Genomic DNA, 57,671 nt, shown 5'->3' on the forward strand with positions numbered 1-57,671 from the left:
CAATCCCACGCGGATTGGCTGGCAACGTTGCAGTCGATCAAAACCCTGAAACCGAAAACCGTGGTGCCGGGACATTACCTGGGTGATGGCAGCCGTTCGCTGGCGAGCGTTAAATTCACCGCCGACTACATTAAAGCGTTCGACGCAGAAACCGCCAAAGCCAAGGACTCCGTTGCACTGATCGCCGCCATGAAAAAGCGCTACCCGACGCTGGGCGAGGAAAGCTCGCTGGAACTGAGCGCGAAAGTCGCCAAGGGCGAGATGCAGTGGTAACCCGATTCTGAACAAGCAGCACTCTCAAGCCAACTGGAGAATGTCATGAGCAAAATCGCAATCATTGGTGCCACCGGTCGTGCCGGTAGCCAACTGCTGGAAGAAGCCCTGCGTCGCGGTCATAGCGTCACTGCCATTGCCCGCGATACATCGAAGATCGGTTCGCGTGCCGGTGTGGTCAGCAAGAGTGTCGATGTGCTGGATTCAGCAGCGCTGCAAGACGCCGTGGCGGGACACGATGTGGTGATCACAGCCGCGCATTTCGCCACGGTGCCGGCCAGCGCCATTGTCGGGCCGGTGAAGCAGGCGGGTGTGAAACGCTTGTTGGTGGTCGGCGGTGCCGGCTCGTTGTTGCTGCCGGACAACACTCGGGTGATCGACAGTGCAGGTTTCCCGGCGGAGTACAAAACCGAAGCCAGTGCCGGTGCTGCGTTTCTTGAGGCGTTGCGCCAAGAGCAGGAACTGGACTGGGCCTTCCTGTCACCGTCGGCGGAGTTTGTCGAAGGTGAGCGCAGCGGCAAGTTCCGCGTCGGCCAGGATCACCTGTTGGTGAGTGAAGAGGGGCGGAGCTGGATCACTTTTGCCGATTACGCGATTGCGCTGATCGACGAGGTGGAAACACCGAAGCATTCGCGTCAGCGGTTTACTGTTGGGTACTAAACCGACGCACAGCCCCGCGCTGTCGGCTTCTGAACCGAAGCACATTCCCCGTGTTGTCGGCTTCTGAACCCACACACACATCCCGTGTAGGAGCTGCCGAAGGCTGCGATCTTTTGATCTTGTCTTTTAAAAACAAAAGTCAAAAGATCGCAGCCTGCGGCAGCTCCTACAGGGGATTAGGGTTCTTGGTTTGACGAGGTGTTCAGCGAGTGTGCGCCTGCTCAACCAGCCACAGCATCAGCTCTTCAAGTGGCGGCGAAGTTTCCCCGCCCTGCGGCACCACCAGGTAGTAAGCCAGCCCGGTCTTAACCTTTAGCTCAAACGGCATCACCAGTCTTCCCGCGTGCAGGTCATCACCGATGAGTGACCAATCACCGATTGCCACCCCCGTGCCGTGCGACGCCATCGACATCGCCTGATCCAGCGTTTCGAAATGCTGACCGCTGCTGACATTGTTCAATTGAAGTGCGGCGGCGCTCAGCCACACCGACCAGTCCTGCACATCGTGAGTCGGATGCAGCAGCAGATGTTGTTGCAGGTCGGCGGGTGTCTTCAGCGCCGGCGAGCCTTTGAGCAGCAGTGGCGAACAGACCGGCGTCAGTTGTTCATCGAACAGATGCAACGCCCCCGGCGAGTTGTCTGGCGGTGTTCCATAAATCACCGCCGCGTCGAACTGCTCACGTTGAAAGTCGACGCCATGTTGCAAAGACGCGGTCAGTTTCACCGGCACGTCCGGGCGCTCCTTCTGCCATTGCAGCAACCGTGGCAAAAGCCAGCGCATCACACAACTCGGCGCCTTGAGTTGCAGGGTCTGACGGCGCACGCCGATCTGCTCCACGGCCTCGCCAAGCAGGCCGAACATCTGTTGCACGCGCGACATCCATTCCCGACCTTCGGCTGTCAGCTTCAACCCTCGAGCCAGGCGAATGAACAGCGGATAACCCAAGTGCTCTTCCAGCCCGGCGATCTGTCGGCTGACTGCACCCTGCGTGATGTGCAACTGCTCGGCAGCCCGGGTGAAGTTGCAGCACTGGGCGGTGATCCAGAACGTGTGCAGGGCGGGCAGGGGCGGCAGTCGTTTCATGTGGATCCAAGCTATGACCTGAGGACATGGCTAGTATGACTTTTAATCGATTGTTGCCGCTACCTGCCGACCGTTCAATGAGCCCATTCCCCCGAATCAATGTGGGAGCGAGCCTGCTCGCGAATACGGTTTCACATTCAGCAACCCAGTGACTGAAACCCCGCTTTCGCGAGCAGGCTCGCTCCCACATTCAGTTCGGCGTATCGATCAAACAAGAAGGGCAATGACATGGCGACGTGTGGCGAAGTACTGGTCAAGTTACTCGAAGGTTATGGGGTCGAGCAGGTGTTCGGCATTCCCGGGGTGCACACCGTGGAACTGTATCGCGGGCTGGCCCGTTCGAGCATCAACCACGTCACCCCTCGGCATGAACAGGGCGCCGGATTCATGGCTGACGGCTATGCGCGCACCAGCGGCAAACCGGGTGTGTGCTTCATCATTACCGGCCCGGGCATGACCAACATCACCACCGCCATGGGCCAGGCCTATGCGGACTCGATCCCGATGCTGGTGATCTCCAGCGTGCAGTCGCGCAGTCAGTTGGGCGGCGGTCGCGGCAAACTCCACGAACTGCCGAACCAGAGCGCACTGGTCGGCGGTGTTGCCGCGCTCTCCCATACGCTGATGTCGGCGTCGGAACTGCCCGGCATTCTGGCTCGCGCCTTTGCCCTGTTCCAGGCCGGGCGTCCGCGTCCGGTGCACATCGAAATTCCATTGGATGTGCTGGTAGAAGAGGCCGATGAACTGCTTGCCAGCGTCCCGGTCAGCATCGAGCGCGCGGGTGCTGCCCCAACGGCCGTGAGCCGCATGACCGAGCTGCTGGCCGGCGCCAAACGTCCGCTGATTCTTGCCGGCGGTGGCGCCATTGATGCCGCCGCCGAACTCACCGAATTGGCAGAGTTGCTCGACGCTCCGGTGGCGCTGACCATCAACGCCAAAGGCATGCTGGCGTCCCGTCACCCGCTGCTGATCGGCTCGACGCAAAGCCTGGTCGCCACCCGCGCATTGGTCGCCGATGCCGATGTGGTTCTGGCGATCGGCACCGAACTGGCGGAGACCGATTACGACGTCACTTTCGCCGGTGGTTTCGAGATTCCCGGCAAGCTGCTGCGCATCGATATCGACGCCGATCAGACCGTGCGCAACTATCCGCCGCATGTCGCCCTGGTCGCCGACTCGCGCAACGCCGCGCAAGCGTTGCTGAGTGCGCTGTCGCACAAACCACTGGCCGAGCGCAGCAGCGATTGGGGTCAGGTTCGTGCTGCGCGTCTGCGCGATGATCTGGCCGCCACCTGGGACGCACCGACGCGGGCCCAGACGTGTTTCCTCGAAACCGTGCTGCACGAATTACCGGACGCAGTATTTGTCGGCGACTCCACGCAACCGGTGTACACCGGCAACCTCACGTTCAACCCGGAGCGCCCGCGTCGCTGGTTCAACTCGTCGACCGGTTACGGCACCCTCGGTTACGCACTGCCTGCGGCCATCGGTGCGTGGCTCGGCGGCAGCACCGAGAGCGGGGCGCGCCCGCCAGTGGTGTGCCTGATTGGCGACGGAGGTTTGCAATTCACTTTGCCGGAACTGGCCAGCGCCGTTGAAGCGCGCACACCGGTGATCGTGCTCCTGTGGAATAACCAAGGCTACGAGGAGATCAAGAAGTACATGGTCAATCGCGCCATCGAACCGGTTGGCGTAGATATCTACACCCCGGACTTCATCGGTGTGGCCAAGGCCCTGGGATGTGCGGCCGAAGCGATCAGCTCGGTTGAACAGTTGCGTGGCGCACTCAGGGCTGCAACCGATCGCCAAGGCCCGACGGTGATTGAAATCGACCAGAACCAATGGATGCAGGCGGTGGCCCAATGATGAATTTCCCCACCACACTCGACGGCCTCTACATCAACGGCCACTGGTCCGCCGGTCGCGAACATCTGCGGGTGATCAACCCGGCCACTGAGGCGCTGCTGACCACAGTCAATGGCGGTGATGAACTGGCTGTCGATCACGCGGTGAGCGTGGCCGTCGAAGCCTTCAAGGACTGGTCAAAAACCACGGGCGCCGAGCGTGGCGCGATCCTGCGCAACATTGCCAACGGCGTGCGCAACGGTCGCGATCAGTTGATGAAGTTGCAGTCGAGCAACAACGGCAAACCGCTATTCGAAGCGGCCATCGACGTCGATGACGTGATCGCCACGTTCGAGTACTACGCCGAACTCGCCGAAGGCCTCGATGCGCAACAGGACAGCAACGTGCCGCTGCCCAGCGATGATTTCAGCGCACGTCTGCGCCGCGAGCCATGCGGTGTGGTCGGGCTGATCGTGCCGTGGAATTTCCCGATGGTCACCACCGCGTGGAAGCTCGCGCCAGCCCTGGCTGCCGGTTGCTGCGTGGTGCTCAAGCCGTCGGAGGTCACGCCGCTGCCGGAGCTGGAACTGGCGGCGATCATTGCTGAGTCCGGGTTGCCGAACGGTGTGTTCAATTTGGTCTGCGGCACCGGTCTGGCGGTGGGGGCGCCGCTGTCGGCAGACCCGCGAATCGCCAAAATCTCTTTTACCGGCAGCAATGCGGTTGGCGTGCAGGTGATGCAGAGGGCCGCTGAAACCGTGAAGGGCGTGAGCCTCGAATTGGGCGGTAAATCCTCGCTGCTGGTGTTGTCGGATGCGGACATCGATCTGGCAGTTGAACTGGCCTGCGGCGGCGCGTTCTTCAACGCCGGGCAAATGTGCTCGGCCACCAGTCGCGTGCTGGTCGCCGAAGAGTTGGAGGAACAATTCCTCAATCGCCTGCAAAAACGTGCACAAGCGATTCGCGTGGCCGATCCGTTCGACCCGGAAGTAGAAATGGGCGCACTGGTCAATCAGGCGCAATACCAGCGAGTGCTTGGGCATATTGATCGTGGGCTGAGTGCTGGCGCGAAGTTGCTCTGCGGCGGCAATCGTCCTGAACATTTGCCGCGTGGATATTTCTTGCAGCCGACCGTGTTCACTGACGTGCCGCTGGACAGTGCGCTGTGGTGCGAAGAGATTTTCGGGCCGGTGGTGTGTGTGCGCAGTTTCAGCAGCGAAACCGAGGCGATTGCATTGGCCAACGACAGTCAGTTCGGTCTGGTCGCCAGTGTGGTGACGCGTGATGTCGAGACCGCCGATCGTGTCGCCAACGCCCTGCAGGCGGGTCTCGTGTGGCTCAACGCACCGCAGGTGATTTTCCCGCAAGCTGCGTGGGGCGGTTACAAACAGAGCAGCATCGGTCGTGAATTGGGGCCTTGGGGGTTGGCTGCGTTTCAGGAGATCAAGCATGTGATTCGGGCGGTTTAACAGCTGGCCCTCATCGGAACGCCGCCCGCCCTAGGCCTCTCCCTCCAGGAAGGGGCCAGGGTGAGGGGCTTCCAACGGTCACACCGAAAGCCGCAACCTCGCCAGATCCCGCAACGGTGGCGCCCCAAACAATCGGCTGTATTCACGGCTGAATTGCGACGGGCTTTCATACCCCACCCGATACCCCGCCGCGGAAGCCTCCAGCCCCTCGGCCAGCATCAAGCGCCGCGCCTCTTGCAGGCGCAACTGCTTCTGATATTGCAGCGGACTCATCGCTGTCATCGCTTTAAAACGGTGATGCAAGGTCGAGACGCTGAGGTTCACTTCTTTGGCCAGATCATCAATACGCAGCGGCTGTTCGAAGTTGCCGTTGAGCCACTTGATCGCCTGGCTGATGCGATGGCTCTGGCTGTTGGCAATCGCGATCTCATACAAACGATGACCCTGCGGGCTGCGCAACAGGCGATAGAGAATCTCTCGGCGAATCAGCGGCGCGAGCATGGCGATGTCTTTCGGTGCATCGAGTAAACGCGCCAGACGCAGCACCGCGTCGAGCATCGCGCTGTCTATTTTCTCGACATACAAGCCGCGTCCGGTTGGCCGGGTCGGCACGGCCATGGGGCCGGCGTCGGCGATCAGTGCGGTGATTTCTGCCGGGTCGATATCCAGGCGTACGGCCAGGATCGGCTCTTCAGGCGACACGTTAACCACTCGCCCGCTCAACGGCATCGAAACCGAGACCACCAGGTAATTCAGCGGGTCGTAATTGAAGAACTCATCGGCCAGCCGCACCTCTTTACGCCCTTGCGCCATGATGCACAGCGCCGGTTGCGCGAGCACCGGGGCGAAGTCGTGGGATCGGGTGTGGCGCGACATGAACAGCGAACCGACAGCGGTCTGATAGCTGCCATCGTCGGTGGTGTTGCGGCGGATGATCGCCGCCAGTTCCGCACGCTGCTTTTCCATGTCAGCACTGGGTTCGGCTTGAAAACGATCGAATGACGTCATGCACGGCATCCTCGGCAAGGGAGGGGGAATGGAGCAGAGCATATGTTTGTGCAAGCGCCAGCGGTAGACACATCCTGCCAAATGCTTGCCTGATTCTGCACGGGGGCGCGGCGTTGATTTGTCGTCGAACCCTGTAGGAGCTGCCGAAGGCTGCGATCTGTTGATTTTTAAAGGTCAAAGGATCGCTGCCTTCGGCAGCTCCAATACAAAGCCTGTGTGACGGTGTTGCAACTACTTTCGCAGGATTGTGCAACAGGGCGGCAGAAATCGACTAACGGCGTCTGGCACGCGGCCCTTAACCTTGGATCCTGTCGCAGCCTCCCCCCGGCTGCCACGCAACTCCCTGGGAGGGTTGAACATGTCCAAGCAGATTCCCGTCAGTCATATGGCCTTCGTACGAGCGCGCACCGGACGCTCGGCCGAACTCGGTGTACGCCTGAGCGCGTTGATCGATCCTTCTCGTGCCGCCCCCGGTTGCCTGAGCTTTGCCTTGCAGCATTCGCAGTGTGATCCCGAGTTGTGGCTGGTCTCCGGCTTCTGGAGCAATCAGCAGATGATGACCGCTTACTTCAACAGTCCGGCGATGGAAATCTTCGCCGAGCTGGTGCAGGAACTGGTGGTCAACAGTCTGGATTTCCACACCTTCAAGGATGTCTCGGCGGCGCAGGCGCTCGGCCAGTGTTCAGCACCGATACACAAACTCGTCGGTTGAGGGTTTAATGTCCGGCTTAATTGACTGAGCCAGGACTTGCGACATGGCACGTAAAGAGTTCGAACACTTCGAAGCAGTATCCGCAGTTGTCCCCGTCGAACTGGGTGGCAACAAGGGCTATTACGCGGCAATCGCGGTCAAGGCCCTGGTCGACGGCGGTGCGCCACGCTTTCACAAACTGCTGGAAGATCAGGTGTTCCCCGGCGCCATCGCGGCCGATGAGGCCGCCATCAATGAGCTGGACCGCCTCAAGGGCGTCACCGAAGACGCCGAGTTGATCTGGTAATTCGTTACTTCGCCGCGCCCGGACGCCACATCTTGAACAGGGCTTCAGGCCCCAACTGGAAATAATCCGCCGGCCCGCCGCCGCGCAGAATCGGTTCTGCCGCGGCGGTGTCGTAGACCCCGTCTTTCAACAGCCACTTGGCGATATGCACGGCGACCACTTCGCCGAGGATCAGCCAGCTCGGTACTGTCTCGCCATCAGCGCGCTGCAATTGAATGATCTGCGTGACCTTGCACTCGAAGGACACCGGGCTTTCGGCGACGCGTGGCACTGAAATCACTTTCGACGCCACGGTCGTCAGGCCTGCCAGTTCAAATTCGTTGACCTCTGGCGCGACCATCGCGCAGCTCTGGTTCATCTGTTCGGCCAGCGGACGAGTGGCGAGGTTCCAGACGAATTCGCCGGTCTGCTCGATGTTGTTGAGGCTGTCTTTGCGCCCGACGCTTGAGAAGCCAATGATCGGCGGAATGTAGTTGAACGCGTTGAAGAAGCTGTACGGCGCCAGGTTCAACTGGCCGTTGGCATCCTGCGAGGAAATCCAGCCGATGGGACGTGGGCCGACGATGGCGTTGAACGGATCGTGCGGCAGGCCGTGGCCGTTGGCGGGTTCGTAGAAGTGGATGTCATCGGGCATGGCGTGTGTTCCTGAGGGGCTGGGGCTGGGGCTGGCGGCTAATAGTGCAAGCACATTGAGGCAATTTCCAGTCAGCCACAGATATTCCATTTAATGAGCAACCTGTGGGAGCTGGCTTGCCAGCGATGGCATTTTTTCATGCGGCATTAATGTCGACTGGCAGTCCGCCATCGCTGGCAAGCCAGCTCCCACAGGTTCTCCAGTGATTTCATAAAATTGCCATCCCCCAGAAATGACTAAGCCCGGCCGAAGCCGGGCTGTGCGCTGTACAGCGGCGCTTAACTGATGGAAGCGGATTGAGTCCGGTCATAGCCATCTTCAGCAACAGTGGCGGAACCGGTACGGTCGTAACCGTCGGCAGCAACAGTGTTGGAACCAGTACGATCGTAACCGTCGGCAGCAACAGTGTTGGAACCAGTGCGGTCGTAACCGTCAGCAGCAACAGTGTTGGAACCAGTGCGGTCGTAACCGTCAGCAGCAACAGTGGCGGAACCTGTGCGGTCGTAACCATCGGCGGCAACGGCCGAGCCAGTGCGATCAAAACCGTCGGCAGCAAAGGTGTTGGCGGCCAGTACGGACAGGGTCAGGGCGAGGATCAGTTTGGTTTTCATGTTCGTTACTCCAGATTCGTTGGCGGGTGTGTCTTGCATGGGTTTCATGCTACGCCAACTAAATTGATTAAAAAGCGCAAAATAATGCTAAAAACTATCGATTAACTTGATGTTAAGGGCGACGCATTTAATGGCTTCCATCATCAGGAGCGAACGTCGCGCAGGTAATCGATCAGGTAGGCACAGGATGCCGAGGCAGAATTAACCGGTGATTAATCGCCGGAAACAAAAAATCGCAGCCTCCGACAATCCCTGTAGGAGCTGCCGAAGGCTGCGATCTTTTGATCTTGCGTGACGTTCAGTCAGTCAATCAGTCAGTGACGATCCGCGAATGCTTCTGGGTGTCCTTCATGGTGATGTACACCAGCAACGACACAGCGATGCACGCCGTCACATACCAGTAGTAACCGGTTTCCATGCCGATGCTCTTGAACCACAGCGCGATGTATTCGGCGGTGCCGCCGAAGATCGACACGGTCAGTGCGTATGGCAGGCCGACGCCCAGGGCGCGGATTTCAGTCGGGAACAGTTCGGCTTTGACCACCGCGTTGATCGAGGTGTAACCGCTGACGATGATCAGCGCCGCCATGATCAGGAAGAACGCGCCCCACCAGCTCTGGATGGTGTGCAGAGTCATCAGGATCGGCACGGTGAAAATCGTGCCGAGCACACCGAAGGCGATCAGGATCGGACGACGACCGATCTTGTCCGACAGGCCACCGATGATCGGTTGCAGGCACATGAACAGAAACAGCGTGGCGGCAGAAATGGTTGTCGAGTCGGAGATGCTCATGCCGACGGTGTTCACCAGGTACTTCTGCATGTAGGTGGTGTAGGTGTAGAACGCCAGCGTACCGCCCATGGTCAGGCCAACCACGGTGGCCAGCTCCTTGGGGTGACGCATCAAGGTGCGCATTGCGCTTTCCTTGGACTTCTCTTTCTTGGTGAACGACTCGGTTTCTTCCATGCCGCGACGCAGGTACAGCGCGACCACTGCACACAGCGCGCCGATGGCAAACGGAATGCGCCAGCCCCACGCGTACAACTGCTCGGTGGTGAGTGTCTGTTGCAGCACGATCAATACGCCGAGGGCGATGAGCTGGCCGGAAATCAGGGTCACGTACTGGAAGCTGGAGAAGAAGCCGCGACGGTCCTTGGTCGCCATTTCCGACAGGTACGTTGCGGAGGTGCCGTACTCGCCGCCGACCGACAGGCCTTGCAACAGACGGGCGAAGATCAGCAGGATCGGTGCGCCGATGCCGATGGTGGCGTAGTTGGGGCTCAACGCGATGATCAGCGAGCCGAAGCACATCAGGTACACCGAGGCCATCAACGCTTTCTTGCGTCCGACTTTGTCAGCGTACAGGCCCATCAGCCAGCCACCGATCGGGCGCATCAGGAAGCCCACGGCGAAGATCGCAGCGGTGTTCATCAATTGTGCGGTGGAGGAACCAGCAGGGAAAAAGCTCTTGGCGAAGTACAGCGAGAAGGCGGCGTAGACGTACCAGTCGTACCACTCGACCATGTTGCCAACGGAACCGCTGAAGATCGATTTGATCCGGCTGGCGGTGGTTCTTTCTTTGGCCGGCGCGGCAGCCGACCCAAGTGGCAGGGCGTTGGAGTTATCCATTGAAGGATCCTTCGTTTAATTGTTTTTGTGGAGCGCGTTAAAACGCAGCCTGCGGGGGCTATAGCAGGAGCTGTGCCAACGGGGAGAGGGGCGGTTTAGAAGGGGTTGCGGGTTTTGATGAGCGAAAATCCGCTTATGTTGGGTGGGTGTTGAGCGGATTTTCGCTTAAAAGATCGCAGCCTGCGGCAGCTCCTACAAGTTCAGTGTCATGCGCAAATGATGCGGACACCGGAGCTCTGTAGGAGCTGCCGCAGGCTGCGATCTTTTGCTCTTCAAGGGCCAACAAACATCTCCCGGCTCAACCCATGCCGCTGCATCTTTTCATTGAACGTACGCCGCGGCAGTTGCAGCTCTTCAAGCACCGCTTTCACATCACCCTTGTGCCGCGTCAGTGCCGCGCGCAAACACTGCGCCTCGAACGCTTCCTGTTGCGCCGCCAGCGACTGCCCCGGATCAATTCCCGGTGCCGGTTCATCCAGGCCCAGCACCTGTCGTTCGGCGACGTTCGCCAGTTCGCGCACATTGCCCGGCCAGTCATGGCAGAGCAGATGACTCAACTGCGCAGCCGTCAACGGTGGGAAGCTGCGTCCCAGGCGCTGCGCCGCACTTTGGGCGAATGATTCGAACAGCAACGGAATGTCTTCGCGGCGTTCGCGCAGCGGCGGCAAACGCAGCTCGGCAACGTTGAGGCGATACGCGAGGTCTTCGCGGAAACGCCCGGCACGCGCCTCGTCGAGCAAGTCCGGTTTGGTCGCCGCGACAATCCGCAAGTCCACGCGAATGCTCTGGTTCGACCCCAGTCGCTCAAGCTTCTGCTCTTGCAATACCCGCAACAATTTCACTTGCTGGGCCAGCGGCATGCTTTCGATTTCATCGAGAAACAGCGTGCCGCCATCGGCGTATTCCAGCTTGCCGATGCGCTTGCCGGAGGCACCGGTAAACGCGCCGCTCTCATGGCCGAACAGCTCGGCTTCGAACAGTTGTTCAGGGATCGCCGCGCAGTTGAGCGCCACGAACGGTTTGTCCGCCCGGGGGCCGAAGTCATGCAGGCAACGCGCAACCAGTTCCTTGCCGCTGCCAGTCTCGCCACGGATCAACACATTGACCGGCAACGCTGCCAGATCCAATACCTGCCGGCGCAGCGTCTGCAAGCCACGGGACACGCCGAGCAACGTCGAATCGAGTTTGGCGCGGTTGTCGGCCTGCTCGTGCAGGGCGCGGTTTTCCAGGACCAGTCGGCGTTTCTCCAGCGCCCGGCGCAGGCTGCCGAGCAAGGTCTCCGGGCTGAACGGTTTTTCCAGAAAGTCATAGGCACCGTCGCGCATCGCTTCGACCGCCATCGGCACATCGCCATGACCGGTGAGCAGAATCACCGGCAGGTCGGCGTCGCGGCGCTGCACCTCGGCCAGCAGTTCCAGGCCACTAAGGCCGGGCATGCGCACGTCGCTGAGGATCACCCCGGGAAAGTGCGCGGGCAGGGCGGCGAGGCATTCTTCGGCGCGGCTGAACAGTTGCACCTCGAATCCCGACAGGCTCAGCCACTGCTCGACGGCACTGCGAATACTGCTTTCGTCATCGACCACCATCACCGAGTTGAGCATCAGTTGTGTGCCTCCAGATCAATCGGCAAAGTCAGGATGAACGTCGCACCGCTGTCGCCATTCTCGACGCTCAGACGACCGCCGGATTCGTGCACGATGGCAAAGGATACCGCCAGCCCCAGGCCGAGGCCGTCACCTACAGGTTTAGTGGTGAAGAACGGGTCGAATACCTGGCCCAGATGCTCTTCGGCAATGCCGCCGCCATTATCGATGACGCTCAGACGCCACAATTGCTCGTCGGCTTGCAGACGAATTTCCAGGCGCTTGCACGGTTTGCCCTGCATGGCATCGAGGGCGTTGCGCAGCAGATTGATCAACACCTGTTCGAGACGGATCGCATCACCGCGCACCCACGCCGGGCGGGTCAGGTGCAGCACCAGGCTGACCTGTTCGTCACGCAGGCGCGCGTCGAGCAATTGCAGGGATTGATCGACCACCGTCGCCAGATCCAGACGCTCGCGCAAACCACCGGGGCTCTTGCGTGCGAAGGTTTTCAGGTGACCGGTGAGGGCGGCCATGCGCGTGAGCATCTCGTCCACCGGCTTGAGGGCCTTGTAGGCGTCATCGACGCGGCCATGGTCGAGCAGCAGGCGCAAAGTCGCCAGTTGCATGCGCTGAGCGGTCAGCGGCTGGTTGATTTCATGGGCCAGGGCAGCGGACATCTGGCCGAGGGCGGCAAGTTTTGCTGACTGCACCAGGCCTTCTTGCGCAGTGCGCAGTTCGCGGGTGCGTTCTTCGACCAGTTGCTCGAGTTCTTCGCGGTTGCGTTGACGGACCTTCGACAGGCGCCAGCGCTGATTGAGGAACAGCAACAAAAACACCAGTGCCAGCCATACGCCAGCGGCAGCGAGCCCGGCGTTGCGCAGGTCTTCGAAAGCCACTTGCGGGCGGCGCAGCAGATGCAGGGTCCAGCCTTCGGTGGTCAGTGGCAGCGACTCCCATAGATAGTCCGCCGTCCCTTGCGGGCCTTCGACGCGGCGCAGGTCGCTGTTGTCATCGAAGCGGCGTATCGACAGATGAGTCAGTGGCGTCAGCGACTGTTTGTCGTACTGGCGCGTCGTCTTGATTTCGGCCTGATCGCTGGCACTCAAGGGGCGCAACGAGCGATAGCGCCAGCCGGGCTGGTTGGCGATAAAAATGATTCCGCGCGCATCGCTGACCAGCAAGGTGTCGTTGCCCTGGCTCCATTCCCGCTCAAGTTCGGGAAACTCCAGTTTGACCACCATCGCCCCGAGGAACTGGTCGTTGTCGCCCAGCACCGCACTGGAGAGAAAGTAGCCGGGAATTCCGCTGGTCACGCCCACCGCATAAAAACGCCCGGTGCCCTGGGTGCGGGTCTGGCTGAAGTACGGTCGAAAGCCATAATTGTGGCCGACATAGCTGCTGGGCAGACGCCAGTTGCTGGCGGCGACGGCGAGGCCGGTGTGATCGAGCAGTTCAAGGGTCGAGGACTGCGCCGCGCCGTTGATCTTTTCCAGTTTCAGATTCAGTGCCGTTTGTAACTCGGCATCGACGGGGCCGGCCAGTGCCGAGCGCAATTGCGGGTCCAGGGCCAGGACGGCGGGGAGGGCGCGATAGCGGTCGATCAGGGTGTGCAGCGAATTGGCATAGAGCGCCAGTTGCTGGTTGGCCCGGGCCGCGTCTTCTTCCAGCGCCTGACTTTCGGCGTGGCGGATGGCAAGCGTTGCGGCAAGCGCCGCACCGGCGATGATCAGCAGGGTATACAACGACAGACGCAGGGTACGGGAAGTCGGCGGCATACGGGGGCGAGCAAGGTAGGAGTCGGGCGGGCACCATAGCATGGCGCCCGTCGCAAGAAACAAGAACACTTAAACTTCTGTAGCCCTCAGCGCTTGGCTAATTTGCGCGCTTTCATCGGGACGCGCAAACGTACTTGTCGATCAACAGCTACAGTTTGCGTGGACACCTCGACAGCGCTCTCCAGAGGTCGTAATCGGCCTATTTTTTCCAGCTGATTCATGGAGTCCCAGGTAATCCCCGTCAGCTCTTCAACTTCCAGAACCTGATCACGCAGTGCGTTTTGCGCCTTCCTGGATACCTGGTCCATCACGCGGTGTTCGGCAATCAGGCCGTCGATCCTGTCGATCATTTTTTCTGCCTTGGCGTTCTTTGCTCTTTTATTTTGGGTGTCTCTCAAATCGTCGACATAACCTCCCACTATCGGTCCCAGCACCGCTCCTGCCAACGTGGCGGCAAGGGTGGCAGCGACGTTGATTTGATTGAACATTCGGTTGGCATCCTGAGTGACTTCTGCAGGCGGCAAGCCGCCACCGGTTGCCGGATCCCAGCTTCCGGGAGGGGACCAACCTGGATTAAAGAGTGTGGAATGCACGACGACCTGCCCAACACTGGCAACCATTGCTGCAACCATGGCTCCAGTGGCCGGCGATGATCCACCGGTTGGAAGCAGTGCCAGACCGACTCTCGAATTGGCGGCGTTGCGGGCGGTGTCCCTGGCCCTCAGTTTCCAGGGTTTACTGGGTTCAGGTGGCGGCAGTGGAGGCGGATTGTCGCGTGGATTACTCACTGATTCCGGGGGCGTCGAGGGATCAGGACTTATTGTAAGGGTCACTGTTTGCGCCGCTGTCCTCGTCGTCCCTTGCCTATCGATAAAGTTGATCGGGTCGTTCCCCGTCATGCAGTAAAGGTTCAGGCCGTCTATCGAGCCTGACGGATCGGGATTTATCCAGCGCTGTAACCAGGGCGCGTAATACCGTTCACCGTAGTAATACAAACCGCTGATATCCATTTCCTTACCGCTATAACGCGCGAACTTGTAGCTGACCTCAATCGCCGATTTCGCGGCCAGCCACGCGGTGGCGCCAAACGGGTAGTAGCCTTCGTGGCTGATGGTTTTTGCGTGCTCGTCGAGTTCCATCACAGAGGAGCCCAAATGGTCGAAAAGGCTATAGCGCAGTTGAATGCGCTGCACATCTGAAGGTGGATTTTTTATCCAGTGCAGGCAGCGCGCACTGCCTGCACTGATGACGTGCAACTCTTCGCCATTGTCTTTCGTACGGATTTCCAGCCCCGGCAGGTAACGCACCTGATGAAAGTGCCCGGTGGTACCGGCAAAGGTTTCATGGCGCTTGAATACTCGGGCACCCGCGCTGTAGTGATAGTGCTCGGCATCCGCGCGACCGTCTTCGCGGTGAATCCGGGTGACGCTTTGCAGTTCGTCACGAGCGTTCCATTTCAGTGGTTGGCCGGGTTGTACGGCCAGAAGGTTACCGTGGCGGTCGAACAGTTGATCGAAGTCCGGTTCAGGATCGGTCGGTTGCCAGCGCACGCCACGGTTGCTGTTCGCATCCATGCGCATCTGTCGCGTGTAGCTGGCGTCAGCGCGCACATGGCGCAGTTCGAGCAGATTACCGCCGTTGTCGTATTGATACGTCTGGGTGTAATTGAGGCGTTTTTTCGGATCGGTTGGCTGTGGCAGGCCAGGGATATCTGATGGCGGGCTGTCGTCGTAGCCGGTGGCGCGAGTCAGTCGGTAGAGGGAGTCATAGGTGAAGTCGCGGTGGCCGTCGATAACCTGGTTGGCGTAATGGACCGTCTGGAAGGTGTGGTCCTCGATACGGGTGATGTTGCCGACGCGATCATGGCTGTACTCGAAACTTTGCAGCACCGGATCGCTGCCTTTGCGGCTGGACTGGCTCCGCAAGCGGCCATTGGCCGGATCGTAAATCCACTGGCTGATCACCTCGTTGCCAGCGTGTTGCTCGGTGATCTGCCCGGCAGCGTTCAAGCGGATATCGAATATCACCGGTTGCCAATCAGTGTTACCGCTCAGTCGCAATCGCACCTGCTTCATGTGCCCGGTCAGGCCATAGCGCGATTGCTGTTGATGCCCGCCGGCGTCGGTCTGTTCCAGCACCGCGCCCAGTGGACTGAAAATACGCTGGCTGGTGAACGCCTCGCCATCAACAAAGGTGCGGGTTTCTCTCAGCGGTTGGCCGAGCAGACCATAGCTGTCCATGTGCAACGTACCAGACGCGTCCTTTTGTGCCAGTAACTGCCCGCGCCGGTTTTGCCCGGAATCCGCCGTGGCATCGGCGTAGGTAAAAATATCGACATCGGCCTGGCCGTTTTCCTCCACTGTCACCACACGCAACCGAGTGTCGAAGGTCGTGCGCCAATGGCTGCAGCGCTCGTCCCAGCGCTCCAGTGGCTCACCGGCCAACCCCGGCAAATTGAGGCGCCAGCCCGCATCGACGCTGTCGACTTTGAGCACCTGGCCGCCCAACCCGTGAACCATCACAAGGTTCGGCACGGTCAAGCGCGGGTCCTGTTGCGTCACGTTGCGCCCGGTCACGTCGTAACCCTGGCGGGTGATCAGCGCGATTGCAGGCTCCCCGGCGACGCTGCGCAGGTAGCCGATCTGCCGAATCGGCAGGCCACGACCATCATTCACCGTGAGTGATGGAGTGCGCCAGTGCACGCTGGCGTGCATCAGTGTAAACACCGAATGTCCGGTGCTGCTTCAGCGGTGTCGTTGAAGTCCAGGCTGGTTTGGTACCACGGATGATAGATCTTGCAAGAGAAGTCGCCCTTGGCGTTGATCAGTTTGATCATGCGTCCCAATGGGTCGTAGCACAGCTGATCGAAATAGCCCAGTTCGTGCAGTGACTCGTCGTTGACGTAGCCATGGGTATCGACAAAAAGCGGTCGATACTCGCGGACCGCCAAGCCCTTGTTGTTGTATTCGACCCGAGCGCTGATGCGCCACCTCGGGTCGGCGTATACCTCGACATACTTGCCATCCTCAATGACGAGCGCGCCATCCACCACTTTGTACGCCATGCCCGGGTCAACCAGTTGCTGGGTTTGCAGGGCTCGGCCGAAGCCGTCGACACAGGCCTTGATGATCTGGATTTGCGCCTTCACCTCGTCGTAGGGGTAGCGGTCGGCGCTGAGCACGACGCTGTGCACAGGCTCGCGCCAGGCCGATGTGATCGCTTCGAGCAACGTCTGTTCTGCCGCGGTCAGCGTGCTGCGACGTGCGAGCCGCTGGCGTGCGCTGGCCCGAATATGGCCGCTGGGCAGTAGATAGCCGCTGGCGATCCATTCGCTGCTGGAGCTGTCGCTGAGGGGAATCTGCCCCATCCAGCTGAACAAGTCTTTGCGCAGGGTGCTGGCGGCTTTTTGCACCGCGCCCTCCGGATCGGCTATGGCCAGGTCCGGCCGCAGATCCTCGGGACGTTTGTATTCACTCAGCGGGCAGAACCCTGCCCATTCACCGTTTTCAGTGCCGCAGAAACTGGTCGCCAGCGGCTGGCCAGAAGGTTCGTAAATGGCCTCTTGAGTGTTCTCGTTGGCGTCGATGATTTTCTGCGGTTGCAGGGCGTGGTAGTCGTAGACGATGCGAGTGGTACAGCCATCGGGCAACACGACGCTGGTGATAGCGAGGTTGTAGTCATCGTATTGGGCCTTGGTGTGGCCGTGGCTGGGGGTTTCCCGGGAGCTGCGCACTTTATAGAACTTATCCAGGCCTGCGTATTCGGCAAACCCGAAGTGCGCCGAGTACAGGGCGGGTTCTGCATCGAACGGGGATGGTGCTTCAAACAGAAACGGCATCGGCGTGTAGCCGATTTTCATCAACTCCGTATGAATGTTGAAGGGGGGCGGCAGGACGCTGTAGGCATCCAGCGCGGTCTTGTCCAGTTGCGCCAATTCCAGCGGACCTGTCAGCGCTTCGAACTCGGCGACGCCGTCCGCCAGCGCAGCGCCATCGGTGCTCATGTAGCGTTGCACGGACTGATTGGTCAATAGCCGCGCTGTATTCCAGTGGGACGAATCCTGATGCAACGCCAACTGTTCAAACGATACTTGCGCCGGCGTGAGCCCGGTCGGCAGTGTGCCTTTGGGCAGCACCAGCGCATTGCCGCGCTGCAAGTAGGGCAAGCCTAGCCGCCACTTCTGAAAATCCGTTGTCAGGTTAATGGTTTGCGCACGGGTTTCACTCAGATAAAACGACTGCTGCGCCTCATCATGCGCGTCGCGCCACCACTGCTGTTCATCGGGATCGATAAAGGGCGGTGTGTCCGTTGCGGCCAGTCGCCGCGCATAGCTCACTTGCAGGGCCTGCGTTGGCGAACCAAATTCGTTGCAACGCAGATTGACCTCATGGCTGCACAACGGATCGTTCATGAATCGGTCGTACTGGTAGTTGATCGTTTCCAGGGTCATTGGCAGCAAAACAGCGGATGCGTACTGGTCCTTTCGACGGATTTCTCGCACCAGATAGCGCAGCTCCTGCACCGCGTACGGGATAGCGCCCGGCTTATCCACATCGGCTAAGGCGTACGTTTCAACGCGCGCAACAGAGCCGGCCAGCGCCCGGGCAATCTGGTATCGGGTATCGTCATTGTGGGGTTCAATCGGTTGATCGAATTCCCCGTCGGCCGGACTGAGACTGAACAAGGTTTTACCGAGCGCGACAGCCTCCTTGTCCCCGTCGAAATAAAAATCACGCGACCGATCCATGGATAACGCGCTAAGAAAATAAGTGCGGACCTGCACCGGCTGGCTGAAGCCGACGGCGTCATCGCCGGTGGCGCTCTCGCTGTCGGTTTGCTTCAGACAGCCGAAACCGCCGAACTTGCGTGCGTTGCTGTCGTACACGCCTTCACACCAGGTGAACGACTGCGTCAGACAATTGCCCGTGATCTCATCCCGTTGCTGCTGTTTTTTCACCACGGTAACCGGAAACGGCAAATGCGAAACCGCTGGGCGTTTGAGAGCAATCAACTGTTGTTTCTCGTCCAGCCATTCCTGTGCCGAACTGCGATAGAGCACGCTTGTGCTGCAGCCCATGTTGTTGTTACTGGCCGTCAGCAGATACGGTTTGGCCGCGACGAAATCGTAGCGCCAGTGCTGCGGCTTCATGTGCGTTACGGTGAGTATCAGGCTGGCGCAACCGAGGCCTTGCAGATCGGCAAAGTTCACCTGGCACAAACGGTCGTAACGCACGCCTTCTGGCCATGGCACGCTGATCGGCGTTTGCTCCAGGCCGTTGCCGCCACGGTTCAGATAGATCTCGAAAACATCGCTTTTGAGGTAGATCAGCGCCGATGCGCCGGAGCCGTCGAGGTCGGCGAGGCGCACTCGCGACGAATCGAATTGCTCGTAGGCGAAGGGCAGGTCACTGATCTTGCGGCCCTCGCCAAAGCGGCCGTGACCGAGGTTGGGCCAGCAGCGGATTTCGTTGTGTCGAATGCGGCACAGTTCGGGCATGTCGCTGCCCAGCAGATTGCCGAGCAGCACCAGTTCAGTGGCGGTATTGCTGAACAACGGCAAGCGGTCATTGGCCGGTTCGTGCGCCACCTCTTCGGCCGTGGCGAAACCCTGTTCGCGTCGGTTGGCGTAAAGCCGCACCGATTTCGGCCCGATCATGGCAATCGAATTCAGACCATCACCACTCAGGTCGCCCAAGGTCGACAGCGTGTGGAAAAACTCCAGCGGGAAGGCATTGAAGGTGAGGTAGTTGGCGAATTTACCCGTCGCTTCAAGCGTGCGGAAACCGGCGCGTCCGGGCTCTGCTGTGACCCAGTCGAGGCGCCCGTCACCCGTCAGGTCGGTGAGCAGTTGTTGTACCGGACGATTGCGATCGGCAACCGGGATGAGGTCCAGCGCCGTCCACGGGCCATAGCCGATGGCATCGCCTCCGGCCTCTGCACGCAGCGGCTCGCGGTAGTACCAGCATTTGTCGTAGCGGAATAAGAAGCCTGGCACGCCTTCGCCGTACAGGTCGACGCACTGATAAAACCGGCCATCCTCGATGCCCGGTTGATGGTCCGTCTCGAACAGGCGAGTGGGGATCTGATTGATCTCGAAGGCGGAATACTCGAACTCGACCGGTGGTGTGTTTTCCACCATGCCGCTGGCATCGAAGGCCTGATAGTGCGCGGCGCTGATCTGGCTGAGCGGCCAGTGCGGCGTGGCATCGCTGTGTTCCAGCAACAGACGCCGCACCAGCACCGGTTGATCCCCTTGGCTGGGCGGGAAGTGATGAAACATCAGCATTTGCCGACAGAGGCGGCGGGTCCTGACTTCAAAGCCTTGGCCGTAGGTCGAGAAGGGATCTGCCCGCACGGGCCAGGGCTGCAGCGTTGCGCCGTCGTAGGCCGGAACCTCGGTCAGCGAGGTGGTTCGCTCACCGTAGTCGAACAGCAATTGGAAATGCCAATCCAGATCGGCCAGGTTGTCCACCGTCCAGGCGTATAAGTCTTTGCTGGCGGTGAAATTGCCGTAGCACACCCGTTCGAGATAGCGCTGGATGCCGTAATCGATGACCGAGTCGGGGCTCTGGTCGTCAGCCTTGTAGACATAGGCGATGTGCTCGCCGTGTGGGTTCATACTCTCGCAGAGCAACCAGGCGCTAATGCGCAGCGGGTTATCCGGATCGGCACTGGCACGGCGTGATGCCGGGGTTTTGCCGTAGATGAGCAGCGAACCGTCGCTGCCATGCACGAGCCAGAAGGGCGCTTGGCCGGTCGTCGGCTGCCACAGCTCATGCAGAGCAAAGTCGCTTTCTACTTTCGGCCAGTAGCGCACCACGTTGTGCGGGCCAATGACGACGCCGTCATACGTGGACTCAAGGCGTGACTTGATGCTGCGGTCGGCCTCAAGCTCCGGCATCCACACCTCGCCATCGGCCCCGACGATTTCGTCGTGCTCGGTATAACGCGGCACACCCTTGTCGGTGCGCCGGCTTATCTGACTCACGCCCAGGCTCCATCCGAACCCGAAGGGTCCATTCCCGTCCTGGCTGCTGTAACCGAGGGACATCTGAGGGGCATAGCCACGCCCGGCGGAAAGCGGAATTGGCAGCTCGAACGATGCGGCTCCGGTCTGGCCGACGCTGCCCCAACTCTTGCCAATGGTGGCGATTGTCGAGCTTTTGGCGATGGAGGGCGTAACGATGCTGAGCTCTTGGTCGGCCATGATTGCGTCCGGTGCAGTTGCTGTGGCGTAGTTGAATCGACGCTACCAACAATGGCACGTGGCGTAACCTGTCAGATGTGACAGGTGCACAAGATCGTTTTGTGTGCTTTTCATCGGTTTTTATCGCTAAACAGCACGAGCGGTGAACGGCGGACACAAAAAAGGCCGGCCCGTCGTATGACGGGCCGGCCTCTCTTTACAGCGGTAAAGCGCTTACTGCACTTCTACTGCCAGGCTCTCGCTGATCTTCTTTTGCCAGATCGCAGGACCGGTGATGTGTACCGATTCACCCTGGCTGTCCACCGCAACGGTGACAGGCATGTCCTTGACCTCGAACTCGTAGATCGCTTCCATGCCCAGCTCGGCGAACGCCAGTACCTTGGATTTCTTGATCGCCTGAGCGACCAGGTAAGCGGCGCCGCCGACAGCCATCAGGTACACGGCTTTGTTGTCCTTGATCGCTTCGATCGCGGTCGGACCACGCTCGGATTTGCCGATCATGCCCAACAGGCCGGTCTGCTCAAGGATCTGACGGGTGAACTTGTCCATCCGCGTTGCAGTGGTCGGGCCAGCCGGGCCAACCACTTCGTCACCGACCGGATCGACCGGGCCGACGTAGTAGATGAAACGACCTTTGAGGTCTACCGGCAGGGTTTCGCCCTTGTTCAGCATCTCGACCATGCGCTTGTGCGCAGCATCGCGACCGGTGAGCATCTTGCCGTTGAGCAGGACGGTTTCGCCCGGCTTCCAGCTCTGCACGTCTTCCGGGGTCAGCGTGTCGAGGTTGACGCGGCGAGCCGAAGGACCGGCTTCCCAGACGATTTCCGGGTAGGCGTCCAGCGGTGGCGCTTCCAGCGAGGCCGGGCCGGAACCGTCGAGCACGAAATGCGCGTGACGGGTGGCGGCGCAGTTCGGGATCATGCACACCGGCAGCGAGGCGGCGTGGGTCGGGTAGTCCATGATCTTCACGTCGAGCACGGTGGTCAGGCCACCAAGGCCCTGGGCGCCGATGCCCAACTGGTTGACCTTCTCGAACAGCTCCAGACGCATTTCTTCAATGCGGTTGGACGGGCCACGCTTGATCAGCTCGTGAATGTCGATGGACTCCATCAACACTTCCTTGGCCATCACCGCCGCTTTCTCGGCGGTGCCGCCGATACCGATGCCCAGCATGCCCGGTGGGCACCAGCCGGCGCCCATGGTCGGAACGGTCTTGAGTACCCAGTCAACGATCGAATCGGACGGGTTGAGCATGGCCATTTTCGACTTGTTCTCGGAACCGCCGCCCTTGGCCGCCACGTCCACTTCCACGGTGTTACCCGGGACGATGGAGTAGTGAATGACGGCCGGGGTGTTGTCCTTGGTGTTTCTGCGAGCGCCCGCCGGGTCGGCGAGGATCGAGGCACGCAGGACGTTTTCCGGCAGATTGTAAGCCTGGCGCACGCCTTGGTTGATCATGTCGTCCAGGCTCATGGTGGCGCCATCCCAGCGCACGTCCATGCCTACACGCACAAACACGGTGACGATACCGGTGTCCTGGCAGATCGGGCGGTGGCCAGTGGCGCACATGCGCGAGTTGATCAGGATCTGCGCCATCGAATCACGGGCCGCTGGCGATTCTTCGCGCAGGTAGGCTTCGTGCATCGCCTGGATGAAATCCACCGGGTGGTAATAGGAAATGAACTGCAGGGCGTCGGCAACGCTCTGAATCAGGTCGTCTTGCTTGATCACGGTCATGAGTCGCGCTCCTCTAAAAGACGGGAACATTCTATGGGACAGCTACAAGCCTCAAGTTTCAAGCTGCAAGTTCAAAGCAGTACGCGGACTGCTTCAGCTTGCGGCTTGGAGCTTGCAACTTGAAGCTGGCCCTTCGGGCCGGGCACGCCGGGGCTGCTGGCGCGACGCTAAAAAGGCGCGGCAGTATACCGCGCCTCGGTGGGGCATACACGCGCTGGCAGTCATTCGTTGGTCGCATGTGTTGGCGAGTTGATGGGGATTGCATTTGCAACTTGAAATCCCTTCCCCCTCACCCCAACCCTCTCTCCCAAGAGGGCAATGGGGAAGGGCGCTGATCCTGGTGTTGTTTGAAGCTGGGTTCGGCTCGGTATCTCAGGTCGGTGCAGCTTGTGAAAACAACGCGGTCAGTTCCCTCTCCCTCTGGGAGAGGGCTAGGGTGAGGGGCTTGTGGCGATACATGCGGGCCACACTTTTGACGTCAAATTTCGGGCCCGAAAATCGGTGGTCATTTATCGACTACGCCTCTAAAGTGGCAGCCGGTCTGTAGGGTAGGACACTCGGTCAGCCTCCAATCGCACGGTGAGTCAACGATTGACCCATAACGCCATTCAACGTCTTTTGCTCAAACGCTTCGCCCTCGCTGCAGCCACCTATGGATTGGCTTTACTGCTGCTGTGGCTGGCGTTTTTCACCGGGCATTACGACCAGTCCTTGGGCACCATTGCCGTCGGCAGCGCGCTCGTAGTCATCAGTCAAGCCATCCTGTTTGGCCTGTTCTGGTCGGGTTGCAACCAGCGTTTTGACGATCCAAGCATGACCGAAACGCAAGTGTTGCTCGGACTCGGCTGGCAGACCTGGCTGATCGCTCATCTGGATGAAGCGCGTGGCGCCTTTCTGGTGTTCTACGTGCTGATCCTGCTGTTTGGACTGTTTCACCTGAGCCGGCGGGCGTTCATCCGCTGTGCGTTGCTGGTGTTCTTCAGTTTCTGTGCAATTACTTTGTGGGACGCTTACCACTTGCGCTTGCCGGAGCCTGCGCTCGCGGCATTGCAGGTGTGCATCCTGGCGATGGTGCTGGCGTGGCTGGTGCTTTACGCGCGATTTGTTCAGGTATCGCGTCAACGCATGCGCCAGCGCCGGTTTGCCTTGCAAGCGCATCAGGACACCCTGCGCGGAATGATGCGTCAGCTCGAAGACCTTGTGGCCACCGACGAACTGACTGGCCTGTTCAACCGTCGGCACTTCCTGCGTCTGGCCTCGCGTGAACTGAATGCGATGGACAATGATGCCGTGCACGGTCTGGCGCTGATCGACCTCGACCACTTCAAACGCATCAACGACTTCTACGGTCACGCCGCTGGCGATCAGGTATTGCAGGCGTTTGCCGGTGTCGCCCAGGCGTGCCTGCGCGACGGCGACGTGCTGGCGCGCTATGGGGGCGAGGAATTCGTCGTCTTGCTGCCCGATTGCGATGCCGAGCGTCTGACTGCCTGCTGCGAACGTCTGCGCATTGCTTTCACCGATGTTGAACTGGTCGGCCTGAACGTGCGTAATCTCAGTCTGTCGGCTGGCATGACGCTGCTGGCCTTGGGTGATGATCTCGATGACGCCCTGCAACGCGCCGATCAGGCGCTTTATCGGGCCAAGCGTGACGGGCGCAATCGCTGTGCGGCCGCGTGGGAGAACGTTGATGCCTGAACTTCGCGTCGGTGACCGGCAATGGTCGGTGGCGGCGGGCGGCAATTTGCTCGACGCCCTTAATCAGAACGGTGTGGCCGTGCCCTACAGTTGTCGCGCCGGCAGTTGCCATGCGTGCCTGGTGCAGTGCGTGCGAGGCTTGCCGGCGGATAATCGGCCGGATGCCCTGAGCGCCGAGCAGCGCCAGCAGGGTTGGCGTCTGGCGTGCCAGTGTCAGGTAATCGAAGATTTGCAGGTGCACACGTTCGACCCGATCGAGGATGGCCACCCGGCCATCGTCGAAGCGCTGGACTGGCTCAGCGACAGCGTCCTGCGCTTGCGCCTGAGTGTGCAACGGCCGCTGCGCTACAGCGCCGGACAGCATCTGGTGCTGTGGATCAACCACATCGCGCGGCCCTATTCGCTGGCCAGCCTGCCGCAAGAAGATCGTTTTCTGGAATTCCACCTCGATTGTCGCCAACCCGGCGAATTCTGCGATGCGGCGCGACGCCTGCAAATCGGCGACCCGATCCGCCTCGGTGAGTTGCGCGGCGGTGCGCTGCATTACGACCCCGACTGGCACACCCGACCGTTGTGGCTGATGGCTGCCGGTACGGGGCTCGGCCCGTTATTTGGTGTGTTGCGCGAAGCCTTGCGCCAGGATCACCAGGGCGCCATCCGTGTCATTCACCTGGCCCATGACGCCAGCGAACACTATCTGGCCAAACCCCTTGTTGCACTGGCTGCCCAGCGTGAAAACCTCACGATCGACCTGTGGACGGCGGCCGAGTCAGCCGCCGCTTTGGCACAACTGCGCCTTGTTTCCCGGCAAACCCTGGCCTTAGTCTGCGGCTCAACTGCCAGCGTCGACGCCTTTGCCAAGCGTTTGTACCTGGCCGGACTGCCGCGTAATCAACTGCTGGCCGATGTATTTCTCAGCCGTGGTTGAGCGCTTGTTTTCGTAGCGAGACATGCCATGACCGAAACCATCCTGCTGGAACGCGAACGCGGTCTGTTGACCCTGCGCCTGAACCGTCCCGACAAGAAAAACGCCCTCACCCGTGCGATGTACAGTCGTCTCGCCGAGGCGTTGAAGCAGGCCGACAGCGACCCCGAAATCAACGCTGTGCTGATCACCGGCAGCGCCGAGTGCTTCACTGCCGGCAACGACATCGCTGACTTTATCCAGCAGCCGCCTGGCGACCTCGACAGCCCGGTCTTTCACTTCATGCTCAACCTGCTCGAATGCCGCAAACCGGTAATCGCTGCTGTGGCGGGGGCGGCGGTGGGGATTGGCACGACACTATTGCTGCATTGCGATCTGGTTTACGTCAGCCGCGATGCGCGACTGCGCATGCCGTTCGTCAACCTTGGTTTATGCCCTGAGTTCGGTTCCAGCCTGATTTTGCCGCGCATGCTTGGGCACGCCAAAGCGTGCGAACTGCTGTTGCTCGGCGAAGGGTTCAGCGGTGAACAGGCCGCCGACTGGGGCATCGCGACAGAGGCGCTGGGCAGTGGCGAGGCTGCACTGACCAAGGCTCGGGAGATGGCGTTGCGCTTCGATGAGCTACCGTCGCAAGCCGTGCGCATCAGCAAGCAATTGATGAAAGCACCGGATCGCGAGTTGATCCGCAAAGTGATCGAGGAGGAGGGCGCCTTGTTCACCCAGCAACTGCGTTCGCCGGAAGCGTTGGCGGCGTTGACCGGGTTTATCAAACGACACTGAAATTTCGTTGCTCCGGCCGCCCCCATTGCTGGCCAGCCAGCTCCCAGAGGTTGGCACCAGCTTGCTCGCGAAAGGGGCGGATCAGTCGATCATCAGGTCCGTCCATGTATTGAAAAACCCCGCCGTCAAACAGCGAGGCTTTTGCAATGACGCAAGTCCCCGGGATGATCAGCCGTGGTAGCGCAACAGCGCCCCTTTCCTGTTGGGCATGTCTGCGCAGATCAGGATCTTGCCGTCGTCCTGTAAAGCCATGCCAGTTGCCACCTCCACGCCACTCTCCAGGTGAGTGGTTACCCATCCCTGACCGTCATTGAAAGTCGGATCCAGCGTGCCATCAATCGTTCGCATCAAGGCGATGTCAACTTCTCCATTCGGCTCGCCGAGCCCCCCGACTGTGACTGCCTTCCCGTCTTTCTGGATACCCGCCGCCAACCAGGCTGTAGCGGCTCCTTCGCCCAGCTCGGTAAACAGTGGCTTGCCACCGTTGAACTGAATGTTCGGGCTGCCATCGCGTTCGAGGCTGAACATCACGGCGGCGCTATCACCGGTAGCTCTCACAGGTGTTTCGCCTACACCGAGAATTCGCTGATTGGACTGCTGGACCATGGCGTTGAACCTGGGTGACTGAGCGTCCTCCACCATGACAAACCCGCCGTTGCCGAATGTCGGGTCAAGTTTCCCCGTGGTGTCGTAACGCACGAACATGCCAGCTCTTTTCGCATCGCTAAACACATTCCCGCAGCCGAGGTAATTGCCATCGGCCTGGACCATGATGCTTCGCAAAGTCGTGTTGTATGTAAGGGAGTCGGGATGAGCGAAGGTGACGTAGCCAACCTGATTGAAACTCAGGTCTAGAGCGCCGTTTTTGTCGAGCCTGGCTATCAGCCCGACCGTTTTTCGACCGTTGAACCCGGTGGATTTGAAGACCAGAATTTTTCCGTCAGCCAGCGCCTGGATGCCACTGGCACTGGCCCCGCTGCTGCCAATTGCGCTCTTCTCTTCTGGTGGTGCTTCTGCGGCCAGCGGCGACAGTTGAATATCGATCAGCGTACGACCGTTGGTACCGAACTCCAGATCGAGTTGGCCTGACATGTCGTACCTGGCAACGCCCATCCCGTCTGCGACCCGATCGCCTCTTAAACGGTAAGCGATCAGTATTTTTCCATCCGCTTGAAAAGTGAAACCCTGGCAATAAGTAACGTCAAAACCGTCAATCACACCCGTGGCAAAGCCCTCATTACCAAACTCGTTGTCCATGCTGCCGTCTGAATTGCACCGGCCGAGGAGGTATAGGCGCTCCCCTTGGAAGGGGGTGGTGGTGCCGGCGAAATAGATTTTCCCGTCCGGTCCGATTCCTACACTTGAAATATAGATATCTGGATGACCCGGTACGTCGATTCGCATAACGCCGTTATTACCAAAGTCCAGATCGAGCTTCCCTGCATTATTCAAATGTTGCATGTTCATGAGCGACTCCTTCTGCATAAAGAGGATCCTGTGGCCTCGACAAAAATCGCCGCAGGAACATGCAGTGGATACCTAAAAACAGGTTGCTTCTACTGTCAGATATGACAGTTGACAGGGGCGAATTGCAAAGAGTGAAGCCAGTTTGAATGCAACAGAAAACCGAGCCTCACCCACATCGTGCCGTCGCGCCCGCAACACCTTGACTGCCATGCAAGGCCCAAAAAAACCCGTCATTCTCATGACGGGTTTTTTGTTCGGCAGTTGAACAATCAGACCTGCGGGTCGCCCACATGCAGGATCTTCATGCCGTTGGTGCCGCCGGTGGTGTGGTAGCTGTCGCCCTTGGTCAGGATGACCCAGTCGCCTTTTTCCACAACGCCGCGCTTGACCAGTTCGTCGATCGCCTTCTGGCTCACTTCGTGCGGCTCAAGCGAAGCAGGGTCGAACGGCACGGTGTACACGCCACGGAACATCGCTGCGCGCGCCTGAGTCTCGCGGTGCGGCGAGAACGCGTAGATCGGCACCGAAGAACGGATGCGCGACATGATCAGCGGGGTGTAGCCACTTTCGGTCAGCGCGATGATCGCTTTGACGCCCGGGAAGTGGTTGGCGGTGTACATGGTCGCCAGCGCAATGCTCTCGTCGCAGCGGGTGAATTCCTTGCCGATGCGGTGGCTGGAGGTCTTGCCGGTCGGGTGCTTTTCAGCGCCGACGCAGATACGTGCCATTGCTTGCACAGCTTCCAGCGGATACAGACCGGCAGCCGATTCTGCGGACAACATCACGGCGTCGGTGTAGTCGAGCACGGCGTTGGCCACGTCGGACACTTCGGCACGGGTCGGCATAGGGTTCTGGATCATCGACTCCATCATCTGGGTCGCAACGATCACAGCCTTGTTGTGGCGGCGTGCGTGCAGAATGATTTTCTTCTGAATGCCTACCAGCTCGGCGTCGCCGATTTCCACACCGAGGTCACCACGGGCAACCATCACCGCGTCGGATGCCTGGATCAGACCGTCGAGGGTTTCGTCGTCGGCCACGGCTTCGGCGCGTTCGATCTTCGCTACCAGCCAGGCAGTGCCGCCGGCCTCGTCGCGCAGTTGACGGGCGTAGTTCATGTCGGCGGCGTCACGCGGGAAGGACACCGCGAGGTAGTCGACTTCCATTTCAGCGGCGAGCTTGATGTCGGCCTTGTCTTTTTCAGTCAGGGCCGGTGCGGTCAGGCCGCCACCGCGACGGTTGATGCCTTTGTGATCGGACAGCGGGCCGCCGATGGTCACGGTGCAGTGCAGTTCGGTGGCCGTGGCGGTATCAACGCGCATCACCACGCGGCCGTCGTCGAGCAGCAGCTCGTCGCCCACGCCGCAGTCCTTGACCAGATCCGGGTAGTCAATACCGACCACTTGCTGGTTGCCTTCGGTCAACGGATGGCTGGTGGAGAAGGTGAACGGGTCACCGATCTTCAGCTCGATCTTCTTGTTGGCGAATTTGGCGATACGGATTTTCGGGCCTTGCAGGTCACCCAGCAGGGCAACGAAGCGGCCGTGCTTGGCAGCGAGGTCACGCACCAGCTTCGCGCGAGCCTTGTGCTCGTCGGGGGTGCCGTGGGAGAAGTTCAGACGGGCGACGTCCAGACCAGCCAGAATCAGCTGTTCGAGAACTTCCGGCGAGTTACTGGCCGGGCCAAGGGTAGCGACGATTTTGGTACGACGGACGGACATGCAAAGACTCCTGAGTTCAAGCGCAGGCAGAGGCTACTATGCTCCGAGGGTGTAGTCATTGTTCGTTTGCACTACTTATTGTTTTCTTTATTGAACCCGGCAACTTTGGGACAAACGCACCTGAAGATTTCCGACCATGGGTCGATACAGAGCTCAAGACAGGAGAACCCCCATGCGATTGTTGCCCATTGCCGCCCTTGCCCTCAGCGTCCTCGCCGTGACGGGCTGCACCCGTTGGTCGATGAACCATCATTTGAACAACGCCTACAGCGCCTATGACCGGGGCAATTGCGAGCAGGTGATGCTCGAGCTGTCCAAGGTCGAACGCGCCAGCCGTGCCCGCCCGTACGTGTGGCCGGAAGTGTCGATGATGCGCGGCCAGTGCCTGGAGCGACAAAAGATGTTTGTCGACGCGGCGCAGACCTATCAATTCATCATCGCTTCGTATCCAAACAGCGAATACGCCTACCGCGCCCGTGCGCGTCTGGAAACCCTGCAGAGCCTGGGCCACTACCCGACGCGCAGTGCGGCAGCCGTGGTGCGTCCAACGCGCTTTTGATGGCAGTTGTCATACAAAATCTGGCCGGTTGTACAGCCTGAGCTATAGTCGAATGATCTGGTTTTAGAGCCGAGTCTCTAATCCGGGGCAACACCTGCGACTGGTCAGTTGTAATGTGGCGGCGAGGTAGCGACCGTCACACCGGAAGCGGGGAGAGCGTGCCTGTGTCGTCTCTGTCGTACAGCACGTTCCGAAGCAAAAGCGCGGCTCTGTGATGGAGCCTTGCATGGCGAACTGCGCATGTTTACCGACCGCCGCATCGAACGGCATCAGCTGCCGTATTTCCTGAAAGTATTCAACAGCGTCACCGACAAACCCATCGGCTTTCTCGGCAATGTGTCCGCGGACGGGCTGATGTTGATCAGCCAGTTGCCGATGATGATCGGTGTGGATTTCAATCTGCGCCTGAAAATCCCCGGCGACGATGGCTGTCATCAGGTGATCGACTTCACCGCGTGTTGCCTGTGGTGCCACGAAGACGCGACGCCACTGCATTACGACGCCGGCTTCATCCTGCAACGACCGCCCCCGGAATACGGGCAACTGGTCGAGGCGTTGCGCCAGTACTTCAGTTTTCAGCCGTTGCCGGCCTCAGCCTGAACCTCAACAGCAAAAGATCGCAGCCTGCGGCAGCTCCTACAGGGGATTGATGTTCATCCAGCAGGAGCTGCCGCAGGCTGCGATCTTTTGATCTTCAGCCAGAAATACTGATAGCCCGCTCGTTATCCAGCGTCTTCTCCGCCAGCAACAAACCCATCTCGCTCAACTGATAAATCGCCATCGCCAGATGTCGCGGTTTGTCTTCAAGGCTGTCTGCCAGATCGAGCAACAGAATGCTCACCGACGAAAACGTCTCGTACGTCTGAATGGCCACGGCTTCGGGATTGAGATCGGGGGCGATCATGAACATCTGCATGCCGCGATCCACGGAATTGCGCGAGGGCGGCGCTGCGGGTTTGAGGTAATGGTCGAGGGCTTTTTCGGCAGCTTCGTGAAGTTTTTTCGAATCGGCTGATTCGTAGGGGGAGACCGACTCGCCGGTTTCGGGGGGATTTGGAGTTTCTTTGAACATGATCGCGTTTCCTTTAATAGGGCTGCCACCGTCTCGCGACTAAACGAGGGGGTGGCGGCTGAACGCAGGTTAGTCGACCGGGAGAAACGCGAAAACCGGCGCGCCCGAGGGCGCCCTGCGCACAGCCACCATCGAGTGCGGGGATAGGGAATACCCGACTTGATGACGCTTATGCACCTTCGCGTTACTCCCGGGCGACTAAACCCGACCACTGATTGGCAGCGGCACGGACCAAGTTACGGGGCGTCAGCAAAGCGCACAAGCCGGCGGATTCTGAGGGATGTGTAGGCAAAGGCGCAAGGCAACGTAGCCGCGTGTTGGCAGCTGAAGGACGCGACCGGATTGCCTTGTGGGAATAATTACCGTTGGTCGGGACTGTCAGAACTGTCAGGTGTGTATGTCTCCGCAAAGGCCGTTCAATAGCGAGGCGTAACCATTTCATAACCATGATCGTTAACAGGATGTTGCGGAGCCGACCATGAGTACAAAAGACCACGCAGGAAGTGATTCACTCCATCCCCCGAAAGGCTCCTCGAACAGCCCCTCGACGCAAGCGTCTGCCGAGGACGACGAGGCCAATTCGGTGCAATCCGAATTAATGATGGATGAACGACCTTGGGTTGTACCTGCCAAAGGCAGCACAATTCGGGGGACGCGGGGAATCGAGCTAAGGAGCTCTGACATCTTCAGTCCACACCAACGCGCTGAGTTGGAGTTCTATAATCAGGATGGCAATAAATATATACATCGGAACATTCAAACAAATGGGGGCGCGATTGTTTGGAGAACTGATTTCGAACTGCAGGAAGGGCGCGGGAGGATTCACTTTAGAACCTGGTTCGCAAACAATTCGTCTAGTTGGTTCAGTTCGGGAGAATTTAACGTCCGAAGTTACTTGCCGTTGCCATCCATACATTTCATTCCGAACTTCCCGGATTCACCGATTATTATGTCAGGCACGGGGGAGCCGGAAGGTAAGATAGTTATCGTGGACGCAGGGGGGCAGCAGTTGGTAGCGGGTGACGTGAAATCCAATGGGTCCTGGACGTTGCAGTGTCCAGTTTCAGGAACATTAAACACTTTAAACTTTCGTGCGTATCAAACACTGGGCGATTTAACCTCCAGCCAAACCGAATTGGTAAGAACCTCCCGCGCCAAAATAACTTTGCCTGAGAACAATTCAATACTGCTGGTAAAGGATATTGTGTTCACCGGGATTGCCGCTCTCGGTACACAAATTAAAGTAGTCACTGGGAGTTCTGATCATGACGAATGGGGAAGTCAGGTTACCGTTCCCCTGACAGGAATCTGGCAAATGCCGATGACCAAGGTCCCTCGGAGTGGGCCTGCGGCGGTAAAGGCGCAGATAAAATATGGAGCGTTGCCTCATTTTTACTCAACTGTCGTCAACTTCTTTGTCTTGGGTAGCCCTCGCATAACCGCACCTGCTGTGTCTTCAATTCAGGATCGAACCTTCACCCTCAAAGGTGATAACGGGCTAAGCGGTTTCAACAGTAGGGTCGAGGTATTCCTTGATTCGGAAATGGTCGGAAGTGGAGCAGTGGGAGCCGCCGGAATTTGGGAGGTGCAGGTCACGCTCAAGCCAAGCAATCATTCATTAGCGGTTGAGCAGATAGCCTCGGGCAAAAGAACCGAACGTGGGGCACCTCGCGCCTTCAAAATCCGCCCAGCCAGAATTGACGATATCAAAGTCGAAATTATCGAAAAATCCATAACCTTCTCTGGCACTGGCTACCCCGGTGCAACGGTCGTTATCACCGTTCCCGGTTCGCCGGTCACCCTGCCACAGCCGGTTGTTGCCGTAGATGGCAAATGGGAAATCAAAGCGACTGACTTGCCGCTCGGCAAGCTCCCTGCAAGCATTTTGCAGAAGGTTTCCGACAATGCCAGCGGCTGGATCGAGTCGTTGCCATACAACTTCGAAATCAACAATTCACTGCCCGACGTGTATGCCGTGAGTTCCACTGATGATTATCAGCCGACCTTCAGCGGCAAGGGTTTTACCGGTGCCACCGTGAGGCTTTTCAACCCCGGCGGCGGCAGTCAGGCCGCACCCGAGGTGGTCGTGCGGGATGGGGAATGGCAGAGCAAAGCCAGTCAACAGTGGGGGCCGACGCTCAACCGGGAAGTGCATATCAAGCAGTTTCTGGACAGGCATCAGTCGCTTAATTGGGTTAAACATCCCGTCACCATCCCGCCGCAGGCTCCGACTATTGATTTGCCAGTCGAGGACGGTCTGTCACCGACTTTTAGCGGCACCTGTTGGCCGAATGCGCTGGTGAACATTGCGTTCAATGACGACCCCGCTCCGTATAACGCAACCGGGACCGCAGGTATCTGGACCTTCCGCCGCCCCACCGAATTCAAGCACGACATCACTTACACGATCACCGTCAGTCAAACCGTTGCTACCCAGACCTCAACTGTCACGACGAAATCCTTCACGGTTTTGAGGTCCATGATCACTCCGGTCATCACTCACCCCAGCGAAGAGAGTGACGTGGGGCACGAACTCGTGATCAAGGGCTCCGGCGGGATGAAAGGCGCCACGATGCAGGTGCGTGATGTGGTGTACGACAAAAACTTGTCTGCGTCCCAAGTGCTGAGTTCGGATGGGGATTGGGAGGTCCTCGTCCGCAGCCTGAATCTCAGGTCATACGGCATCGAAGCACACCAGAGCGACAAGAACCGCGTCTCCAAGAGCAAGCGGCTCAACTTCAACGTGGTGGTGCTGCCGCCGCAAATCACTCAGCCGACAGCGGGCGGAAAACTGCCCCGAACCGCGAAGCTTAAAGGGCTGGGCCGGCCAGGAGCGCGGGTCCAGGTCTGGGTGGTGGGCGCCACCAAACCTTGGCTAGAGGACATTGTCGTGAGGGCGGATGGTCAGTGGGAGTGCGAGGCGGCATCGCCGGTGGGCGTCAAAAACATTCGAGCCCTGCAGAGTTTTGAAGAGGACGGCACGCAGCACCATTCAAGGTTCACGGACGCTGTGCAATACAGCGTCGTCCCGGCGGCGCCTTTTGTCGAGACGCCGGTTGCTGGCCAGCTCATCGGGCAGCGGGTGGTGGTGTCGGGCTTTGGCGTGCCGGGCGACACCGTCAAGGTGAAACTCGGCGCCGTACAAGCCAGCGCTACAGTCATGGCGGACCGTACCTGGTCGATGAACCTTGTGCTCACTCAAACCGGCGGTATGCACAACCTGGAAGTGACATCGGCGCTGGATGAATTCGAATCTGAAGCCGCACAGCGTCCAGTGGTGTTGGGCACGTTTGTTCCGTCCATCGATATCCCGGCGGCAGGGCGTCGGGTCGAGAATCCGCTGCTGTTTGCCGGGCGAGGGCGGACAGGCGTCGGGGAGATAGTGAGCTGGTACGACCCGGATCAGAAGTGGCTTGCGAATGTTCCGGTCACTGGCACTGGCTGGCAAGGCCAGGCCGCGAAACCCCTGAGCTTGGGCGGTCAATGGGTGCGGTTCAGCCAGACGCTAGCCGGAGGGAATGAAGGATCACACTCGGCCTGGGTTATCAGCCCGCGCTTTGATGTGGAACCGACGATACCGGGGAAAGCTGGCCTGTAAATCCGACAGGCGGTCATAAAACCTGTCAGATCTGACAGTAGATCTCGGCGTTGAATCGGCGCCAAATCTAAACCAGAACATTGCAGCCTGACGCCATCGTAAGGCTGCAACAGACGGCTATCGACTCAAGGAACAGGATCATGGCTCAAGCCATCCGCCCGGCAGTGCAACTGTACGAGCAGTTGTTCAGTGAAGAGCAACAGATGCAGGTCATCGGTCTGCAAAACCTCAAGACTTACCTTGTGGACGGTGGTTCGATTTTTCCATTGGTGCAAAAGGGCGTACCCGGCCTCGTCAGGGAGTACGGCTTGAGTGTCGAAGATGCGCAGCGTTTTTTGCGTCGGGCCAACAGTATGGCCACGTATGTGCGCCGCCAGTTTATCGAGCACATCCTTGTCGCTGACCGAAGCGCGCAGGGCGCTCCTTCTTCAGGGCTGTTGTCGATGGTCGACGGCCCGAAATATGAAGACATTTTCAAAACCGCTTTTGAAGAAATGAGCCCTCCGGACGCGCTGGAATCGTGCATTTCACCGGTGGCGTATCTGATCGATTTGCTGGTCTGGGTTCGCGACCGTATCGAGACTCAAGGCGACGGGGACAAGATCGCGCTCGATAAGCGCCGTACCGACTTGAAGAAGTTGTCGATCGACTTCAATGCGGTGTACCAATCGTTGTCCTCGGTCGACATCATCACGTCGGTGTTGGAAGCCTTTATCGTTGCGAACCAACCGAGCAGCGACATTGAAGACACCTTGATCACGTCGCGTTACCCCAACGGCCTGCCCTATTACCAGCATTGGGTCACGGTCGACGGCATCGCTCAGCTCAAAGCGCTGTCGGTGGGCGACTTTGTAGACGCTGTGGATTTGTCTTACCCCTATTTTTTAGGAGGATCCAAGGCTGCCCGCCCCGCTCGGGCCCTTTCACATGCTTCGCGTCTGGGGCCCTATCAGCGAGATTTGCTGACAGAAGCGATGCCTGCCGCAGATGCCTGGGAAGATTTTTATCTCGTTAACTTCGGCGCAGGGGAGACGGAGTGGAAGACGCTGCACCATGTTCCGTACTTCGCCGCGCAAACCAAACTCGACACTTTGTCGCTCGAAAGTCTGTTATCGGTCGAGGCATTCGCTCCGGTGCGTTCGGCCAACGTGACCTATGACTCACCACCGACAACGCAGCAGCCCGAAAGCGGCCGATCCGGCTCGGTTTACATCAATGCCAATAGCCATCCTGGTGTATCTATCACCACGGATACCACTTCGCTTTTAAACCGTTTGTCCGTGAGCCCCGATAGTGTCGAAGGACAGTTTGCCTTCGACCGGATGAACCGCAAGATACGTCTGGACATCTGGCTGCAATTGCCCTGCGATGAAGTGGACGCCTTACTGGTGGCCGCGATGCGGGCCGAGAAGCGTGGCGATTCGAGCGGCGATGGTGAATGGCTGATCTCGGACAAAACTGTACATGCGCTCGGGTTGTTCCAGATTTTGCGCCAACGCTACAAATGCAAAGCAGCAGACTTTGCTGTGTTCCTCGATGGCATGTCGATCTACGGTCGCGGCGAAGCGTTCTCGCAGTTTGATCAGGTGTTCAACACTCAAGCGAACTATGGCCAGCCCATGAAGCTTGATAATGGGGCATTCCCGGTGGTGCCGGAACCGGGTGCGAATGACCTGACGATCAACCAACTGTGCGCCGGCCTGCGAATCGACTTGCGTACTTATCAATACCTTGCGGTGGCCGTTGCCCGCGCGCACAACATGACCAACAACCAACTGCAACGCACCCTGCCGATCATCTCGAGCTTTTACCGGTTGGTGTGGTTGCCCCGGGTGTTGCGCATGACACCGCTCGAAGGCGTGCTGATGTTGCAGTCGCTGGGGGGCGATAACTGGGTCAATGGTCTTGCGGGGGCGCCTGCAATCAAATCCGCAGCCGGCGATAAACCGGATATCTTGACGCTTATTAGCGCCATGGACGCCTGCGCGCAGTGGTGCGAGCAAAGCGAACTGCCAGTGCTGTGGGTGATGCAGCACGCGGTTGAATTGTCGCCAGGGCGAGAGGCGTGGGAGCGCGATCTGGCGCTCTTCGAGCAACTGCGCAATCTGCTGCCGAACGCGCTGTTTACAAATGCCGGTGTGTTGATGGCCGGCTTGCCTCCTGCCGGAGCATCAGACTGGCTGGACTTTCTGACGCACAGCGTCGACCTGGTGCTGCCCGATGGTAGTTTCGAGTCACTGGGGCCGATTGTTGATGCCAGCGGTTTGGTGCTGGCACCCGTCGGGACGCCGGACGAATACCTGATCTTTGCCCGTAAACGGCTTGGCTGGGCGGTCGATAATGCGCTTGGCGCCACCTGGGCTACTCAACGCGACGCTCTCGTTGAAAGCATGCTCAACGTGCTTTTGGAAGCCCGTGACGCGCAGGTGTCTGTCGTGAAAGAAACGCTGGCAGCCTATGCCGGCGTTGCGGTGGAACTTGCGATTCCGGTCATCAATTGGGCCGGCACAACGGTTTTCCGTTTGTTGAAGCAATTGATCCAGCGGATCGGTTTAACCGGCGACCCCCGGAAGCTGAGGCGCAATGCCGAAACCGATTCGTTGATCGATCTGTTGGCCGATGTGCGACGGCGCAGTGAGGTGGTTTCGACCCTGGAACTCACAGTTGAGTTGTTGCAGGACTATCTGGATTACGGCCATCTGGCCTGGCTCGGTCAGACCGATAAATACGCGATTTCAGTGAACACGCTTTATTACCTGTCGGTACTCAAGCGGGCATTTTCACTCAGCGAACAACCGCAGCAGAAACTGCTCGACTACCTGCGTCAGGTCAATGCACTGCCAACCTTGTCCGTTCACGCCCGGGCCCTGGCGCACCAGGCGTCGACCATCAAACTGGCCGAGTTTTTCGGCTGGAGCGTGCAGGAGGTGCGCGAGTGTATCCGTCACATTGACTCCGCTCTGCCGATACTCAAGAACCTCAAACAACTGGATCTGTTGATGCGGGTCCTGGTGCTGTCCACCAGGACCGGTATAGATGCCCTGACGATTTTGCAGATCGGTACCTTGCCTGCGACTGTGAACGACGGCGATTCCAAAAAGGCGTATGCCGACGCGGCCGAGCGCGCCTTGTTGAGCGAAACCGGTGAACAGGCACCCCCCGTCGAGCTGGCGGCTGATTTGAAACAACTGGTCACTACAACGTGTAGCGTCGATAACACAGAACTCATTGCCAGGAAGCCCGGCGAGAAAGCCACCTTCACAGTGACGGTGAAGGATGCTGCGGGACTGGCACTTGAGGGGGGCACGGTTTATTGGCAGACCACACTGGGCACGGTACAGAAGGGCACAACCGACAACAAAGGCACGTTGAAGGCCGACTACGTGCCCGGCAGGACTATGGGAGCGGAGACGCCGAAGTATTGGCTCGATCTTTTCGATCCCGAATACGCTCCGACCATCAACATTGTTGCTGATGCCAAGACCATGGAGTTCCCGCTCTTCTACAGATCCCCCGATTCATCGGAAGTGGTGCGCAAGGGGGAGGAGCGCGTGCTCTACGCCACGATGATGGATAAGTATGGAAACCTTGGTCAGGACATGTTGGTGGACTGGCTCGTAAGTAACGTCGAGTCCACAAGACGATCTATAGCGAGTGTGCGGCCCTCACAAACCTTCACCAATCAGGAAGGGCTCACGCGGGTTTTCGTCTCCAGTCCCACCGGGGGAACCTTTGTGTTCAGTGTGCTCAGCCAGGGCAGTGAGCAACAGGCCGTGTTCAACCCCATCACGTTCGAGGGCGATGAAGCCCCGGAGTAATCGGTCGTCTCATCAGGGATTTTTCTCGGGTTTCCCCAAGGAGCAAGGATCATGGCACTGAGTGACATTGGCGTTCTGCTGGAAAAACGCCGTTCTGCACTGCTCGAATACTGCATCGGTCAAGTCAATAAAACGCAATACGGGTTTGTGAAGACACCCGCCGATATCTTCGAGCTCTTGCGGATGGACCCGCTGGACACGTTTGCGGTGCAGAGCTCCTGGGTGGCCGAAGCAACCAGTTGTGTGCAGCAATACATACATGCCGTGTATCGCAAGCTGGAACCTGGCTACACCACGCATCAGTTCCCGCCGAGTGACCTGGCCGAATGGCAGCTATACAGCAACTATCCGGACTGGGCAGCGGTGCAGTTGATTTCAATCTACCCGGAAAACTACATCAACCCCTTTGTCCGGCAACGCAAGTCCAGCCTGTTCAAGAATCTTGAAAACGACCTTAACCAGAGCCGCTTGAACAATGATTCGGTGCAGGCCGCGCTGCAAGGCTACCTGCATAGATTCGAGCAGACCTGTGATCTGGATGTGCTCAGTTGCTACATGGACGGCGCCACGCCTGCCGTGGCTGATTACTATTTTATTGGGCGCCAGCGAGCGCAGCCGTTCCAGCACTACTGGCGCAAGGCCGAGATCGAGCTTACGCCCGGCTGCGTTGGCGTCAATCCCGCGGCCTGGAGTGAATGGCAGGAGATAGGCATTCAGCCGGCCCATCGGGTGCTGGATATGCGCCCGGTGTTCTGGAACGGTCGCTTGTGCCTGGTTTGGGCTGAGTGGCGGGACAAGGTGGCCGGCCAAAAAGCTGATGATTTCCTGCCGGCTCATTTGAGTGTCAAGCTCGCGTTCATGACGCAGAGTGGGCAGTGGTCGGCGCCGCTGGATGTCTACAGTGAAGATGCCGAGTCCGACGATGAGCCGAAGAATTTTCGTTTGGTTGCCACCGTGTTGATGGAGAGGCCCCCGTCGAAGGGCAAGCTGGGGATTTTGATCACGGCGGATCAAAATCCAAACAATTTGAGGGTGCACAGGATTTTCGATGTGCTGATGCGCCTGGACACAATTGACGTCGGCACTTGGCTGGATGTGGCAAGGAAGCGATTTGACTCGCCGGAAACTGTTCAGCATTCACTGGGCAATCAGGTAACGATAACTAGCGAGGGCGCCCCCGAGGGGCCCCTGTCGCCTTTTCTGAGTCTGCAAGCCACCGCCGTGCGTGATGGCCAATTTGACAAGGTGACAGTGATCGGTTCGTGTGCACCAACAGGGTTGCCCAACACCCCGCAAACGCTTCGCTTTGTATTGGGGTTGGTGAATAAAACGGTGGACGATGAGGACCTGATCGTTGACCTTCCCCCCGCCGGTGGCTGGACAACCGAACCGCTGACGGTGAGTCGCCAACAAGGCTCATGGCCGCAACCCACGGAGTTCAGGCTCGATACGGAAACTCCCGGTTATGGTGGTAGAAAGTTCAAGCTGACGATTGTCGATCTATCAGACTTCACTGCGCCGACCCTGCTGAAAAACAGCGCTGACGCGGCGCAGTTTCTCTGCTTTAACCTGCCGTCGCCGTATCTGAAGTACGCCCGCCTGAATTCAATGTTCGGCCCTGAACTGGTCGAGCGCGGCAATATTTCCGTGAGTGCAGTACTGGATTGGAACACTCAGTTCATCGTCGAACCGCCACCTGAAGATGATCCGACGTTCAAGGAACCCAACGGGGCGTTTGACGGGGCCAACGGGCTGTTTTTTTGGGAGCTGTTTTTTCATCTGGTGCATTTGGTCGCCAAGCTTTTGTGCAACGAAGAGCGCTTTGCCGATTCGCAGAGCTGGCTGCATTACGTGTTCGACCCACAGGCGACGGCGGATCAGTCTGACGTTAATGGCAAACCACTCTACTGGCGCTGCCGACCGCTGGCCAAAAACCAGGGTAACCCCGGTTGTGAAGCCAAGGCCCCGACCGATCCGGATGCCATCGGCTATTCGAAACCCGAACACTTCAAGATTCTGATGTTCTGCGAATACGTGAGAAATCTAATTGCCTGGGGCGACTGGCATTACCGGCAGTTGACCCGCGATAGCCTTGTGGCGGCCAAGCTGTGCTACGTGCAAGCGGGGTTCCTGATGGGCAAGCCACCCACAGCGCGCACGGTGTCGCATTGGCAGACCTCGACGGTTAAAGAACTGTTGGATCAGTGCAAAACCCGCCCAGAGCTTGAAGCCTTTGAACAATCGCTGAACTTCAGCCTGGCGCAAGTGGCCTCCGGCTCCGATGTGGCACCCATGCTGGGCATGCTGGCCTGCGGGCCGTTCAAGGCGCCGATCAATCAACCGCTCGTGGATCTGATTGCGCTGCCAAATTACCGTATGAATAACCTGCAAAACAACCTCACCATTGACGGCAAACCGCTGAATATTCCGCTGTTCAGCCCGCCAACCGATCCGAACCAGTTGCTGCGTGATCTCGCAGCCGGCGGTGGCGCTGGCCCTCGGCCGATGGGCGGAGGGCAGGTGGCTTGCGCGTTTCGCTGGAAGATAACCTTCGAAACGGCATCGCGCGCTGTGCAGATACTGGATGACCTCGGTGCCAAGGTGTTAAGCACGCACGAACGGCGTGATCGCGCCGAGCAGGATGAGTTGCAGCAAACCCATCTGGTGGAACTGGGCGCGTACTCCAAAACCGTGCAGGAACAGTCCATTGCGCAATTGGAAGCCAGCGTGACGGCGCTTGAGCAAAGTCGTGCCGTGGCGCAGCACCGCGCTGAGGCGTACGCACGCAATTATGACGAAAACGTGTCGGCTGCCGAATACGAGGTCATGGACAGTCTGTACTCGTCCAAACAACTCGCGCTGGCGTCCACCCACCTCAAGCCTGCGGCGGCGTCGGCGGCGGCGCTGCCGAATATCCTCGGGTTTTCCAATGGCGGGCATCGCGTAGACCAGGTGATTGAGGCCGTCAGTTTAGTATTGGGCATTACCTCGTCGGTGAAGCTGATGGACGCCGATAAGCAGGCAACCACCGAAGGCTATCGTCGACGCCGTGATGATTGGCAACTGCAACGTGATCAGGCGTTGTTGGAAGTCGATGCCATCGATGCGCAAATCGAGGCGCAACGTCATGCAGTCACTGCTGCCCGAACCAGCCTGGCGCAAACCCTGCGTACCAATAGCCAGGCGTTGACGATCTACAACTACCTGAAAAAACGCGCGACCAATGCGGAGCTGTTCGGCTGGATGCTCGGTCAGCTCAAGGCTTTGCATTACCAGGCTTATGACGCGGTCGTCAGTTTGTGCCTGACGGCGCAGAACTCGATGAATGCCGAAACCGGCGACTACGATACGCAAATCCCCATACCTCAAGTGTGGTTCGACCAGCGTCATGGCTTCACGGCAGGCGAGCATTTGCGTGGGCACTTGCTGCGCATGGAGCGCGAATATCTCCAACGCTATGAGCGGCGACTGGAACTGACGAAAACAGTGTCTCTGAAAAAGCTTTTTGACGACCCGATCGATCGGCAGAAAAGTGCAGACAGCTGGGCTGAAGCGCTCAAGCAGTTGCGGGAAACAGGCTCGCTGGAGTTCAGCCTGTCGCAGTTGCTCTTCGACCGCGATCATCCGGGGCATTACTGCCGCCAGATCAATTCGGTAGAAGTCAATCTGCCGGTGCTGCTTGGGCCCTACGAGGATGTTCGAGCCACGCTGGTGCAGATCAGTAGCAGAACGGCGACCCGGGCCACCACGCAATCGGTGCAGTACTTGCACAATCCGCAAGGGATCGCGCCTTCCGATGTGCTGTTCAATTTGCGCAGCGGTCAGCAAATCGCCTTGTCATCGGGCATCGCCGACACAGGCATGACGGCGATGAAGCCCGACGAAGGCCTGCTCAATCCTTACGAAAACACGGGTGCCGTATCCACGTGGAGGCTGGACTTCCCGCGGCCGACAAGTCCATCGCAATCGGAGTTGCTGTATGCAATCACCGACATCGTCCCGGTCTTGAAGTACACGTCCAGAACCAGTGATACAACGTTTGCCAGGCAGGTGACGGAGCTGGTCAACGCGATTGAAAATCCCGAACAAGGCAAATCCGGCAAAGGAGCGCGCAATCATGGATGAACCCGCCATTCAAGCGAATGAAAGTCTGGTGGTCGATGGGGATTTCACCCGTCTGACAGGGTGGAAAAAGGGCGGGTTGGTCGGCATTTCAGCGGATTGGTATGGATCGGAGCGGATCAATTTTCTAGAGGCCTCCGACGGGGGATGGGTTAAGCAGACCATCAAGATCCCCTTGGAGCCAGGCATCAATGCGCGATATGTATTGAGCTTTCTTTGTGAGGTGCGACATGTCCAGTCAGGCTGGATGCGAATCCTCAGGGAAAAGGATGAATTGCTCGCTATCGAGCTTAAACCCGGTGGCGCGAACCGTCTGGATCAAGTTCAGTCTTCTTTAGCGAGCGGGGAACCACTGGATTTCGTACCGATTGAATATGCTCAGGACCTCGTGTCGGTTGCACAGGATGATGAGCTGACCATTGAGATCACCAGCCCGAAGAATGACCCTTCGGACAGGCAATCGAAAATCTGTATAACGCGCGTAAAAGTGCTGGTGCATCTGACGCCACTGAAGCTGGAAAAAATGCAGCTCGACGAGCAGACGCTGCTGCCAGGCACCCCGCTATACCTGTGCCTGGGAACCAAAGAAGCTGGCCTGCCCCATCAACTGAAATTCGTACCCGAATCCGACAGTATTTGGCTGGGCAGTGGCGCGTCGCTCAATGCTGACCTCAATCCGCAGGAAGCGGTGACCGCCAAACCCGGCTGGGGGGTGAATCAGTCGCTGGAATCAGCATGGCTGCTCGATATCCCCCGGATCGATGATCGGCAAGGTCATGAATTCCATCTGAGCCTGCGTAACCGCTACAGCGCCATCCCCTACGCTATCCCCGTGTTGCTTGGGCATCACCGATTGGCGTTCACGGATGAGCGCGAAGCCACCCATTATCCGGTGCTGGAGTACGCGCAGAATGTCGGGCTGGGTGTGCGAGTGGTGTCGTATTACACCGGTCAGCCGATGGCCGGCCACGCAGTCACCTGGTCGGTTGAAGGACAAGGGTTGAAAGAATCGACCGTCACCGACGAAAACGGCTGGTGTGACTATGTCTATGAACCGACGGCTGCCGGTGGGTTTGTTGTCACCGCGTCGGTTGCCAGCCCCTATTACGCCGACGGTGTCGTCATTCGAACGTTTCCGGTCACGGTGCTGGCGAAGGATCCGTGGCCAGAGCTGCAGACCGTTGTGGATGGCAGGTTGACGGCCTGGGAGGCGCAAGGGTATCCGAACCGGGGCAGTGCCCATCCGGTTCGGCTGAGATTTGCCGGGAACAGCCTCTTTGCAGGTACCGAGCTTTCAATGATTTGGCAGGGTGACAGCGCTGCTCAACTCGGCGTTGATGTCAGTCCGGCGCTGGATACTCCGGTGCCTGTGACATCGGCAGATCTGGTGTGGATGCTGACCAGTGAAGACAGAATTGACGGTCGGTTCCAGCTGATACTGCGCTGTTCGAAACTGTTGCACCTATCGCCGCCAAAACCGATGTCGCTGGCGCGCAACCGGGTCAAAATCGGCAAGGTGCACGAGGCCAACAAGTCGCCGATTGTGGACGAAGACGAAAGCGTACTGTTGCGGGTGCAGGTGCTGTATGAGGCCTCTTTGGGTGATGGCGCTCCGGTCAGCAATGCGCTGGTGGACTGGCGAACACCTGAAGGTGAGGTCATTAAGTGTGTGACCGGCGCCGATGGCTGGGCGAGCTTGTTGTACACGCCGAAAACCGCAGGCGAGGTTGTCGTCACGGCCAGCATTAAGGCGCATCCCGAAGCGGTCTCGCTCAATCGAGACTTCACCGTCCACGCCCTTGCGACCAGTCCCTGGAAAAGCCATGTGAAGATTTTGCTCGACGGCAAGACAGTCGATCTGAAATCGGTCGGTGTGCTCTGCCGACAGGGGCACACACATACGCTGAAGGTCGAGCCAGTCGCCAACAGCCCCTGGATTGGCAAATTCATCAAGCTGAAGTGGCGTGGCGTTGACCCGGACATCGGTCTGACACCCTCTGACCTTGACGATTACAAGGCGTTGCCGGAAACAGGCGCGGAGTGGACGCTGGATTCTGCGGCAGATAACAGTATCAGCAGCTTGTTCGATCTGGAGTTACACCTTAATGGCGAAAGGTCTGTTCGAGCGCTGCCCGGGAGGTTGCTGGCGGCGGATTTGAATAAAGAAGTGCAACTGATGCTCGATCAGGTGCGGGCGCAGTTGGACGACCAATTCCTTTATCCGTGCATGGGGGCCATTCACCATTTCAAAATCCTGCCCAATGCTCTGAGTCCGTTGGTGGGGCTCAAGACTGAATTGAAATGGGCGGGAGATTCCGCTGAGAAGCTGAATGCAACGATTGAGCCGGCGCTGGATGTTGTGCGAATCCTGGACGATGGTGGCGTGGCCTGGACGCTGGATTTTTCCGCCAGCGAGCAGCGGGGACGTTTCGATTTGACCGTCGGCCTGCCTGAACTGGACTTTGTTGCTGTCGCTAAACCGATGGATTTGTATCACAACAAAGTCAGGATTCAGACCCTGCTCGAATCGGCGGTGGATCTGGTCGTTGGTCAAGAACCGGTGTGGCTGTGGGCACGGGTCTTTTCGCACTTCACCGGCCGACCGGTGGGGCAAGCCAACGTGAAATGGTGGGACGGCGTCGACGGTGGCATTCAACCGACCGATGATGAAGGCTGGAGCCGATTCCCCTTCGCACCGAAAACGGCCGGCGAGCATTCGGTGACCGCGTTGGTAGACAGCAATTTCGATGACTACGCAGACTCGAGCTCAATACAGGTCAAAGCGCTGGCGAGAGATCCGTGGGACGGGTTGATGGTGAGCTATGAAGGGCGGCCGACCCAGGCGTGGGGTGAAAAAACCTACTTCCCGCGGCGCAAAGGCACGTACACGCTCAGAGTAACGGCAGCGCAAAACAGTGAGTTGTTCAATCACCAGCTCGCGCTGGGGATGACGGGCACCGGGCCTGCGCAATTAGGCCTACGTTTCCTTGAACCTGTGCTCGGGAAGCCGATTCCATTTGGCACCGCAGGGTTCGATTACCAATTCACCGTCGATAGCGTTGTCGATGGCAGCTTCGGATTGTGCTTCGCCTCCAATCGACTGGCGAACTTGTCCCCGGTGAACGCGATGTCCTTGGGTGAAGGCTCGCAGGTGGTAAAAATTGCCGAGCGTCAGATCGTTAACCAGACGTTGTTCTGGGGTGATGAGGTGTTTGAACAGATCACGGTGGTCTCCTCCGTTACGGATCAACCGATGGCGGGCATGACTGTAACCTTGAGCAGTCCTGACCTTGGGGAAGTAACAACCGAGAGCAATTTTTATGGGGTAGCGAGCATTCGTTTTGTTCCCGTTACACCGGGGGCATTTGAGTTGACTGCTACCGTCGGCGATGCGCTGTACTCGGAGTCACTTTCGTTGCCGTTTTTCCTTCATGAGCCCCGGCAAATTCGCTCACTCACCAGTCCCAATCCCAGTGGCAAACCCGGAGATCCGGTATCAGCTGTCGTTAATGTCGTGTCGGCCCTTACTGGCGAGCCATTGCCGGACGTCGAAGTAGAGTGGGAATACCCTGACAGAATTCTTGCGCCGACCAGAACAGATATCCACGGCGATGCACGGGTCCAATTCAGATTGGCAGGCAAACAACGTGGGGCGCTCCAGGCCTCTGTAAAGGGTGGGTTGGCCGGATGGCAAGTTCGGTCGATTGAGTTTGTGCTGGTGCCGAGTGCTGACTGACCTCATTGGGGGAAGTCATTCATCTATTTAGTTAGTTTGCTCTGGCGTTTTACAAGGGAGTTATAAGCATGAGTACTAATGCGATGCCCCACTCAAATACCTGGCTGCAAGAGTTTGCGCCCTACGTTAATGGTCAACGTGTGAAGTGGCCTGACCTGGCGCTGAATTTATTGGACAACGACGAATGCACACTGACACTGGACTATGAATACAGTTGGCTAATCGGCGATCCGGACGCCTTTATTACTATGCGATACCAGTCCGGCCAAGAGGGACACGGGCTGGTTTTCGATCCTCCTTTAGGGCAGTTGATTGAAATGGCCGAAGGTTCCACTTCGTTGACCTGGACTATCAAAACAGATGGCGCACCCAGCGGAGCTTTTGGATTGGAATTTGCCTTGCCTTTAATTGGCGACCTACCACCATCACCACCAGTGCCGGGGACGATATTGAATATGGCGCAGGAACTGGAAATCAAGTTTGACGAATTTGATGTTGCCTTTGGAGGTGGTGCTTTTCCATGTCTTGGTGCAAAGCACACGTTTACCGTTCGGCCCAAACCCTCCAGCAAATTACTGGACAAGGCTTTCAAACTGACTTGGGGCGCGGAGCCTGGCGCAGATCTCGGGGTGAAGATTGCACCTGCTCTGGGGACAGAGGAGCTGCTGACGCAGGAAGGAAAAACGTGGGATCTGGACTGTCTCAACAGTACTCAGTCAGGGGATTTCTCCTTGCAACTGACGTTAGTCGAATCGGGAGTAACGTCATCGCCATTAACTCTGTTATTGGCCCATAACCTTGTGACTGTTCAGCGTTGGACAGAGGAACATTGGCAATATCCAGACCTTACTTGGTATACGCACCATATTCGTGCTACGTCGGTTTTTTTGAATAAGCCTGCTGCGGGCGTTGTCGTAACTGTAATAAGAGATGATTACATCAGTTACCCGAGAACCAATGGGGCTGGCTTGTTTGTTATGGATAATCGCAATAACGCGAATATCAGTATGTCTGTTTTGAATCACTATAACGGGATCGTCGTCTGATCGACGTTTTTTGAGTTTCCACAAGGAGGTCATGAGTATGAGTAATGATCCGACGCCCGACTCGAATACCTGGTTGCAAGAGTTCATGCCTTTCGTAAATGGCCAGCGGGTGAGATGGCCTGACTTGAAGTTGAATTTATTGCCTGGCGACGTCTGCACGCTGACACTGGACTATGAATACAGTTATTTGATTGGCCTGCCTGAGAGTCGTATTGGTCTGTATTACCTGGCGGGTGATGACGAATCCGGACTGGTTTTCGAACCGCCCCTGGAGCAGTTGATCGATATGGCGACAGGCACCACGTCGGTGAGTTGGACTATCACGGCGCAAAACGCACCCAGCACCGCTTTTGTATTGCAGTTTGAACTTCCACTCTTCGGCTTACCCGGGTCACCGCCCGTGCTGGGGACGTTGTGGAATTTGGCGCAGGAACTGGACATTAAATTTGACGAAGTTGATGTCGCCTTCCCGGGCAGCGCTTTTCCATGTCTCGGTGCAAAGCACAAGTTGACCGTTCGACCCAAACCCTCCAGTCGCTTGCTGAATAAGCCAATAAAACTGGAATGGGAAAAGACACCTGGCGCGAATCTCGGTGTGGCGATTTCACCTGCGCTAGGGACAGAGGAGCTGCTCACGCAGGAAGGTATAACGTGGGAACTGGACTGTCTCGACAGTACCCAGTCCGGGGATTTTTCCTTGCAGATAACGCTCGTGGAATGGGGAGTAACGTCATCGCCATTAACCATGTCGTTGGCCCATAATCTTGTGACGGTTGAGCGTTGGACGACGGAACATACAACGCCGATAGGTCACGAAAAGTGGATCAAGCGTCATATTCGCGCGACCTCCAGGTTTTCGGGTAAGAGGGCGAATGGTGTCCGAGTTAACAAAGCCGGTTCCAGTCAAACTTTTAGGATCACCGATTCATTGGGTGAGGCAGCTACAAATGTTCATACACAAGGAGTCCGGCGGCTGGAAATTCTCAACCGATATGACGGAACGATCGTTTGACACGGCTTGAGGGGGCGCTGAGCAATAAACACCTTTTCACTGAGAAAGGGTGTTTTGCTCACCGGTTACAAATTACCCGCCTTCTTTAATGCCAGATACCGTGTCACCAAGCCAACCCCTAGTTCAAAGGGGCGCGAATCCAAAAACTGGATTTCATGAGCACTCAATCGCTCATGCAGTTCTGCCCGTTCGTTCAAATAGCTCACGGTGCCGCAATAGGCTAATGCTTCGGGCAGTGTTTGCACTGGCGACTTACGCAATATGTCGAGTGTGTCCTCGCGCAGGCTCGCCACCAGCACCCGGTGTTGCTGGCTCAGACGCTTGACTGCATTTAGCAGTTCCTCATCGTCCTCATCGCGCAAATTGGTGACCAGCACCACCAGTGCCCGGCGTTTTTGTCGGGCCAGGAGTTGGTTGATGGCGGCTTGGTAATCGGCGGGGCGTTGCGTGCTGTCGAGGTCATAGACGCTATTGAGCAGTACGTTGAGTTGGCCATTGCCTTTCACCGGCGCAACGTAGCGCGGTTGATCACTGGCAAAGGTGCTCAAGCCCACGGCATCGCCCTGGCGCAGGGCCACGTAACTGAGCAGCAGGCAGGCATTGAGCGCGTGATCGAAGTGCGACAGTTCATCGTCCTGACTGCGCATGCGTCGGCCACAGTCGAGCATGAAGATGATCTGCTGATCGCGTTCGTCCTGATATTCGCGGGCAATCGGTGTGCGTTGGCGGGCGGTGGCTTTCCAGTCGATCTGACGCAGACTGTCGCCCTCACGAAATTCACGCAGCTGGTGAAACTCCAGCCCTTGGCCGCGACGTTGCCGTTGGCGCACGCCGAGCTGGCTGAGCCAGTTGTCTACCGCCAGTAATTGGCCGCCGTAGAGTCGCGCGAAATCCGGATAAACCCGGGTGTTGTCGATAACGCTGAGCAGGCGTTTGCCCGACCATAAACCCAGTGGACTCGGCAGGCTGGTTTCGCACTGTTCGAAGCTGAAATGCCCGCGCTTGAGAGGGCGCAGACGATAGCTGATCTGGCTGTGCTGACCCGGTTGCAGCGCAACATTCAACGGCAGGTTTTCGAAACTCAGGCCATCGGGTACATGGTCGAAAATCTGGATGTTCAATGGCTCGGCAAAATCGTGTTCAACCTTGAGCTGCACCTCACCCCAGCGTCCTAATGCGAGGCTGCCGGGCATCTGTCGCTTGATCCGCACGGTGGGCAATTGCTTGAGGCGCACCGCGTCGAGTGTCGCCAACGCCAACAGTGCCAGCAGCAGTCCCCAGTTGATCGACAGCAGACTGGCCGGGAGCTCGATTTGCAGTGCCTGCAAAGTGCCGAGCACGATGGCGATGGCCAGCAGCACGGCGACCCAGCTCAATAACAGTTTCGAGGGTTTCACAGACGCGGTGCCGGGATTTGGTCGAGCAGTTGCTGCAGCACCTGATCGACTTGCAGGCCTTCGATGTCCAGCTCCGGGGCAATGCGCACACGATGGCGCAACACCGCCAGCGCGCAGCCCTTGATGTCATCCGGAATCACGAATTCACCGCCGCGTAACAAGGCTCTGGCGCGGGCGCACCGCACCAGCGCAATCGTGGCGCGTGGCCCGGCGCCGAGGCTCAGGCCTGGCCAGGTGCGGGTGCTGCGCGCCAGGCGAACGGCGTAATCGAGCACCTGATCATCCAGCGGCAAATCGCTGGCGATGCGTTGCAGGGCTTGCACGTCCTTTGCTTGCAGCACGGTGCGCAACGGCTGCACATCAAGCATGTCGGCGCGGGTCGAGCGACTGACCTGACGCACCATGTCCAGTTCCTGTTCCGCGTCCGGGTAGTCCATGCGCACCTTGAGCATGAAGCGGTCGAGTTCGGCTTCGGGCAGTGGGTAGGTGCCTTCCTGTTCGATCGGGTTCTGCGTCGCCAGTACCATGAATGGCTGAGCGATCGGCAGGGCGCGTCCCTCCAGCGTGACCTGGCGCTCCTGCATCGCTTCGAGCAGCGCCGCCTGGGTTTTCGCCGGGGCGCGATTGATCTCGTCGGCCAGCAGCAGATTGGTGAACAACGGGCCTTTGCGCAGCTTGAATTGCTCGGTTTGCAGGTCATACACGGCATGGCCGGTGACGTCGCTGGGCATCAGGTCGGGAGTGAATTGAATGCGTGCGAATTCGCCGCCAAAGCAACGCGCCAACGCCCGCACCAGCAAGGTCTTGCCCAATCCGGGAACGCCTTCGAGCAGCACATGGCCGCCAGCGATCAACGCCGTCAGGACGTCATCAATCACCGGGTCCTGGCCGATGACCGCTTTGCGCAATTCGCTGCGCACCGCTTGCGCCAGTTGACTGGCGCGCTGGCGTTGCTGGGCGGCGTGGCTGGCGCTGCCGGGCTCGATCTGTTCAGTCATAGCATGTTCCTCAAGGTTTGCAGGTGGGCGACCTGGCGGCAGAAATCGGCGCTGGACATCCGCCGGTTCGGCACCGGGCTCAAGGCCTGGCTGATGGCGCGGGTGGGTTGTCGGGTCAGACGCGACAACGCCAGCCATTGTTCGGCAACATTCAATTGATCAAAACCAGGATGGCGGCGGCGGGCACGGCGCAACACGTCTTGTTGCAGTGCCTGCAACAGCGCTTGCTGACCGTTGTGCCGAAGCATGAAATCGGCACTGGCGCGCAAGTGTTCCTGCAACTGCCGGCGGCCATTTGCGGCTGGCGCCTGAAGTGGGCCATGGCGCACGCCGGCCTGCCAGAGCCACAAACCGATCAGCGCAAGCAGGGCGACGATGGCTTGCGGAAAATAGCGCCAGAGCAGCGTCAGCAAGCCATCGTGTTCGGTGTTGTAGACCAGCGAGACATCGGTGTCGGCGCTCAGATACCAGAGCAGCCAGGCGTTGTCGTACTGGGCGATCGCCGTGGTTTTCCACAACTCGGCATCAGTGACCACTGTGATCGAACCGAGGCTGTAGGCCAGTTGCATCATGTGTGTGGCCTTGGCGCTGTTGGCCCAGGCTTGCGCAAGATTCTTCGGGTCGTCGAGGTGGAAGTCGGTGTCGAACCCGGCGTAGGCCGGGGCGTCTTCGTCCTCCAGATACAACTTGGTCAATTTCGGGTACGGATCCGTCTCCTGATCGGCGGGCGACTCCTTCAGATCCTTGCTCAGGGATTGATGCAGTTGCACCCGATCAAGCAACAGGTCGTTGCTCTGTTTTGACTGTTCATCCCACAACGATTCGGCGACGAACACCAGCCGTCCGCCAGCCCGCGTCCAGTTCAATACCTGATCGACCTGACGCGGAGTCATCCGCGAGCGGTCGTTGAACAGCAGCAGGGTGTGCCCGTGCGGTTCGATATCCGGCAGCACAGCAAGGCTTTCGGCATGGCTGACGTTGATGCCGCGCTCACGCAAGAACATTTCCGCCGCCAGATAAGGATTGGCCTGTGCGGCGGGCGATGGGCCGTGATCAATCTGTTCCTGATAAGGCTTGGCCACAAGGTAGAGAAAAATGCCCAGCACACTCAGCAGCGCGACGAGCAATGCGCCGCCCCACCACAGCGTGTGCCGATTCAACGGGACGCTCCATGGCCGAATAACGCGCGCCAGCCATCGCACAATTCCTGTTGCAGGTGCACCGCCGGTACGCGATGCCCGTAGGCCATGTTCTGCCAATGGGTGGTCAGGGTGCGGCTGAATGCGAGCAGCTCCGGACGCTGGAGTTGTTCGACTCGCGCCAGCACCTGATTTTCGGTGTCGGCAGCTTTCAGGGTCAGATCGAAATCGTGGAGCAAGTGACTGAGCAGGCCACGATAGAGCAGGCTCAGGGCCGCGCGTGGCTGACTCTGCCAGAGTTGTTCGGCGTGGGCGGCGATATCGTCGGGCAAGGTGTCGCGGTTCAGATCCAGGCCGAAGGCTTGCTGCGGCACGGGCCTTTTTGCCCGGGCGGGCAGGGCCGGACGGCGGCTGACAAACGCTTGCAGAAATTCGCGGTAACGCCAGATCAGCCAGCCCAGCGCAGCGATCAATGTGCCCCACAGCAATACTTCGATGATCGTGGCCAAGGCGTTGAAGTGCTGGCCATCCAGCCAGCCCAGCAGGGTTTTGAGCCACTGCGGGGCTTCACCGGGTGGTTCTTCTTTGGCGGTGTTTGCCGGGGCATCGCCAAAGCGGTAACGGGTGACGGATTCCGGGTTCTTGAAGGGTGGTTGTTCGAGCAGTGCCTTGATGCTGTCGCGTGATGCCTGACTGGTCAGTGGCTGATTCAACAGACGCGGAGCGTCCGGCGCATCAACAGGCTCGGCAGCCCAGACCGGTTGCACAGGTGGCAGCAACAGACACACCGCTAGCAGCACGCCGAGCACGCTGCTGCTCAACCGTTGGCGCAAGCGTCGGAACACCAGTTCAATGTCCCACGCTTCCAGTTGCGTGCGCCGGTTCAGATAAAGGCTGAACCCGCAGGCCACGTAGATCGGCTCCCACACCACCAGCACCAGCGCATAGAAGACATTGGTCAGGTGCTCCAGCCAGCGCCATTCGTGATCCGCCGCGAGAATCAACGACTGCCAGTCCCAATCGGTTTCAATCTGCTGCGGCAACAGCAGGTAGAACAGCACCAACAGGCCGATCCACAGCGCCGTTTCCAGATGCACGCCGATGATGGTCAGCCACTGCGCGGCGCCGGCGTTGCGTTGCAGCAGTACCTGTAGACGTTGTTGCCGTTCACTGCCGTCCAGGCCTTCGAGTTGCACCACGGGCATCAGGAAACTGCGGCTGAAACTCAGCCGTCGCCACGTCAGGCTGGCCAGCAATTGTGGCTTGAGCAGGCGCGGCCATTCGCGCAGGGCTTGCTTGAGCGTCGGGGTTTCGCCGAACAGGGCTTTGGACAGAATGTACAGCGGCAGGCGTTCGTAGGCCGGCTTCAGCCACCAGAAGATGAACACCGCCAGGGATGGCGAGTCCCACAACAATACGCTGAGCAAGGCGAACAGCGGCAGGGTGACGATTGCCCAACTGGTCATTAACAGGCGCCGGTGTTGCTGGCTCATGAGCACGCCCAGGTCCATGGCTTCCCATGTTGTGCGCGGGCGGATCACCACGGTGGCATCACTCAGGCGCATGACGGGTCCTTCCGGCGAACAGCAAATAGCTCGCGACCAATATCCACAGACCGGCGCCGACAAGGTATTTGGTGAGCGGCGCGACGCTGGTTTTCGACGACCAGTACGCTTCGATGAACGCTGCGATCAGCAAGAACAGCATGACCCCACAGATCAGCAGCACGCTCTTGCGGGCGGCGCGTTTCAACGCTTCTGTACGGGTCAGGCGCCCCGGTGCGATCAATGCCCAGCCAAGTTCGAGCCCCGCGGCGCCGGCCAGGGCGATGGCCGTCAGTTCGAAAGCGCCATGGGCGATGACGAATGACCAGAAGGTCTGGCCGAAACCGATTTCGCTCAGGTGCCCGGCCACGGCGCCGATGACCAGACCGTTGTAGAACAGGAAAAATGCGCTGCCCACGCCCATCAGCAAACCGCTGGCGAACGTCTGAAAGGCAATGCCGATGTTGTGCATCACGTAGTAACCGAACATCATCCAGTCTTCGCTGGCAGCCCGCTCGGCCGGGCGCCCGAGGTGGCCGGCCACCGGGTCGTACATGCTTTGCATTTCACGCACTTGATCGGCGGGGATGAGGTTGTAAACCAACTCGGGGAACATGTAGACCAGCAGCGCGACACCGATCAGGCTGCCAAAAAACAGCAGGCCGGCGACCAGCACGAGGGGCCATTCGCTGCGCACCAGCCGGGGGAAACCGGCGAGGACGAAGCCGATCAGGTTGGCGCCCAGTCGACTGCGATGCCGATACAGCTGTTGATGGCCGCGCAACACCTGTTGTTGCAGAGAGTCGATGAGAAAACTGCTGTAGCCGCGCTCCTGAGCCAGCGCCAGGTGTTGGCAAAGGCGTCGATAAGCCTTGGGGAAACCTGCCACTTGCGAGGTTTCCTTGCCCCGTTCGAGGCGTTCAAGGGCCAGCGCAAAACGCTCCCATTCGGCCTTGTGGCGACTTTCGAAAAGACTTTGCTTCATGTGGGGCCCAACAAACCGCGAGCGATCCCGTTGAGTTCGGCGACGGCTTTGGGGGCGGAAATATGCAGCGGCTGGGCCAGCAAACCGGCTAGCTCATTGACCCGTGCGGGTGACAGTTCACCTTGGCGTTCCGCAAACCCGAGCACAGCACGTTGCTCGCTCAGGGTGAGCGGCACAGGCGCACGGCGGGGTTCGGCGTCGGGTAATTGCGGGCGGGTCAGCGGGCGTTCGCTGTACACCACCAGCGTACCGGCGGCGATATCGCCCAGACGTTTGAAGGTTGGGTGTTGCAGGCAACTGATGGCGCCGAGGAAGTAGCCGAACGGCAGCAGGTCGACAAAACGCAGCAGGTTGCGCAGCAAGGAGGCCGACCAGCCGATGGGGGTGCCGTCGTCGTGCACCACCCGCAATCCCATCCATTGTTTACCCGGCGAGCGCCCCTGACGCAGCACTTCGAACAGCACCATGTACCACCAGCTGATCGCAAACAACAGCAGAGAGCCAAGGCCCGTGCCGAGTCTGCCGAGCAACGCCAGCACAATAAAGAGCACGCCCATGATCAAGCCACGAATCCCCAGATCGATCGCGAAAGCGATGGCCCGCACCATCAACCCGGCAGGACGCAACGGCAAGTCGATACCCTCCGGTGTTTCGACCTGATGCCGCGTATCCAGCGGTGCTTTCCTTGGCGGTGCTGTGGGTTCGAGCATGGGCTACCTGATGTTCGCCTGTTCGGGATGCAAGTGGGGTCGATGCTAGCAGCCTCTCGGGGGAAAACGACATAACTATGTATTGCACATCGTGTGTCGCCCGGTGGTTGAATGACGCGAGGCTGGCCGCGACCGCGGTTGAGCGCCTAGACTTCGCCGATCTTCAGTTCAGGAACCGCCCGTGACTTCCATCTTCTGGTACGACTACGAAACCACCGGCATCAATCCCCGTTGCGACCGGCCGCTGCAGGTTGCCGGGATTCGCACCGACCATGAGCTCAACGAAATCGACGAGCCGGTCAATCTCTACTGCCAGCCCAGCGAAGACATCCTGCCGCACCCGGCCGCGTGCGCGATCACTGGCATTACCCCGAGCCAGCTCGCCGAAAAGGGTTTGAGCGAAGCCGATTTCATGACCCGGGTACACGCGCAATTGGCCGCCCCCGGCACGTGTGGCGCGGGTTACAACACCTTGCGTTTCGATGACGAGATGACGCGCTACAGTTTGTATCGCAATTTCTTCGACCCTTACGCGCGCGAATGGCAGGGCGGCAACAGTCGCTGGGACTTGATCGACGTGGTGCGTGCCGCGTATGCCTTGCGTCCGGACGGGCTGGTCTGGCCGACCGATGACGAGGGGCGGGTGACCCTCAAGCTTGAGCGTCTGACGGCCGCCAACAACATTGATCACGGGCATGCCCACGAAGCCTTGTCGGACGTGCGTGCGACCATCGCGTTGGCGCGGTTGATCCGTGAAAAGCAGCCAAAGCTGTACGACTGGCTGTTCCAGTTGCGCAGCAAGCAAAAAGTCATGGATCAGATTCGCCTGTTACAGCCGATGGTGCATATCAGCGGACGCTTCTCCGCGGCGCGCAGTTATGTCGGCGTTGTACTGCCGCTGGCCTGGCACCCGAAAAACCGCAACGCCTTGATCGTCTGCGACTTGCACCTCGATCCGCAGGGCTTGCTCGATCTGGATGCGCAAACCCTGCGCCAGCGTTTGTACACCCGCCGTGACGATTTGCTGGAAGGCGAGTTGCCGGTGCCGCTCAAGTTGATTCATATAAACCGATGCCCGGTGGTGGCGCCGCTGACGGTATTGCGTGCGCAGGATCAGCAACGGCTGGGCCTGGACATGGCGCTTTATCAGGAACGAACGCTGCGACTAACTGACGCACAACAAGTTTGGAAAGATAAAGTTGCGGCGATTTATGCCAGTGAAGATTTCACCCCGAGCGAGGATCCGGAACAACAGTTGTACGACGGATTTATCGGTGACCGCGACCGGCGTCTATGTGAGCAAGTCAGAGCGGCCGATCCTGCTCAATTGGCGCAAGAGCAATGGCCTTTCGATGATGAACGTTTGCCTGAATTACTCTTTCGATATCGAGCGCGCAACTTTCCAGAGACGTTGAATTCTGAAGAGCAGGAACGCTGGCAAATATTTTCGCGGCAGCGTTTGTCCGAGCCTGAATGGGGTGCACCCAATACCTTGAAATCTTTTACGGAGGCCGCAGAGCAATGGTTGCTAAGTGCGACACCGATGCAGAAAGAGGTGCTCAATGAATGGCAGAATTATGTCCAGGCATTACGCAAACGTTTGAATCTTTGAAATCGAACATAGCCGGGAGCAAATTCCAGGCATAAAAAAACGCCAGCATTCGCTGGCGTTTCTTTTTTCGCGGATCGCTCTGCGAAGGCGTTGCGGCTTAGCCCAGCAGGGTAGCCCAGCCTTCAACCACGTCACCGCCCCACTTGGCTTTCCACTCTTTCAGAGTTTTGTGGTTGCCACCTTTGGTTTCGATGACTTCGCCGTTGTGCGGGTTTTTGTATTGTTTAACTTTGCGAGCACGCTTGGTGCCGGTAGTTTTTACTGCGCCGCCGCGTGGTGCTTTGGTTTTCGATTCCGGATCCAGCAGCGCGATGATGTCACGCAGGGATTTGGAGTATTCGCCCATCAGGGTGCGCAGTTTGCCTTCGAATTCCAGCTCGGTTTGCAGTTTGTCGTCTTGCGACAGGTTCTTCAAACGGGCTTGCAGCTCTTTGATTGCTTCTTCGGTGGCGCGATATTCGTTGATCAAGGACATGATTACTACCTTAGTAGAGTGCTGAATTGCAGGGGACAGTGGCGCAATAATAGTCAGGCTGTTTCATCAAGTAAACATTTAACCGGGTTTTTTATTTAAATGAGTTACAAGAATTAGCGGCAAATTGAATGTTCAGTTAAATAGTGTGAAGCAGTCATCACAGATATTCACAGTGAACGGCACAAGAGGGGCCATTGGTGGGTGGGCAAAGTTGACGGTGGTCCCGTGAAAAAACGCCATGCTGTGGAGCCGGTCTCGCGTGCGCGTTCATCAATACTGCAGTTTTCCTGCGCAGTCGCTAGAATGGCGGCCTTTGCGAAGTTCTGGAGTTACCCCCTCATGCGCACTTTTCGGCTGGTGATTTCTTGCCCGGACCGCGTTGGCATCGTTGCCAAAGTCAGTAATTTTCTGGCATCCCACAACGGCTGGATCACCGAAGCGAGCCACCACTCCGACAATCAGGTTGGCTGGTTCTTCATGCGTCACGAGATTCGTGCCGATTCGCTGCCGTTCGGTATTGAAGTATTGCGCGAGAAGTTTGCGCCAATCGCCGAAGAGTTCTCGATGGACTGGCGCATCACCGATACCGAGCAGAAAAAACGCGTGGTGTTGATGGCCAGCCGCGAATCCCACTGCCTGGCTGACCTGCTGCACCGCTGGCACAGCGATGAGCTGGATTGCGAAATATCCTGCGTGATTTCCAATCACGACGACCTGCGAAGCATGGTCGAGTGGCACGG

The 57,671-nt window shown here is 58.7% G+C and carries 39 protein-coding genes (2 of these 39 cut by a window edge); 19 read left to right on the forward strand and 20 right to left on the reverse strand.

From position 1 onward, the window contains the following. Positions 1-273 carry the 3' end of an MBL fold metallo-hydrolase gene (locus AB4P92_RS22560; RefSeq protein WP_261735923.1) on the forward strand. The gene continues 606 nt to the left of window position 1, outside the view, so the window shows 273 of its 879 coding nt (coding positions 607-879); its start codon lies off the left edge, out of view; its stop codon occupies positions 271-273. 45 nt (positions 274-318) lie between these two features. Further along, positions 319-933: an NAD(P)-dependent oxidoreductase gene (locus AB4P92_RS22565; protein ID WP_047302825.1), complete on the forward strand. Its 615-nt coding sequence runs from the start codon at positions 319-321 to the stop codon at positions 931-933. Positions 934-1,135: 202 nt separating this feature from the next. Here the strand turns inward: AB4P92_RS22565 and AB4P92_RS22570 are convergent, their stop codons facing one another. Next, entirely contained in the window at positions 1,136-2,017 is an 882-nt protein-coding gene (locus tag AB4P92_RS22570; protein WP_395598180.1) for a LysR substrate-binding domain-containing protein, read from the reverse strand. Positions 2,018-2,245: 228 nt separating this feature from the next. Here AB4P92_RS22570 and AB4P92_RS22575 point away from each other — a divergent pair, with 228 nt between their 5' ends. After that, positions 2,246-3,883, forward strand: a complete 1,638-nt coding sequence (locus AB4P92_RS22575) for a 5-guanidino-2-oxopentanoate decarboxylase (protein ID WP_395598181.1) — start codon at positions 2,246-2,248, stop codon at positions 3,881-3,883. Further along, positions 3,883-5,331 carry an aldehyde dehydrogenase family protein gene (locus AB4P92_RS22580; RefSeq protein WP_395599691.1) on the forward strand — a complete coding sequence of 483 codons (1,449 nt, stop codon included), beginning with the start codon at positions 3,883-3,885 and terminating at the stop codon, positions 5,329-5,331. Before AB4P92_RS22575 ends, AB4P92_RS22580 begins: the two co-directional genes overlap by 1 nt. Before the next feature lie 78 nt (positions 5,332-5,409). On the opposite strand, the gene AB4P92_RS22585 is transcribed toward AB4P92_RS22580, so the two are convergent. Further along, complete coding sequence (locus AB4P92_RS22585) at positions 5,410-6,339, reverse strand: AraC family transcriptional regulator (RefSeq protein WP_042560688.1); 930 nt, start codon at positions 6,337-6,339, stop codon at positions 5,410-5,412. Positions 6,340-6,697: 358 nt separating this feature from the next. Here AB4P92_RS22585 and AB4P92_RS22590 point away from each other — a divergent pair, with 358 nt between their 5' ends. Then, positions 6,698-7,051, forward strand: a complete 354-nt coding sequence (locus AB4P92_RS22590) for a putative quinol monooxygenase (RefSeq protein WP_042560687.1) — start codon at positions 6,698-6,700, stop codon at positions 7,049-7,051. 43 nt (positions 7,052-7,094) lie between these two features. Continuing rightward, complete coding sequence (locus tag AB4P92_RS22595; protein WP_042560686.1) at positions 7,095-7,337, forward strand: hypothetical protein; 243 nt, start codon at positions 7,095-7,097, stop codon at positions 7,335-7,337. A 4-nt stretch (positions 7,338-7,341) separates the two neighbouring features. On the opposite strand, the gene AB4P92_RS22600 is transcribed toward AB4P92_RS22595, so the two are convergent. The 8 genes from AB4P92_RS22600 to AB4P92_RS22635 form a co-directional block, all read right to left on the reverse strand. Further along, a complete protein-coding gene (locus tag AB4P92_RS22600) occupies positions 7,342-7,971 on the reverse strand; it encodes a flavin reductase family protein (protein ID WP_042560685.1) in 630 nt (209 codons plus the stop codon). Between the two features lie 278 nt (positions 7,972-8,249). Beyond that, positions 8,250-8,582 (reverse strand): hypothetical protein, encoded by a 333-nt coding sequence (locus AB4P92_RS22605; protein ID WP_395598182.1) that lies wholly within the window; start codon positions 8,580-8,582, stop codon positions 8,250-8,252. 310 nt (positions 8,583-8,892) lie between these two features. Next, complete coding sequence (locus AB4P92_RS22610; protein WP_042560683.1) at positions 8,893-10,212, reverse strand: MFS transporter; 1,320 nt, start codon at positions 10,210-10,212, stop codon at positions 8,893-8,895. A gap of 272 nt (positions 10,213-10,484) precedes the next feature. Continuing rightward, positions 10,485-11,813, reverse strand: a complete 1,329-nt coding sequence (locus tag AB4P92_RS22615; RefSeq protein WP_042560682.1) for a sigma-54 dependent transcriptional regulator — start codon at positions 11,811-11,813, stop codon at positions 10,485-10,487. Then, on the reverse strand, positions 11,813-13,573 hold the full coding sequence (locus AB4P92_RS22620) for an ATP-binding protein (RefSeq protein ID WP_395598183.1): 1,761 nt from the start codon (positions 13,571-13,573) through the stop codon (positions 11,813-11,815). The genes AB4P92_RS22615 and AB4P92_RS22620 overlap by 1 nt, the downstream gene beginning before the upstream one ends. 86 nt (positions 13,574-13,659) lie before the next feature. Continuing rightward, positions 13,660-16,299, reverse strand: a complete 2,640-nt coding sequence (locus AB4P92_RS22625; protein WP_395598184.1) for an RHS repeat-associated core domain-containing protein — start codon at positions 16,297-16,299, stop codon at positions 13,660-13,662. After that, positions 16,287-20,780 (reverse strand): SpvB/TcaC N-terminal domain-containing protein, encoded by a 4,494-nt coding sequence (locus AB4P92_RS22630; protein WP_395598185.1) that lies wholly within the window; start codon positions 20,778-20,780, stop codon positions 16,287-16,289. The genes AB4P92_RS22625 and AB4P92_RS22630 overlap by 13 nt, the downstream gene beginning before the upstream one ends. Before the next feature lie 213 nt (positions 20,781-20,993). Then, entirely contained in the window at positions 20,994-22,517 is a 1,524-nt protein-coding gene (locus tag AB4P92_RS22635; protein ID WP_042560679.1) for a fumarate hydratase, read from the reverse strand. A gap of 591 nt (positions 22,518-23,108) precedes the next feature. Here AB4P92_RS22635 and AB4P92_RS22640 point away from each other — a divergent pair. From AB4P92_RS22640 to AB4P92_RS22650, 3 genes are read left to right on the forward strand one after another with little or no spacing between them, the layout of a single operon-like run. Next, positions 23,109-24,215, forward strand: coding sequence for a GGDEF domain-containing protein (locus AB4P92_RS22640; protein WP_273877554.1), 1,107 nt, complete (start codon positions 23,109-23,111; stop codon positions 24,213-24,215). After that, complete coding sequence (locus tag AB4P92_RS22645) at positions 24,208-25,143, forward strand: iron-sulfur-binding ferredoxin reductase (protein ID WP_395598186.1); 936 nt, start codon at positions 24,208-24,210, stop codon at positions 25,141-25,143. Before AB4P92_RS22640 ends, AB4P92_RS22645 begins: the two co-directional genes overlap by 8 nt. 27 nt (positions 25,144-25,170) lie before the next feature. After that, a complete protein-coding gene (locus AB4P92_RS22650) occupies positions 25,171-25,920 on the forward strand; it encodes an enoyl-CoA hydratase-related protein (RefSeq protein ID WP_395598187.1) in 750 nt (249 codons plus the stop codon). Between the two features lie 168 nt (positions 25,921-26,088). Here the strand turns inward: AB4P92_RS22650 and AB4P92_RS22655 are convergent, their stop codons facing one another. Next, the gene (locus AB4P92_RS22655; RefSeq protein WP_395598188.1) at positions 26,089-27,387 is read right to left on the reverse strand and encodes a hypothetical protein; all 1,299 of its coding nucleotides are present in this window, start codon (positions 27,385-27,387) and stop codon (positions 26,089-26,091) included. Between the two features lie 269 nt (positions 27,388-27,656). After that, positions 27,657-29,108: a pyruvate kinase gene (gene pyk / locus AB4P92_RS22660; RefSeq protein WP_042560674.1), complete on the reverse strand. Its 1,452-nt coding sequence runs from the start codon at positions 29,106-29,108 to the stop codon at positions 27,657-27,659. Positions 29,109-29,280: 172 nt separating this feature from the next. Here pyk and AB4P92_RS22665 point away from each other — a divergent pair, with 172 nt between their 5' ends. Both AB4P92_RS22665 and AB4P92_RS22670 read left to right on the forward strand, forming a co-directional pair. After that, a complete protein-coding gene (locus tag AB4P92_RS22665) occupies positions 29,281-29,667 on the forward strand; it encodes a tol-pal system YbgF family protein (protein ID WP_042560673.1) in 387 nt (128 codons plus the stop codon). Positions 29,668-29,907: 240 nt separating this feature from the next. Further along, a complete protein-coding gene (locus AB4P92_RS22670) occupies positions 29,908-30,267 on the forward strand; it encodes a PilZ domain-containing protein (RefSeq protein ID WP_042562190.1) in 360 nt (119 codons plus the stop codon). Positions 30,268-30,361: 94 nt separating this feature from the next. Here AB4P92_RS22670 and AB4P92_RS22675 read toward each other — a convergent pair whose 3' ends face one another. Further along, entirely contained in the window at positions 30,362-30,739 is a 378-nt protein-coding gene (locus AB4P92_RS22675; protein WP_395598189.1) for a DUF6124 family protein, read from the reverse strand. Between the two features lie 478 nt (positions 30,740-31,217). Between AB4P92_RS22675 and AB4P92_RS22680 the strand changes: the two genes are divergently transcribed. The 6 genes from AB4P92_RS22680 (at position 31,218) to AB4P92_RS22705 (ending at position 48,071) form a co-directional block, all read left to right on the forward strand. After that, a complete protein-coding gene (locus AB4P92_RS22680; RefSeq protein WP_395598190.1) occupies positions 31,218-34,337 on the forward strand; it encodes a hypothetical protein in 3,120 nt (1,039 codons plus the stop codon). Between the two features lie 140 nt (positions 34,338-34,477). Beyond that, a complete protein-coding gene (locus tag AB4P92_RS22685) occupies positions 34,478-38,155 on the forward strand; it encodes a Tc toxin subunit A (protein WP_395598191.1) in 3,678 nt (1,225 codons plus the stop codon). 51 nt (positions 38,156-38,206) lie between these two features. Further along, positions 38,207-42,280, forward strand: coding sequence for a neuraminidase-like domain-containing protein (locus AB4P92_RS22690; RefSeq protein ID WP_395598192.1), 4,074 nt, complete (start codon positions 38,207-38,209; stop codon positions 42,278-42,280). After that, positions 42,273-46,013 carry a hypothetical protein gene (locus tag AB4P92_RS22695; protein ID WP_395598193.1) on the forward strand — a complete coding sequence of 1,247 codons (3,741 nt, stop codon included), beginning with the start codon at positions 42,273-42,275 and terminating at the stop codon, positions 46,011-46,013. Before AB4P92_RS22690 ends, AB4P92_RS22695 begins: the two co-directional genes overlap by 8 nt. Positions 46,014-46,081: 68 nt before the next feature. Beyond that, positions 46,082-47,059 (forward strand): hypothetical protein, encoded by a 978-nt coding sequence (locus AB4P92_RS22700; RefSeq protein ID WP_395598194.1) that lies wholly within the window; start codon positions 46,082-46,084, stop codon positions 47,057-47,059. 37 nt (positions 47,060-47,096) lie between these two features. Next, complete coding sequence (locus tag AB4P92_RS22705; protein WP_395598195.1) at positions 47,097-48,071, forward strand: hypothetical protein; 975 nt, start codon at positions 47,097-47,099, stop codon at positions 48,069-48,071. A 65-nt stretch (positions 48,072-48,136) separates the two neighbouring features. On the opposite strand, the gene AB4P92_RS22710 is transcribed toward AB4P92_RS22705, so the two are convergent. The 6 genes from AB4P92_RS22710 to AB4P92_RS22735 are packed head-to-tail and all read right to left on the reverse strand — an operon-like array spanning position 48,137 to position 54,844. Further along, the gene (locus AB4P92_RS22710; protein ID WP_261735905.1) at positions 48,137-49,468 is read right to left on the reverse strand and encodes a DUF58 domain-containing protein; all 1,332 of its coding nucleotides are present in this window, start codon (positions 49,466-49,468) and stop codon (positions 48,137-48,139) included. Continuing rightward, positions 49,465-50,466: a MoxR family ATPase gene (locus AB4P92_RS22715; RefSeq protein WP_261735904.1), complete on the reverse strand. Its 1,002-nt coding sequence runs from the start codon at positions 50,464-50,466 to the stop codon at positions 49,465-49,467. Before AB4P92_RS22715 ends, AB4P92_RS22710 begins: the two co-directional genes overlap by 4 nt. Beyond that, positions 50,463-51,626 (reverse strand): DUF4350 domain-containing protein, encoded by a 1,164-nt coding sequence (locus AB4P92_RS22720; RefSeq protein WP_395598196.1) that lies wholly within the window; start codon positions 51,624-51,626, stop codon positions 50,463-50,465. The genes AB4P92_RS22715 and AB4P92_RS22720 overlap by 4 nt, the downstream gene beginning before the upstream one ends. Next, positions 51,623-53,170 carry a DUF4129 domain-containing protein gene (locus AB4P92_RS22725; protein WP_395598197.1) on the reverse strand — a complete coding sequence of 516 codons (1,548 nt, stop codon included), beginning with the start codon at positions 53,168-53,170 and terminating at the stop codon, positions 51,623-51,625. The genes AB4P92_RS22720 and AB4P92_RS22725 overlap by 4 nt, the downstream gene beginning before the upstream one ends. After that, positions 53,157-54,134 (reverse strand): stage II sporulation protein M, encoded by a 978-nt coding sequence (locus AB4P92_RS22730; protein ID WP_395598198.1) that lies wholly within the window; start codon positions 54,132-54,134, stop codon positions 53,157-53,159. Before AB4P92_RS22730 ends, AB4P92_RS22725 begins: the two co-directional genes overlap by 14 nt. After that, positions 54,131-54,844 (reverse strand): RDD family protein, encoded by a 714-nt coding sequence (locus AB4P92_RS22735; RefSeq protein ID WP_395598199.1) that lies wholly within the window; start codon positions 54,842-54,844, stop codon positions 54,131-54,133. The genes AB4P92_RS22730 and AB4P92_RS22735 overlap by 4 nt, the downstream gene beginning before the upstream one ends. A 181-nt stretch (positions 54,845-55,025) precedes the next feature. Between AB4P92_RS22735 and sbcB the strand changes: the two genes are divergently transcribed. Further along, positions 55,026-56,456, forward strand: a complete 1,431-nt coding sequence (gene sbcB / locus AB4P92_RS22740; RefSeq protein WP_200612328.1) for an exodeoxyribonuclease I — start codon at positions 55,026-55,028, stop codon at positions 56,454-56,456. A 97-nt stretch (positions 56,457-56,553) separates the two neighbouring features. On the opposite strand, the gene mvaT is transcribed toward sbcB, so the two are convergent. Then, complete coding sequence (gene mvaT, locus AB4P92_RS22745) at positions 56,554-56,931, reverse strand: histone-like nucleoid-structuring protein MvaT (protein WP_007933316.1); 378 nt, start codon at positions 56,929-56,931, stop codon at positions 56,554-56,556. Between the two features lie 339 nt (positions 56,932-57,270). On the opposite strand from mvaT, the gene purU reads away from it, so the two are divergent. Further along, on the forward strand, positions 57,271-57,671 hold the beginning of the coding sequence (gene purU, locus AB4P92_RS22750; protein ID WP_042560661.1) for a formyltetrahydrofolate deformylase. Its footprint extends 448 nt past the window's final position; only the first 401 of its 849 coding nucleotides appear in the window; it begins with the start codon at positions 57,271-57,273; the stop codon falls past the right edge of the window.

The sequence above is a fragment of the Pseudomonas sp. A0308 genome, assembly GCF_044218815.1.
Taxonomy (GTDB): Bacteria; Pseudomonadota; Gammaproteobacteria; order Pseudomonadales; family Pseudomonadaceae; genus Aquipseudomonas; species Aquipseudomonas iridis.

What these genes read in the sequence shown, in the direction of transcription:
- AB4P92_RS22695 (WP_395598193.1), top strand. Translation starts at nt 42,273, where the DNA reads ATGGATGAACCCGCCATTCAAGCGAATGAAAGTCTGGTGGTCGATGGG.
- AB4P92_RS22585 (WP_042560688.1), bottom strand. Translation starts at nt 6,339, where the DNA reads ATGACGTCATTCGATCGTTTTCAAGCCGAACCCAGTGCTGACATGGAA.
- AB4P92_RS22690 (WP_395598192.1), top strand. Translation starts at nt 38,207, where the DNA reads ATGGCACTGAGTGACATTGGCGTTCTGCTGGAAAAACGCCGTTCTGCA.
- AB4P92_RS22655 (WP_395598188.1), bottom strand. Translation starts at nt 27,387, where the DNA reads ATGAACATGCAACATTTGAATAATGCAGGGAAGCTCGATCTGGACTTT.
- AB4P92_RS22665 (WP_042560673.1), top strand. Translation starts at nt 29,281, where the DNA reads ATGCGATTGTTGCCCATTGCCGCCCTTGCCCTCAGCGTCCTCGCCGTG.
- mvaT (WP_007933316.1), bottom strand. Translation starts at nt 56,931, where the DNA reads ATGTCCTTGATCAACGAATATCGCGCCACCGAAGAAGCAATCAAAGAG.
- AB4P92_RS22725 (WP_395598197.1), bottom strand. Translation starts at nt 53,170, where the DNA reads ATGCGCCTGAGTGATGCCACCGTGGTGATCCGCCCGCGCACAACATGG.
- AB4P92_RS22600 (WP_042560685.1), bottom strand. Translation starts at nt 7,971, where the DNA reads ATGCCCGATGACATCCACTTCTACGAACCCGCCAACGGCCACGGCCTG.
- AB4P92_RS22580 (WP_395599691.1), top strand. Translation starts at nt 3,883, where the DNA reads ATGAATTTCCCCACCACACTCGACGGCCTCTACATCAACGGCCACTGG.
- AB4P92_RS22735 (WP_395598199.1), bottom strand. Translation starts at nt 54,844, where the DNA reads ATGCTCGAACCCACAGCACCGCCAAGGAAAGCACCGCTGGATACGCGG.
- AB4P92_RS22645 (WP_395598186.1), top strand. Translation starts at nt 24,208, where the DNA reads ATGCCTGAACTTCGCGTCGGTGACCGGCAATGGTCGGTGGCGGCGGGC.
- AB4P92_RS22700 (WP_395598194.1), top strand. Translation starts at nt 46,082, where the DNA reads ATGAGTACTAATGCGATGCCCCACTCAAATACCTGGCTGCAAGAGTTT.
- AB4P92_RS22650 (WP_395598187.1), top strand. Translation starts at nt 25,171, where the DNA reads ATGACCGAAACCATCCTGCTGGAACGCGAACGCGGTCTGTTGACCCTG.
- AB4P92_RS22630 (WP_395598185.1), bottom strand. Translation starts at nt 20,780, where the DNA reads ATGGCCGACCAAGAGCTCAGCATCGTTACGCCCTCCATCGCCAAAAGC.
- AB4P92_RS22615 (WP_042560682.1), bottom strand. Translation starts at nt 11,813, where the DNA reads ATGCTCAACTCGGTGATGGTGGTCGATGACGAAAGCAGTATTCGCAGT.
- AB4P92_RS22570 (WP_395598180.1), bottom strand. Translation starts at nt 2,017, where the DNA reads ATGAAACGACTGCCGCCCCTGCCCGCCCTGCACACGTTCTGGATCACC.
- AB4P92_RS22575 (WP_395598181.1), top strand. Translation starts at nt 2,246, where the DNA reads ATGGCGACGTGTGGCGAAGTACTGGTCAAGTTACTCGAAGGTTATGGG.
- AB4P92_RS22715 (WP_261735904.1), bottom strand. Translation starts at nt 50,466, where the DNA reads ATGACTGAACAGATCGAGCCCGGCAGCGCCAGCCACGCCGCCCAGCAA.
- AB4P92_RS22680 (WP_395598190.1), top strand. Translation starts at nt 31,218, where the DNA reads ATGAGTACAAAAGACCACGCAGGAAGTGATTCACTCCATCCCCCGAAA.
- pyk (WP_042560674.1), bottom strand. Translation starts at nt 29,108, where the DNA reads ATGTCCGTCCGTCGTACCAAAATCGTCGCTACCCTTGGCCCGGCCAGT.
- AB4P92_RS22610 (WP_042560683.1), bottom strand. Translation starts at nt 10,212, where the DNA reads ATGGATAACTCCAACGCCCTGCCACTTGGGTCGGCTGCCGCGCCGGCC.
- AB4P92_RS22635 (WP_042560679.1), bottom strand. Translation starts at nt 22,517, where the DNA reads ATGACCGTGATCAAGCAAGACGACCTGATTCAGAGCGTTGCCGACGCC.
- AB4P92_RS22730 (WP_395598198.1), bottom strand. Translation starts at nt 54,134, where the DNA reads ATGAAGCAAAGTCTTTTCGAAAGTCGCCACAAGGCCGAATGGGAGCGT.
- AB4P92_RS22565 (WP_047302825.1), top strand. Translation starts at nt 319, where the DNA reads ATGAGCAAAATCGCAATCATTGGTGCCACCGGTCGTGCCGGTAGCCAA.
- AB4P92_RS22705 (WP_395598195.1), top strand. Translation starts at nt 47,097, where the DNA reads ATGAGTAATGATCCGACGCCCGACTCGAATACCTGGTTGCAAGAGTTC.
- AB4P92_RS22675 (WP_395598189.1), bottom strand. Translation starts at nt 30,739, where the DNA reads ATGTTCAAAGAAACTCCAAATCCCCCCGAAACCGGCGAGTCGGTCTCC.
- AB4P92_RS22605 (WP_395598182.1), bottom strand. Translation starts at nt 8,582, where the DNA reads ATGAAAACCAAACTGATCCTCGCCCTGACCCTGTCCGTACTGGCCGCC.
- AB4P92_RS22670 (WP_042562190.1), top strand. Translation starts at nt 29,908, where the DNA reads ATGTTTACCGACCGCCGCATCGAACGGCATCAGCTGCCGTATTTCCTG.
- AB4P92_RS22620 (WP_395598183.1), bottom strand. Translation starts at nt 13,573, where the DNA reads ATGCCGCCGACTTCCCGTACCCTGCGTCTGTCGTTGTATACCCTGCTG.
- AB4P92_RS22685 (WP_395598191.1), top strand. Translation starts at nt 34,478, where the DNA reads ATGGCTCAAGCCATCCGCCCGGCAGTGCAACTGTACGAGCAGTTGTTC.
- AB4P92_RS22590 (WP_042560687.1), top strand. Translation starts at nt 6,698, where the DNA reads ATGTCCAAGCAGATTCCCGTCAGTCATATGGCCTTCGTACGAGCGCGC.
- AB4P92_RS22595 (WP_042560686.1), top strand. Translation starts at nt 7,095, where the DNA reads ATGGCACGTAAAGAGTTCGAACACTTCGAAGCAGTATCCGCAGTTGTC.